Below are 53,771 nucleotides of genomic sequence, written 5' to 3' on the forward strand. Positions count from 1 at the left end.
TGTCGTGGTCGCTTGTTTATGCAGCTTGATGTCCATGAACTTGCTCCCGGATGAATTGCTGAAGAAGCTCTCTCGCTGCTAGCAGAGGATAACTTCTATAGGCGATCCTATCATCCGGGACCCTACATGTAGAGGAAATAGCCAGGCGAGCCGCATTTCACCGTTGGAATCGGGCTGCTCAGCTTGGTATGCCGGCCCGATCCTCTCGACCTCGCCAATGTAGGTGTACTCGCGTTTCTTGAAGACTTCGAAGAGATGGACGGCAACACCGTTCCCAGGGCTCTCATTGAGGGTCCTGTTCTGCGCGAAGTTGAGATCCATCTCTCCCGATTGCCCCATACCGGTGTAGTGGATGACATTTCCTTCCCACCGATCGTCGTATATCGACTCCACGTGGTTTGTGACGATCACCAAAGTATTGGTGCGTCGTGATCGACGCATCCCTCCTTGTGGGCTGCATCTGAAGAGCTCGCAGAGCTGGGAGTTGTCCAGAACAGTGCCGGGCTTAAGTGTCTCGATGCTATTCATGAGATTCGATCAGAGCCTTTGCGATGGGAATGTCAGCGGGTGCGAGCTCGAAGTTCATCAGATCCTCTATCGGGACCCACTCAACCTTATCATGCACCGTCAGCTTGAGTGGCTGGGCATCAGCTTGGACGATGATACCAACGAGATTGATAGATCCTCCGTCGTAGTCATATCGGCTTTCCATGAAGACTTCTTTGACGGTACAAGAAAGCGAGAGCTCCTCACGTAGCTCTCGCTCGAGACACTCTTTAATTGTCTCGCCGGCTTCTTGCTTACCACCTGGGAACTCCCAGTAACCGGCAAGGCTCTGTCCCGAAGCGCGTCGGGCAATAAGAATACTATCATCTCGGATGATGAGACCGGCGGCGACGTTCTTCATGCTTGAATCCATAGGGCTACGAAAGGGGTAGCCTAACGCAGCCTATGGGCATGTCTCATCAATGATTTACGTGCTGCCATAACTTACATGCTTCCGCTCGACGCTTATCGAGGTGCTCGGCCAGATCCGTTGCGCTTACCAGCCAAGGGGATTTCTGCGAATCGAGCGCACGATAGGCAGGCACCGGCAAGCCTTGGGCAAGCGCGCGAGCGCTTGCCGTCTTCGCGCTGATCCCAAAGTAACGGGGTGCCACTTCCTCCAAAGGGAGTTCGGCACGGCCGTTGAATTCGGCAAGCAGTCCGAAGTAGGTGTTCATGCTTGACTCCTCGCTCTCCATCGGTGGAACCGGTTCTGAATCAGTCGGAACGTCGCGCCGGCTTGCTTGTTGGTGCCTAATTCCGCGCGGCTTTGAATGCCGCATGCTTTCCGGACCCAGTCGCAGGCATCCTGCTCGGTGTGGGTACCGTCCGGCACGTCCGCGCCGAACTTGGCGCGGGCGCGGCGGTCCAGGTATAGCCGGAACGCGGGATCGCGGCAGAGGACCCCGGCGGCTTGGGCATGATTTGCATCAGCGACCATGGCCACATCTCCTGCAGCCGCATTGGCGCTCGGATGCCAGCCCAGTCAGAGCAATGGATAGTTCCCGAGCGACTACCTCCGGGGGCATCTGCTCAATGATCCGCTGCCACGTTTTCTCGCCATGATAGGTATCCATATGGTTGCGGACCTGCATGCCGATAACGTATTTGATCGTTTCCCGATCCTTGTCTTGACTCGTTTCATTCATTAGCAGGAGCCTCCATGTCCGAGCGCAGCAATATCGAACGCTTCGACGAACTGACCGGCGAGATTCTGGCCACGCTTTATCGTTCCTTCCCCGTTCCGAAAAACCTTCTGCCAGCGGAGTTCGTGAACAATCCCACGGAATATAACGAGGCCGTTCAAGCGGACGTGCCGTCCGAAGAGACGCGCTTTTTCATCGCCACCGCTGAATGGTTGCGCATGGCGGGATACCTGTCGGCCGACCCCCAGGATGGGCATGGCCATATCGTCAGGAACTGCGTGCTGACGCCCAAGGGGCTTGAGGTCCTCAAGGTGAAGCCTTCCAACCTGGATGACGTGGACACCCTGGGCGAGCAGCTTGTTACCGCGACCCAGCAGGGCGGCAAGGATGCTGCCCGTAAAGCGGTTGGGGATGTGTTGAACCTGGGAGCCAGGTTCCTGATCGGCCTGGGATCGCCCTGACGTCTCAACGAACATGCCGCCCCCTTTGTTCACGCAGGCCTTGGCACTCGATGCAGGTCGCCGCCCAGGGCGCGGCTTCACGGCGGGCGGCGGGGATCTCCTCGCCGCATTCCTCGCAATACGGATCGTCGTTGCTTTCCGGCAGGCGGTAGCCGGTGAGGGCATGGGCCATGCGCTGCTCGAGCAGCTCGCCTGCGCGATCGGCGTTATCGGCCATGGGCGACATCCTCCGCGTTCAGCGTTTGCACGGTGTGGCCATCGCGGTAGGCGCACCGGTGTTCCTGAACGGCGCGCCGCAACTCTTCCTCGCTGCTGAATGCCACGACCATGGCGTAGCGATGACGAATGGGCTCTTCGTTGGGCGTGAGCACGGCCAGTTCGCCGGCGTCTTGCAAGGTGCCCAGCGGCTGGGCCGCCTGGGTGGTCATGCGATGTGTCATGAAGGTCTCCTTATCAAAGTCCGGCCGGAAAGAACTCATCCGGTGCCGGTTGCGGTGGCGTTCGGGGAATGCCGAGATTCAGCGGCGCCGCGCGGGCCATTTCGGCCTCCTCGGCGGCGGCTTCCTGCTCGGCGCGCATTTCGGGGCTGGTGATCCACTCGTGGTAGCGGTTGCGCTGCGCGGCGAGCGTCTCGGGATCCGGCTCGCGGGGCGTGAAATCGGGCCCCGTACAGTTATTCACACAAGTCCAAGCGTCGGCGGCTTCGCCGCCTCCGGGGGTGGCCCGGTCGCCCTTGGGAGCCACGCGCCAGCGGTAGTAGCGCGTCAGATAGCCGGCGGTGCCCATCACCATCAAACCGAACATCGTCTTGAGCGATTCGCCGTAACGGCCCCGGGCGAACACGCTTTCCTCGCCGGTGGCCCGGTTGAGGGGATCGCTCCCCGGCTCGATCAGCTTGTCCTCGCGCCAGGGGCGAACGGGTTGCAGCTTGCGTGGCGTGAGCGGCCCGCCCATGAGCTGCAAAAAGCGCCGCCAACTGCCGGCGTTGCAGGCCGCGCGCAGGCTCGCCATCAGCTCGGCGGCCTGGCGCGGCGGGTGCGTGGCGGCCTCCCACTGGGCGACCTCCGCCTGACGTTCCTCGTTGAGCCGACGTGTCTCGCGCCAGACGGTCACGCTCGGCAGGCCAAGGAATTGAAACTGGCGAATGCCCCACACGGCCGCCCACGCCTCGATGCGGGGCGCGCTTTGGGTCATGTCCTTGCCGTAAAGGTCGGCGTCCACGAACTGTTCGCCGTTGATCGACTTGCTGATGTACTTCGCGATGTAGCCGGTCGCCGTTCCCTTGCTGTAGTCGATGCGCTCGGCATCGAAGCGGTACTCCTCGGCGCCCGGTTCGTCGGGGGTGTCCTCCAGGGCCTTGTCGCGGAGGATCTCGGTCACGCGCGGAACGTCGTCCGGGTGCATCCATACGAGCATGTGCCAGTGCGGGGTGCCGTCGTGGTGGGGCTCCACCACGCGCACGCCGTAAAGGCCGATGTCCTCGCGGGCGAGCTTGGCCCGCGCGCGTGCCCACAGGGCGTTGAGGTACGCCTGGGCCTCCCGCGGCGTCGCGCCGTTATAGCGGCGGTTGCGCACGCAGCGCTTGGCGACGACGGGGTGGAAGCGCGAAGGGCAGGTCAGCGTGAAGAACATGCCCACGTCGCCGCGTTCCCGGGCCTCTTCCTCCGTCTCGCGAATGCGCAACATCAGCTCCGCCCGGCGGTTTTCCGGGTTGGCCAGCCCCAGCTCCGAGAGCTCGGCCAGCGTGTAGCGCTCGTCGTGCTGGTTGATCGCCTCGACGGCCTCCAGCAATGCCTGGTTGCGATACTGCTGGGAGCGCCGGCGGCTCAGGTTGAGATCGGAGCAATAGATGCCTGCGCGGCGGTGGACGCGGCCGCACTCGCGCATGACCTGCTCGATACGTCGGCCCGACAGGCGGCGCAGCTGCCGCCGCCACCAGTTCGGGCAGCTCATGCGCGCCAACTGCGCGCTCAACGGCAAGTCGTCGTCCGGCAGGTTCAGTTCATGCTGAAGGACGCGCGCCTGGGCGCGGGGCAGGGCCTCGCGCAATGCCTCGATATCCGCGTCGCCGCGCTTGTGGGCCTGCTGGGAAAGCGAGGACACCATCGTCTCCACCACGCGCGCCTGCACCTTGGCATGCTCGATCAACGCATCGTCGTCGTGCGTGGTGTTCCACGGCCCGGCGAGCAGCGGCGCCACGGTGCGGCGTAACCAATCGTTGGCCGCACGGTAGTCCTCGGCCTGGGCGTGCAGTACATACGCGCGGGCCAGATCGTCGGCGAGCAGGGCAAAGCGTTCGAACAGCTTGTCGCGCCAGACACGGCACTCGGCCGTGCCGTAGTCGTTGACGATCTCGCGCGGGCTGCGTTGCCGGCGGGCGCGGGCCATCACTCGGCCTCCCGCTCGACGGAGCTGCTTGCCTCGGCGGCGTCCTGCAGGATGGCGTCGATGGTCACCAGGGCACCGCACATCTGATGCGCCTTGCGCCTCAACGCATGGGCGAATTCGGCCTGGCCGTTGCTGTCGAGACGCTTCGCCTCGCATTCCAGTGCCTCGAGGCCCTGGTACATATCGGTCATGATCCGTTCACTCATCACGCGACACCTCGCTCGATCAATGCCAGCCAATGCAGCGCGGCGCGTGTGTTGCCCTCGGCCAATGCCGCCCGGGCGTGGGCGGCAAGCTCGCGGCTCGGGTGCGGCCGGTTGCCTTCGAGACGGTCCCGCAGGCGCTGGCCATAGCCGCTCATGCGGTGAATGGCGCTGCGAATGGCATCGCGGCTCGCCTGGGGCATCGACTCGATGGCGCGGCGCGCGTCGCCAGCGTCGCCCCGGGCGCTAGCCAGTACCGCCCGGCGTTCGGCGGTTTCCATCTCGGCCCACAGTTCGGCGAGGTCGCGGTCCTCGCAGCGGTCGTGCAGTTCCGCGCGGAGCGCGCCCCAACCGGCACGGCCGTCCGGTTCGACGGGGCTGGGCGCGGTGTGCGATACGAGTTGTGCCATGGCATGACCTCCGGCGGTGAAAGGGTTACTGGCGTGGGCGCGCCGCCGTGCAGCGCAATGTGCCCTGTTCCAGGGCGTGTTCCCGCATGGCGAGCAGGTCGTTCACCGTGAACGCCACCGGCTTGCCGCCGGATGTGCGCATCACCACCACGCTCGAGGTCGTGGCATCGACATCCACCCAGGCGGCCTGATGCAGCGTTTCCAGCTCGGCATGGGCCTGAAGGGCCTGAAGCTCGGCGGTTGCCTCGCTGATGTCGTGGCGTGTCATCAACTCCACGGCGCACGCCTCGATGGCGTCCGGCCGTGAAAGGCCTTGGCAATGGCGCAACAAATAGGCCGAGGCAGCGTTTTTAAGGTCGAGTTGAGGGGCCCGGCCGGCTGCGCGGCCGGCGGGTACGGTCATCGTGGTCATGGTGTCGCTCCGGGTTAGCGCGATGTCTCGCGGAACATGTCGCTCGGTGGCAATAGGCGGTAGGGCACGTGTTCGGCCAACTCGCCGTGATAATCCGGGTTTGGCATACCGCTAGGGCTGGTCGTCTCGGTGACGATGTATTCCCCCTTGCCGCACCAGCCGCACATCGGCTCCTGGCACTGCAGGTAGGCCACGCGGTAATCCGAGTGCAGTTGCTTGGAGGTGCGCACCCGGCAAGGGCCGTGGCAATGGGGGCAATCCCAGCGCATCGTCATCGCTTTCCTCCTTTCACTGGATACAGCGCACGTGGTCCGGCGGTGTTCCTGGCGGCGTTTCGGATGCGGTGCCGGGTGAGGTATTCCGCCGCCTGATCGAGGGTGTCCAACCCCTGTTGTTGCCGGACCCCTTCCAGCACCCGTTCCATGCTGGGGCTGACTTCAAAACTGACGCTTTTGTCGTGGGGCATGTCGGACCTCGTGAGTCGTCGATGACTCATCAATGACGCATTAATGAAGCTTCGCTTCGGCGGTAAAGGGCGTCACACTGATGGCATCGAACTCATGGATGTTGCTGACCCCGAGGGAATCGAGCGCCTCGTTCATCACCATGTAGTGGAGCAACGTCGCCATGGGCAGGCCGTTCAAATTGGCCAAGGCCTCCAATAGCGCGAACTCGGCCTCGCTCAGGTTGACCTGAACGCGTTTGCTCTTGTTGCCGCGATTGGATGAATACATCACGAACGTCCTTTTTTCGGGTTTGGCTTGTGGGCCGCGCGGGGCGTCGAAATACGTGAAGCGCGGCACAGATGAAACAAATGGAGAATTGCCTTGCCGTTCATCCAGACCAGGGCCAAAGCCATCGCCAGCAAGACCGGTCGCTTCATCTTCGGCAGCTCTGGATGGTCAAGTCGTCAGGACGGATTCCCGGCCGCGTCGCGCTCGAGCCCACGCAGAATCAGCAGGCGCGCCGTGGCGGAAACCGAGCGTTCATCCCGCTTGGCCAGGGCATCGATGGTGGCGCGTTCCTCGGGGGTGACGTGGGCCATCAGCGGGCGATTGCAGCCCCGTGGCGAGCGCATGGAGGTAGAGGGCGTGGGCATATTCATGTGTTACTCTCTCTAATGGACTGTAAGACAATGCACGCCAACGGCGAGGCCGGTGCCGTGCTACCCGGGGACCCGGGCACCCGGGACGTCATGGCAGTGACGTTGCCGGGTGGGCCTGTGAAAGACTGCATACAGAGAATGGAACCGTATGGTTACCATGTCAAGGGGTATGATACCGAATGGTCGATATAGGCGATCGCTTGAGGGAAGAAAGAGACCGCTTGGGTTATACCCAGACGGCATTTGGTGAGTTGGTTGGCGTTACCAAGAAAAGCCAGATGCTTTATGAGTCAAATCAACGGCTTCCGAAAGCTGATTACCTTACAGCTGCTGCCTCAATTGGCGTGGATACTCAGTATCTGCTCACGGGCCAACGCAGCGTGAGCCCTGCAATGGCGCAGTCTGGGTGGGAACCAAATGGTTCTCATGATGGCTACTCCCCCGTACCGATGTATGACATCGAGGCCGCCGCCGGCGCAGGGCGCCTCATCGAGCACGAGAACATCGAAAGCACCCTCTATTTCGAGACCCGGGCACTATCCGCCGAAGGGCTCGATCCCGCGCACCTGATCGGCGCCAAGGTCCGCGGCGACTCCATGGGCAGCACGCTCCAGGACGGCGACCGGGTGATCGTCGACTGCAGCCAGCGCACGCCGGACGGCGTGTTCTTGCTTCGCGTGGGGGAGGAATACCGCATCAAGCGCGTGCAACGCGTAGCGGGTGGGGCCTGGCTACTGATCAGCGACAACCAAGCTTACGAAAAAGAGATGATCAAGCCCGACGAGATGCAGGACGTGGAGATCTTGGGGCGGTGCCGGGTCAGGATTGGGCGAATCCTATAACTGCATAACTGCATAACTGCATAACTGCATAACTGTATTACTGCATAGGTACAAAACTGCATTACGGCGAATGATGATAGCCGATAAATATAAGAAGGTGCCTGGAAAGGGCAAAACAACGCAGACGCAAGGGAGACAGCCATGGAAGCCCTTATTTTCTGGGGGTTGGTCGGTGCCGTTCTGGCATTCAACACACGCCAAACCAAGTGCTAGGCGGGCTGGGCTGAGGCGGATGCAAATAGGCGAAAGGGGGCGACCCTTCAGCAGATTCAAAGCAAAGATACCGACCCCTATGCCTCTTTTTCATCAATACAATCCCTCTGCCACCCTGGCTCATCACTTCTTTCATCTGAGGTCCGCCTGCGTTTTATCTATGAAGGCGCCAATGGAAACATATCGACTCGAGAGGTATCGAACTGGATGATGGCGTCTACATCGGGGGCTGTAATAGCAGGCGAGCAGCCCGTACATTTCGTCGTGATCGTGTAGTGGAGCACCTGGAGGGCGAAGAGTTTCTGATGTCAATGATGGATCCTGACGACTTTGTTGATGAGCCCTTTGGGACCGCTTTGGAATGGAGGTTCTGTTCATTGGTTTTAGTGAAGACGCGAAGTTTGATCTTGAAGCGGACGCTGGTCTCGTAATACGCAGAGCAGCGACAAAGGATATAATGTCCGTGGCTGGGCTGCGAGTAGGTTCTTTTAAGTTGTCAAAACGCGCAAGAAAAGATGTGTATTGTTGAGTATGCCATAGTTTATGCGACTATTGAGGAAAGGTGAGTTCACTAGATGTCAAAAAAATATTTTTTATTGAAAAGAAATGGCTTTTATAAAGAGGTGAGCACTTGTGAAGATAACAATTGAAGATTTTGGGCCAGTATCAAGGTTTGAATTCGATACTGATGTTGACTTTCATCTAATTGTCGGTGAGAACAATGTTGGTAAATCTTATGCGCTTTCTGCCTTTTACTCGGTTTTAAAGGCAATGGATAGTGTTTCTCATAACCCCTCTTTTATGCACTATTTTAGTGGGCTTTTTTGGGGTGACGCTGAGTCTGAGGCTATGAAAGATAAGCCTGAGTTAAACACAAGGCCTAAAGAGGATTATGATGTCCAATCGTATTTTGAGTTTGTGGCAAAGGTAGTATTTGATGAGTCCTTCGCACAAGTTTTTTCTGAAAATGTTAAAGCAACATACAGTGAGATAAGCTCAATTAGCAATCAGTTTAGCGGTGGAAGATCAAGGATAACCATTTCTTCAGGTGATTTCTTTATTGTTCTTTCTGGTGATATTGATGGCTTTGAAGTAGAAAAGGTTTCCTATGCTAAAAGAGTGATTGTTAGACCTGTAAAAACAAACAGAACCCCCAGATACCAAGGGGAGAAATATGTAGTGTATCTTAACAAAGCTGTCCGGAGCTCTGATATTTATTCAGAGGTAAATCAAGCATGTGCCAAGCAGCTTTTGAAATTCTTTGGCGATGTTGGTAGAAAAATATCAGCGGTGCATTATCTACCTGCATCACGATCAGGACTGTATCAGGCCTTATCTGCATTTGGGCAAATTATTGCTCAACTTTCTCAAAGTAGATCAATGCTTACTCAAAAAGTAGAGCTCCCAGGGATATCTCAGCAGCTGAGTGATTACTTTATCAAGTTGTCCAATATTGTTGTCTCAAATGAGGCTAAAAATAAAAGCATGGAGGGTATAGCTGCTGCTATTGAAAAAGAGGTCTTGAAGGGAGATATTGAATTTGATGAGTCTGACAAGAGGATATATTATAAGCCGGTGAATACAGATTTGAAGCTTGATTTGTCTGTCACTTCATCGATGGTCTCAGAAGTGGCGCCTATTGTCGCATATATCCGTCACATTCTTTCTAATCCGCCTACAAACTTTTTCAGTCGCCGGTTCAGATCGCAAAAAAACAGGCCTCCCCTTAGGCAAGTTATTATTATCGAGGAGCCAGAGGCTCACCTACATCCTAGAAACCAGATAAAAATGACCAAGCTTTATTCTGAATTGGCGAAGGCAGGGGTGGTGGTTGTTATGACATCGCATAGTAATTATGTTTTCAATAAGCTTAGTAATATAGTTATTTCCGGAGGACTGGATACGGATCAAGTGAAGTGCGATCTATTCTCGATGACTGGCTATGGTGGTGTCGGAGAGCCTCAGGGAATTGATCGCTTGGGCATTGATGATCAAAATTTTGTTGATGCTGGTGAGGCTTTGCTAGAAGAAAAGCTTGATCTGTTTTCTAAAATGGAAAATTCAAATGATTGATGATATCTATAGTCATCATGTTTTAAATGGAATTGTCGCCAATACTGTAGAAGAAGAAGGTATTGAGGTTGAGGTGGGCAGAACATTGCTGGATTCTAATGGAGATATTGATTCAGAGTGCGCCGTGATATTAAAGCCTGATGATTACTATTCAACACGTGTCATGGCTAGGCCTCCTAAGTCTGTAGATAATGTGGTGGTAACCCATGATGGAGATAGTTACAGGGTGTATGTTATTGAATTAAAGTCTACGAAAAAAGTCGGTAGGCTGAGTAGGGCTGAGATACATGAAAAGTTTTTGACAGTTGTTGAAAGATTTTTTTCGGAAGACTTTCCGGAGATTTTTATGAGAGATTTTGATCTTGCCGATCTCGCGCTGTGGTTAGTTTGTGACCCGTTTGGGATGAAAGGGAAAGGGGTTTCTCAAGAGGTTTTCGACAGAAAAGTTAAATCTTGTGGCTTAGATGCATATGCCTCTATGAAGCCCTTAAGTTATAAAGGAAAGTTAAGAATGATAAAGCCGATGCTGCCTCCACCTGTAATTGAAAAGCATGGTTGTTTCACAGCGCCTGCGTGAAAATATTAATCTATATTAGATATTCTTGGTCGGTTCGTTCACTGGAGACCTTCCCCCAAGCTATCCTTGGCCTGTGATTTTCATGGGAGCTTGGGGGCATATCTCAGCACAGTGTGGTGCCGAACATTTGTGTCACTTTGCCCTTACCCTCGGCAACTCTCCCCACTTCGTCGTATAGCGCTACGTGAGGTGGCCGCGGCGCAGTTGCCATGCGGCGTCTTTGCGCTGTCCCCCCAGGCGGACGGTGTCGCGCCCCATCTCACGGTTGAGCTTGTCGACTACGTTTATCAGCGCCTCACTCTTGCGCTTCCTCCTGGCTTTGCGGCGCGTCGAACAGGTCCGATTGAAGCGTAGCCTTGTCGGCGAGATCTTGGGCGCCGATGTATGTCGCGTGCATGAGCTCCTCCTTGTGTTTCACTTGTGCTGTGTATTTATACAGTATTAAGCTAAGCACCGAGAAGACGGCAAATGCTTATGTAATGAGCAAGCCGCGTTAGCCACCTTCAACGGCGCAGGGAGTCAGCATGCGTGTGCACTACGTGGGACCGCTTGTGGCGGGGCTCGATCATCCAGCGATGCGAGGCTATGACGCGTCACAGTTTCCGCCGAGCTGCTATCTGGTAGAGATCGGGGACGAGGGCGGCATCGAGGGGCCTCTCATCGAGGGGGACGTACTGGTGGTGGATGAGCAGCGCCCAGTCGGGCACGCGGATCTGGTGGTAGTAGACCTGGAAGGTGAGCAGCGGCTCTTCAAGAGCCATCGCATCGGCGGGCGCCTGCGCCTGATGCCGACCGTCGGCCCCAAGGAATCGCTATGGGCCAGGCGCTCCGATCTACGGGGCGTGGTGGTAAGCCAGGCAAGGCGGTACAGGGTTTGAGAAGTAAGACCCCGGCTAGAAATAGCCGGGGATCATATTTAGGCGGCTTTATTACAATGTGGGCATTCGACTTCGCCAGAGCCTTCACACTCTTTGCATGAGGTGCGACCGTCCTCATCGCATTCAGTGCAAAATGGATCTTCACCATCACCATTGCATTTGCTGCATTCGGCGTTACCGTTTCCGTCGCAATTTCCGCAAGCCAGGACCTTTAAACCTCCGCACTCCGTGCATGCCCCTTCTTCGATTCCACCTGAGCCATTACAAGCCCTGCATTCGATGCTTCCATCACCACCGCATTGATCGCAGTTTTCAGGGCCTACCGTCCCATCGCCATCACAGAATGTGCAGCTTCTTCCCTTTCCTGCTTCAGGATCATAGACGTTTCCAGCTCCCTGGCATTCCGGGCATGTCACTTCGCCATTGCCCCCATGACATTTGGGACAGGGGATCTCCCCCTCTTCGTAGCACTGTATACAAGGCTCCATCGGCTTCTCCCTATGTGTGAAGTGGCTCATGAGAACGCTCACAGTCTGACGAGGCCTACGTGGAAGCCGACAGGTGTGTGGCGCAATAGCTATAGCTCGGGGCGACCTCTGGAAAGATCAATAGGGGGAGCTTTCGAACTTGGTGCTATGTCTCAGCCGCGGCCCCCTTCACCTCACACTGCACCCGGGTGCCAAACCCATCGTCATCGAGTGAGTCTTCCACTTTCGTGACCAGCCAGAGCGTGGCGTCGATGTCCGGCTTGAAGCCGATGGCCGTGAGTGGCGACTCGGGGTGGATGTCGGCGCGTCCTTCGGCAAGGGTGATGTCGAAGGTGGCTTCGCCGCGTTGCGCGCGCCGCCATTCGGCTTTGGCGGCGTCCAGGGCGTCAGCCTGGCTGGCGTAGGTGGGGCGCAATTCCTTGGCATCTTCGTCACTGCCGGCGATGACACGCTGGCGCTTGGCGTTTGCCTTGTCGTTCCAGTAGGCGATGACGCCGGTATAAGTGTCGCGATCGGTGGCGCTGTAGCGGTGCCGATCGCCATCGCGTCGGGTGAGGGTGACGGCCGGCATGGCCAGGCCGCTGGCCGTCAGGGCTTCGCCGGCCTGGGTGAACAGCAGCCGGGCGGCTTTGACGGTGGCCACGGCATCGAAGCGTTCGCCCAGGCGGGTGAGGAAGTTCAGGTCGCTCTCTTCGGTCTGGTCGATGTGGCCGATGCGGATGCCGCGGACGGTGTCGCCGACCACCGGCTCGAGCGTGTGGCGCTTGGCGATGGTGTCGATGATCTCGCCGACGGTGATGTCGTGCCAGCTGCGACTGCGCTTGCCCGGCAGGCGGCCGCGCATGTCGGCGCTGCGCGCGCGGATGGTGATCTGGTCCGGCGTGCCGCTGTGCTGGACTTCGTCCACGGTGAACAACCCCTTGTCGATCAGGCCTTCATCCTGCCAGCCGTAGGCGACGCGCAGGGACACGCCGCGCCTCGGTAGCGCGAGCGCGCCATCGTGGTCGGCGAGGGTCAGGTCTAATTGGTCGGCCTCGAGGCCGCGTTGTGAGCGCAGGCGCAGGCGGATCAAGCGGCCGTTGATCCTGGGCGTAATGTCTTGCTCATCGAGCGTGATGCGATAGCTGGGGCGCCGGTAGCGGCGCTCGACGTTGTCATTCATGCGAAGGCCCCCGCGAGTCGCGCGAGGGTGGAGGTGGTCAGGTCGCCCATCAGGTCGGTGCGTTGATCGTCGACGTGCTCGAGCGTCATCGTGAACTCGATCTTGGCCGCGGCGCCATCACGGAAAAACGCGCTCGAGGTTTCATCGACCTTGGTGATCACCCACAGGCCGTACTGCCGGCCCGTGCCCTCGACCAGCGGCCACGCCTGGCCCTTGTCGGCCATATCGCGAATCTCGTCCAGATCCAGCCGGCCGCCGGTGAATTCGGGCAGCAAGGTGCCGCTGAGGGTAATGGTATCGCTCCCTTGGCCGATAAACTGGTACGCAGGTCGATCCCCGACGCGCGATTGGCTAGCGTGCCGCCATTCGGTGGCGCGCTTGAGCTGCTGGTAGGGGACGCTACCGACTTCGAATACGAACATTCCAAGGATCATGAGCATGAAACACCTGCTAACTGTTATTAAGACCTATCATGACAAAAAAAAGAATAAGCATATGACGCCAAAAGCTCATCTTTTATGTGCTTTGGTCTTGCAGTTTATGTATGGGTGCGTTGTTTTCATGTTGGTTATACATTTTCTATCTTTAAATTTTCATCCTTCTTATGAGGAGTTCTTGACTATGGTGAAAAGTTTTGATGCTTCTACTTATATAGGAGTGGCTCTTGCAATGTTGGGGTACCTTAAGATAAAGAATGTAAAAAATTACCCTATCGCTCTTGCGGCTAGCTTTTCACTTGTCTTGGCCGTTTCTTCACAGCTGATAACGTTGATTCCTGTTGATATCAATATGTCTGATGCCGAGTTTTCTAGGCAAACCGCTGTTTTTTTACCACTGCTAATGATGTTTGTTTCAGTCTTTTGCATAGCGGTCAATCTCGCATGGGCAATATTCCAGTCTGTTGATATCGACAACGCGGCCAGCAATTAATCGATATCGTGCAGGGATGAGCGGCGGCGGGCGGCTTGCTCGCGCTGGGCGTCTTCCAGGGCGCGCTGGACTTCCTGGGCGACGTACTGGGCGAGCTGGCGTTCGTCCATGCCGGGAGCGGCATTCACCTCGATGTTGATGTCGCCCATGGTGAGGCCGCCTGACTCGCGCGGGGCAGACTGGCTCAGCGGTGGCCGGGTATCGAACTGAATCGGCGCTTGCTGGGCCACGCTGGGCATGGCGGCGGCGGGGAGTGTCGCGGCGCCCAGGGCCAGCCCCGCGCCGGCTTGTTGCACGCGCTTGGCGATCTCGGCCACACGCCGGGCGGGCTCGTCGCGCTGGGCATCGAGCCCGACGTTCAGGCCGTCCACGGTGTGGCCACCCAACTGAGCGAAGACGCGGCTCGGGGAGTTGATGTCGAGCACGTCAGCGAACCAGCCTTTCACGTCGCTGGCCATGCCGACGACTTTGTCTTTCAGCGCGGCGAGCTTGCCCGTCAGGCCGCCGATCAGGCCGTCGACGATTGCGCTGCCGAGCGACGTGAACTTGCCCGGCACCTCGACGCCGAGCTTGGAAAGCCCAGCGGTGATGCCGCGATAGAGCAAGCCGATGGGGTTCCAGTTGAGCAGCAGCTGAAGCACGGCACCGGTGCCTTGGCTGAAGGCGGCTTTGACGTCGGCCCAGCGGTCCTTGAAGAACTGGCTGATCGGCTCCCAGTTCTTGTAGATGAGGTAGGCCGCGCCGGCGAGGGCGGTGATGGCCAGGCCGATGGGGTTGGTCAGCAGCAGGCGCCCGGCAATGGCAAGCGTGCGGCCGACCATCAAAATGCCTCGGCCCAGCGCGGGGAGAATCTTGCTGGTGAAGGCATAGATCCTGCCGCCGAGGCCGCCGGTCTGTATGCCCAGCATGGCGAGACCGTAGCGGACGGTGACGATCGGGCCGAGTAGCGAAGCCAGCATGATCGTGAATGCGCCGCCCACCGCGACCAGGGCGGCGAGACCGGCGGCGGCCTTGGCGATGCCGCCGGCCAATTCCGGGTTCTGTTTGATCCAGTCGCCGACCCAGCGGGTGATCGCGGTGACGTTCTGGATGAGCTCGCGCAACGGCCCCTTGTTGGTGTCGGTGATCGAGATCCCGACCTCTTCCCAGGCGGACTGCAGGCTCTTGAGATCGCCGCCGATGTTGTCCTTCATCGTGGCGGCCATGCGGTCGTTTTCGCCGTTGGCCACCCGGAGCTTTTCGATCAAACCATCCAGCTTGCCGGTGCTCATCTGGCTGACCAGCTCGGCCATGCCCGAGCCTGCCTCGGCCCCGAAGATCTGCTGCAGGGCCTGTTTGCGGTCGGCGTTGCCGAGATCCTTGGTGGCGTCGTTGATGTCACGCAGGATCTCGGGCATGGCGCGCATCTCGCCATCGGCGTTGGCCACCTTCACGCCGAGCCGATCGATGACGCCGGCGGCTTCCTTGGTGGGGTCGGTGAGGCGATTCATCATGCCGCGCAGCGTGGTACCGGCCTGGCTGCCCTGAATGCCGATGTTGCCCAGTAGGCCGGCCATGGCGCTGGCCTGCTCGAGGGTGAAATCCAGATCCTCGGCGCCGCCGAGATACTTCACCGTTTCGCCGAGCTTCGCCAGATCGACATTCGCGCGGCTGGCCGTGGCCGAGAGCACGTCGGCAACGTGGCCCATGGCGCCTTCCTTCTCCAGGTCGATCTTGAAGGTGCCGGCGATATTCGAGGCGATGTCGGCGGTGCGGCCGAGCTCGGTATTGTTGGCGACGGCGAGGTTGAGCACGTCTTTCATCGAGGAGCGAATGGCCTCGGCGCTCATGCCGGCACGCAACAGGAACTCTTGCCCGGAGCCGACTTCACTGGCGCTGAACTGGGTGCTCGAGCCCAGGTCGCGGGATTGTCGTTTCAGTGCCTGGAACCGTTCGTCGTCCGCAGTGAAGCGCCCGACGGCTTGGACGGCGCTCATCTGTTGGCCGTACTCGACGCCCGGTGCCAGTAGCTGGCCAGCGCCATAGAGTGCGGAGCCACCGGTGGCCAGCCCGGTCATGCCCGCACCGCGCATGGCATTGGCGCGACCGATACCACGGTGAAACTGGTCGTTGGCGCGCTTGGCTTTGCGCTGCGCCTCGGCGAGCTGGCCCATCTTGCGCTTCTGGGCATCGAACTGGGTGTTGGCCTCGCGTATGCGCTCGGCCAACTGATCCTCGCTGCGGCCCAGGTTGTCGGTGCTGACGCCGCCTTGGCGCAGCCCGGTGCGCAATTCGCCCAGGCGGCGGCGTTGATCGCCGAGCTTGCCGCTCAGTCGCTCGACCTCGTCGCTGGCCTGCTTGAATTGGCGCTGGAACTTCTCGGTGGGGGCGTCGGTGCGCTTGAGCTCGCCGCGCATGTTGCGCAGTCGTTCCTGCGCGGCGGCCAGGGCCTCGCCGTTCTCGCGCGTGGCTTCCTTGAGCTTGCGAAACGAGCCCAGGTCACGCTGCTGGCGCTCGAGCTTGCGTAGCTCCTCCTTGCTCGCACGCAGGGCGTCTGCGGTCTTGCTGCTGCCTCGGGTGATCTTCTTCAGCGGCGCCGTGGCCTTGTCAGCGGCGTCGAGGATGACCTGAAGCTTGAGATCGCGCGCCATGGCCGGCTCCGTCACTATCGGCGCCGCTACGCTTGCGCGCGCGTTCGCGCCACTCCATCAGTTCGCGCAGGGAGAAGTCCGCGCAATCGCTGGGCGTCCAGTGGAAGACGATGGCGAGATCCGCCATCGCATCTTCCACCGAGGCGGGGAGGGCTATGCGTCCTCGCCCTTGGCCCGCTTCGAGATCAAAAAACCGGCGACCTCCCCGCCGCACTGCACCAGGTCGGCGGGGTCCATATGGCGCACTTCGGGCGCGGTCAGCGAAGGGTTCGAGAGCCGCGGGATCAACGTCATCAGCGCGTCGGTCTGCATCTGCAGCACGTCGGCGAGATTCACGCCGCGCAGCTCGCCGGCGCTGGGCTTGCGAAGCGTGACTTCGCTGATCTCGGTCTCACCGCGCTTGATGGGCGTGTCGAGCTCGATCGGCTCGCTGACGTTGGTGGCGGTGGCTTTTTCTTTGGCCTGGGCCATGGTCTTTCTCCAGTAGAGGTGCGGCATTAGCGCGCCGCTTGCGATGAAATAAATCAGTACCGCAGGAATGCCATAGACCCAGCTGGGGTAATCCTCGATCAGGCCGGTGACGTAGAGCCACTGAGCAACGATGGTCAGCAGGGCGCAGCAAATACCGCGAGCAGCATTCATGCGGGTACTCCTAGTCAGATACCCAGGCGCTGGCGCCGGCCCGCGAGGCGGTCCTCGCCGTTGACCTTGAACACCTGGTTGATGAGGTCGATCTCGATCTTGGGGGCGCCGTCGATCGACAGCTTGTAGTAGCTCAGCGTGCTGGTGACCTGGTGTTCGGTGTTCTCGCCTGACTGGGCATCGCCCATGTCGATCTCGGTGTGACGGCCGCGCATGACGACCTCGACCGCCGAGGCCTCGTCGACGTCGTCGCGCTCATAGCTGCCGGTCATGCGCAGCATGTCGGCGTCGATGCGCGAGGTGCCGAAGTTGTCGAAGATGCTTTCGACCAGGCCGCCGACGGTCCATTGGCAGGTGAGCAGGCCATCCATACCCATATCGATGCCGACGGGACCATCCATGCCGCCGCCGCGCCATTCCTCGATCTTGCGGGTGAGGGTGGGCAAGGTGACGGCCTGGACGATGCCCTGCCAGCTATCGCCATTGCTGAACAGGTTCAGGTCCTTGAGTTTCTTGGGGAGTGCCATGCTCGGTCCCTATCTAGTCAGTTCAGGCGGTGGCCGCGACGCGCTCGGCGAAGTCGGCGAGATACGAATCGGTGATGCGCTGCTGGAAGCCCAGGTCCTCGAGCGGCGGCACCGGCGTGTAGTCGTAATCGATGCGCAGCTTGCCGGCCTTGAGGGAGGTCTCGGTGTTGAGGTCTTCGTTCAGCCAGGCCGCGCCGTCGACGATCAGCCCCAGGTTCTTGAGCTCGCGAAACTTGGCGTTGACGCCTTCGATGATGTCCCGCGCGAGCGAGGCGTGAAGCGGCTTGTCGACCGCCCACAGGTGCGACTCGGCGACCGTGTCGGCGAGAATCTGAGCCGTCCTCGTATAGTTTTCAAAGGGGAACAGGGATTCCGGTCCGGCGCAGGTGCGCGAGCCCCAGAAGCGGTAACCGCCCTGGTTGATCAGCGTGGTGACGTCGGCAGCGTTGAGGATGCCGGCGTCGGTGTTGGGCGATTGCAGATCCCAGAACACGTCGCGGTCGATCCCGGTGACGCCGTTGACCACGACGTTGGAAAGGGTCTTGTGCCAGCCGACCTCTTGGTCGAGCTTTGCGCGCAGGCCGAGCGCGACGACGACGGGGCTGACCGTGACCGTGGCGGCGTCATCGGTATCGAACGCCTCGAACTGCGGCCAGATCACCATCAATTCCCGCGCGCCGAACTGGTCGCGATACGCGGTCACGTCGGTGATGGTCTCGCAGCCGTGGGCGTAGACGTAGCCGAAGGCGCGCAGCTGTTGCAGCACCGGTACCAGGGCGGTGGCCACCGGCTGGGTGTCCAGCGCTGGCACGCCGATGATGCGTGGTGTCACGCCCAGCTTTTGCTTGGCGGTGAGCAGCGCTTGCAGGCCGGTACGCTGTCCGGTTGCGGTGGTGGTGCCGATGACGTTGGCGGTGGTTTCCTCGTCGTCGATGCCCTCGGCCACGCGCACCACTACGATGACCGGCTTGGACTGCTGGCCGATCATGGTGAGGGTGTCTTTCAGCGTGCCCTGGGTGCCGGCCTTGCCGATGGCGGTATCGACATTGGTGACCAGCGCCGGGCGGTCGAGGGGGAATGTGGTGTCGTCGGCATCCTCGGCGGTGCAGACCACGCCGATGACCGCCGTGGAAACGGTGCGGATGGTGCGGGTACCGTCATTGACTTCGGAGACGCGCACCCCGTGATGGTATTGGTCGAGTGCCATGAGACGTCCTGATCAGGGAAACGGGGCTATCAGGCATTCATGGTGTCGGGGCTGGTAGAATGGGGCGAGTGGTTGGGGTTGTAGAACAGGATGAAACAACAGCGAGGGGTTATGGATATTTTTTGGACTATTTTTGCGGGTGTTCTCGTTTATGTCATCGGTCAGTGGGTCGTGAGGTTTGTGATCGATCCTATTGTCGCTTTCAAAATTGAATTGGGAGAAGTTCAACATGCCCTGCTTGAGTGTAAACGGGATATTCTTAATATGAAAAATCAGCGAGATTTGTCGGAAAGGCTAAACCTCCTTGCTGCAAGGATGATTGTGGCCAAGCGCGCTATTCCTGGGTATCGTTATCTGGCAAAGATTAAATTGCTACCCTGCAGTAATCAGGTGTTTAAAGGGTACCAGTACCTTAATAATCTTAGCGATGACCTAAGTGCAGGCCGAGGAAATGTGGGTGATGGGAATCAATATCTCAATGAACTCGAGTCAATATTTGATGTACCAGAAATTGTTTACTTAAAGCTTGACCTTGAGCCCTCGAAATAATAAAGCCCGCCCTCCGGCGGGCCACCTCACTCTGAAGACTCCTACTGATTGAGTTACCGCCTTGACCTACACCGCTTGGCAACTGTAGTAGCGTTCAGCACCCGGCTATCGAGAACAGCCGTAGCGTGGAGCTTTACCGGGACGCACAGCGGGCGTGTCGTTATTTTCTGTATTAGCCAAGTGGCATTGTGTAACACAAACGACTACACCTGTAGGCGAGGTTGGGGATACGCCTTCGCCGCGTGATGGCGTTCCCCATGTCGTCCGAAGGGTATCGAGAGGAGAACGTCATGCCCGGCTATTACGACCTGAAGAAGAACGCGCAAGGCCAGTACCACTTCACGCTCAAGGCAGGGAATCACGAGGTGATCCTGAGCAGCGAGACGTATGCCTCGAAGCAAGGGGCCGAAAATGGTATCGATTCGTGCCGGACCAATAGTCCCCATGACAATCGCTACGATCGTCGCACGGCGATCAATAACAGCCCCTACTTCGTGCTCAAGGCTGGGAATGGGGAGGTGATTGGTACCAGCGAGATGTACTCGTCGGCGCAAGCTCGCGACAACGGCATTGATTCTTGCAAGGCCAATGGCCAGGGGCCGACGCACGATAATACGTGAGGGGATGAAACGGGCCGGTGTCGTGAGACACCGGCCTGATCAGGCCGCGCGATAGAGGTGCCGCACGAAAATCCCGTGAGGAGTAGGCGTAGATCACAAGGAACGTTCTGGCTTGGGGTCTAGTATTTCATGTCGCTGATCAAACATATCAAGGTATACCACATGGAGTTGGATACCTTGGTCTCTAAGCGCTTCTTCTACCGCATCACTTTCCCCAGCTCCCTTGATGTCGAATTTTACGAGATATATGGTTTCATCTCGCCCGATTGGGTGCCCGAGTTGATACTGAAAGCGTCTTGTGACTTTAAGAGGAATCCGGGCTTGCTCTCCAATGTGTCTCACTAAGTTTTCACAGGTGACTTGGAGACTCCCTTCAATATTTTCTCCATTTCTTAAAACGTTGATTTCCTGCAGCAAAGCTGGGCCCAGACCACTATTGGTGAGTGATAGGTATCCTTCTTTTCCTCTTTCAGGATCTGGGTGGCTCACATAGCTTTTCAGGAAAGGCATATGTGATTGTTTATGTGTCTTGATATTGGACCGCCATTGCATAAGGGCTGCGATCATGATGCCAAACGTAATGATCGCAGCCACAAACGAGATCCATTGATTGGCTGTCAGGCCTAGCCAGTGGGTTTGTTGTTGAGTGAAGGTAATGACGAGATCGGTGTCCATCGTGTCCTCCTATACAGTCAGGAACACCGTGCCGTAGATCGTAATGGTTGGCTACCACTCCACCGCCTCGATCCCCGCCCGGTCCTCGGCCTCGAGCGCCTGTTCCAGACGCGCTTTCAGCTCCCAGCTTCTGCGGTACTGCTCGCTCACGCGTGCCTGTTCGGCATCGTGTAGCGCGAGCATTTCGTCCGCCGTCAGCTGGTACTCCGTGTTCGAGGCGGCGCGGAACGGGAAGATGGCGTCCGGCTTGCGCTGGGCGCTGACGGCCAGCCGGGTGATGTTCTCCCTGTCCCGTTCCCGGGTTTGTACGATGTCCGTCTTGTCGCCGAAGGTGTGCTCGAACCCGCCGGCGATGGCGTCGTCGCGTGCGGCTTCGATCTCGTCACGTTTGCGGGCGGCGAGGTCGCCCAGGGGTTCCCGGTAGGTTTCCAGGTCGCCTTCGCTTTCGACGATTCGACGGTAGAGAGCCTGGCCGGCGGGCTCGTCATCGTCGGGCGATGCGGTGAAGGGAATCCAGCCGTAGTCCGGGTGGTCGATCTCGCAGTCGATGCCACCGGATGCGTTCAGCGCTGGGGCGCGGTAGTCGAGGGCGTCAACGTTTTCCATCACGCAATCCTTAGATAAATCGCGGTCGAATTCGAGGATTCCGCGTCCCGGTCGCCTTCAGCCAGGGAGCCCATTAGGCGCCAGGTACCCGAAGGGGCGCGGCCGTTATTCCTGTTGCCCGCACAGTTCGACCAGCGCAGGGCACTACCTGATGTTGTATGACCTGGAGTAGTCGCACCGCCGCGTGCCACGAACATGCCGTATGTGCCGACTTGCCCCGACCCGGTGTTTTGGGTGAGGTCCGGCTTTCCACTGACTTCGCTCCATCGCGGCCATCTTGTTGCCGTGGCCGGTTTGCCGGTGATGTTGCCCCATTGGCGGATACGGTCCCGGTGCCAGCCATCGACCGTGTCGGCGTTGACGCCATTCAGGCCCGATCCGTTACCGCTGATGGTGCCGAATGCCTTGAGGTTGCGGGTCTCGAAGTCGTTATCGCCGGTCGAGGTCACCGACTGGCCGACCCATAGGCGCAGCGCGTCACCGCTGGAGCGGATGGCGAGGATCGCCCCCACGTTTTCCGGTGATCCGTCGCCGGGATTGTCGGTCGTGCGGAAGGTAAGACCGGCGCCGTCCGCGTTGTCCTGGTCGTGGTTTTCGATCATCACCACGCCACGGCCGACGTCGATTTGCGACGCCTTGTCCGCCCGGACGACCTGGTCGCGGTTGGGCTTGGTGCCGATCGCCTGGTCGAGTGCCTCGAGGGCAGCGTTCAGCCCGGAAATGGCGCTCATGGGATGCGCGTCTGAACTGTCACGGCCGTCAATGTCGTTGTGGTTCGCGGCTTTGGCCGCCGCGCCCAGGAGGGCCAGCACCGCCTGCACGGTATCGGCATCGCCGAAGACGTCGAGGGCCTTGTCTAAAGTGATTTGCGAGGCGCGGTGTGCCGCCGAGGCGTTCTCGTGGTCCGCCATGGCGCCATCCAGGCCGCCTGGCGTGACCACCGAGGCGGTGCTCGAGCGCTGGCGCGTCGCGTCCCGGGTCGCTTTCTTGACGAAGCCGCGTTGCGTCGTCGTGGCATCCGGGTGATCCCGGCTTTGGGCGTGCTCGTCAATTGCGCTGTCGACATACTGCCGGCTGGCGAGTACCACCGTGGGATCGATACGCAGTTTGACCTGCTCGATGGCGCTGGTGATCACGCGCATGCGCACGGTCTGGTCGCGTCCGCTGCCTTGTTGCAGCAGGGGCTTGTAGCTAGGCGCACAGTTGGCGATGGCAACCAGGTCACCGTCGGCGTCGAGCAATCCGAGCTCACGTACCCACCATCCGCCGGTGTCCGGTGGCATCACCAGCTCGGCGATCAGCACGCCCGGATTTACGGGATCCTTGTAGAGCGCATTGAGGGAGGCACGGTAGACCTCGTGTATGAGTGCCTCCTGTGACGTGTCGGGCGTGGGCACTTCGCCGCCGCCGTCACCGACCACCATGTCGGTGATTTCCCACTCGGTGCCGCGAGCGACGGCGTTGTCGCGTTTGGCGATGCCGAGCTGGGTCAGGAACCCGCCGAACTGCGTATCCGCATCAACCATTGATTGAAACCTCCAGTGTGTCGGTGCCGCCGACGATGGCCGTTGCTTGGTGGGAGAGTACGGCGACGTCGATGTCGTGTGTCTCCCAGGGATAGACGTCCAGGATGTCGCCGTCGGTGCTCATAGCCCCGGCGTATAGGGCGAGATCAGTGCTTACCTCAATGCTGAGGCCGGTGATGTGCCGTCCCTCGGCCCGGGCGGCGTCGATCAGCCGCGTCATCTCGAAATATGTCTGTTCGTCGATGCCCCGGTCCTCGACCCCGATGCGTAGGGCGAACGTGCCGCGTGGGCCGGGTGGGTCCATCTCGTGCCATGGCACGAACTCGATGACGTAGCCCAGTGGCTCGACAATGCGCCGTAACGCAGCGGGCGTCCCCTTGAGCCGGTGCACATAGAACGAATCCGCAATGACTTTCCGCTGGGTGGCCTCCGGCCAACTGGCGTCCCAACGGTCGACGGAGCGCGACCATGCGAGATAAGGCAGTAGGCGTGCAGGGCAGCGCCAGGGGTCGTGCAGGTCGCGAATCGGAATCCCCACACGCTCGATCTCGGCCAGTGCCTCGGCGGCGGCGCGTTCCAGGGCACTGGCATTCGGGGGCAGCAGCGAGAAACGGTCATTCATCAGTGCCTCCCAGCGCAATCTGGCTACCGGTACAACGCAAAGACTGATGCGGCCCGATGAGGAGGTGGTCGGCGGGCGAGAGTAGGTCGACATGCATCACGCCGGGGACATGCAGCACGCCGGTAATGGCATCGGTGTAGAGCGAGACGCCAAGCGGTCGGCCATGGCGATGCAACATGGTCACGAAGGCGTCGAGGCGGCGGCGTGCTTCGTCGAGCACGAGATCCTTGGAGGGCGATGCATCATCGTAGAGTTGGAGTCGGGCGTCGATCCGGTAGTCGATGATTTCGGCGGAGACGGGCATAACCCGGTCGCCCATGATATGGCCTTCTTCGGTATGCACGGCGGTGTCGACGATATCCAGCAGCTCAGGGCTTGCTGTGCCGTCACCTTCGTGGGAGAGCACAACGAGGCGAATGTCGGCCGGCTCCGGTGACAAGCAGCGTACGTCGCGCACCCGCCCGTCAGCGCTACGCGCGGTGTACTCGTATCCCGGAGCCGTACCGGGAGCGAGTCCCTCCCAGGCTTCCTGAGTGCGCAGCCTGAGCGCGTTGTCTCTCTCGTAGGTGGGATCGACCGGCGGGGTGGCATTCGGGTCACCGGGGTCGATCATCAAACGCTGGGTGTTGGTGTCGGCGGCGCGGTTATCGAGATCCGTATCGCTGGCGTAGGGCAGCATGGTGGCGCGCGCGGCTTCGTTGACGCGCTGGCGCCAGGTCATTTCCCGGTAGGCGTTTTCCTGCAACAGCTTGGTGACCGGCTCGGATTCGAGCTCGAGGGTGGCCGCGACGTCTGCGCGTTCATCCTCCGGCGTCAGCTCGATCAGCCGTGCCTTGCGCTCGGCGAGGATGTCCTCGTAATCGAGTTCTTCGACGACATCCGGCGCGGGCAACTGGGAAAGGTCGATGGGGGAGCTCATGCGGTGGCCCCCAATGAGACGTCGATGGCCACGTCATCACCAGTGTCGACGCGTCGCCCTGCGATGCGCAGGTCGAAACGCCCGGGGCGCGTGGTGGATACGATGCGGGTGATCTGCGTCACGCGGACACGCGGCTCCCACTTCATCAGCGCGACGACGGTGGCCGAGTAAGCGCGCAGAGCCGTGGCGCCGTTCAGCGGCTGGTCGATGAGTTCGGGCAGCAGCGAGCCGTAGTCGCGGCGCATCACGCGCGAGCCCAGTGGCGTGGTCAGGATGTCGACGATGGATTGCCGGAGGTGCTCGAGCGAGTCGAGACGCTGGCCGGTGGTGCGCGACATGCCAGGCATCAAATGACCTCCCCTGATGTACCGCTACCGGGCTCGACTTTGTCGTGGGCGTGCTTGGAGCTGATGTCCTTGCCGTTGCTGGTCACGGCACCTTTGAATGCCACGTCGCCGTCCATCGTCGCCTTTTTGCCGGCGGGCTGGCTGAGGTTGCCATTCAGCGTCAGGTTGCCGTTGATGACAGTGTTGGCGTTGATCGTCGCGCCGCCGGCGGCCGTGGCGGTGAGGGTCGATTCAGTCGTCGCTTCGATGGCGCCGCCGACGGAGACCGTGACGTCACCACTCGCGGTCAGGCCGGCAGAGCCGGGCAGGGAGGCCCGCAGGTGATGTGCCGCGTGGTCGTACTCCAGGACAGCGCCATCGGGAAACACGCGATGCCAAACATCGCTGGAGTTGGCTGGCGCAGGATGCGCGCGGCGGTAAAGGCCAGTGAGCACCACACCTGCCGCCGGATCGCCGCCGGGCGAAAAGACGATGACCTGCTCGCCTTCGGTTGGCGGATCCCAGTCGCGCGTCGAGCCGGCGCGGCCCTCGATCCAGGGCAGCCAGTCGGTCACCAGCTCGCCGGAGATGACGCGCACCCGCGCGGCGTCGTGATCGACCTGGTCGACGGTGCCCAGGCGGATCAGGTTGTGAATCAGTCGGAGAAGTTCGGCGACGTTTTGCATGCCGCCATGCTTGCGCGTGTCGAGGTGTGCGGCCAGCGGCGGACGTTGTAAGCGCGGACCCTAGAAATCCTCGGACAAGTGGTCGAGCACCAAGTGGGCGACACGCTCCCTGTCCGGACCGGCGAACCCGAGCAGCTCGCGTCGGGCGTATTCCACGCGGGGCCCGTTCTCGGTGACACGGTCGCGCAGGCCGTATTGGTGGGTGCGGGCAATGCTGGCCACTGGGCCGAAGAACCCGACCGTGGCGACATCCGCCGAGCTGCGTATGCGCAGGTACTTGGCGGTGCGGAGCTTGGAGAACATGGCGTTGCGCCGAATCGCGCCTTGCCGGTCTCGAGAGCGGCGAGGCGCGTAGTCGCTGCCGTCCGGGTTTTCCTGACGTTTGATGCGTTCGCGCTGGGAGCGTCGCAAATCGGTGGCCACCACGCGGGCCAGGCGCCGGCGTTCGTGCGCGCTGAGCCGGGCAAGCAGAGGGGCGAGCCAATCGTCGAGTCGTTGCAGATCGTCACGCGCCATCGCCGCCTCCCGGACCGTTCCATTCGGCGGCGAGCGCCGGTTCGGCATCGCCGGGCCCCTTGGTCAGCAGTCGCCAATGCGTGTCGGGGCATTCCTCGCGTGGAAACGCGGGCATCCGGTGCTCGGCCGTCAACTGGCCGGTGGCACAATCCCGGTCGACGACGACGCGCTCGGTGAGTTGGACGCGCAGGGCGAGGTCGATGGCGTCATGGTTGAGGATCTCGGCCTCGAAGGAGACGGCCTGTTCGGCGGCCAGATCCGGCTGGTAGACGGATAGCCAGTCGAGAAGCGGCAGCATGACGGCATCCAGCGTTCCCGCGTAATCGGTCAATACCAGTTGCGCGGTGTAGGCCAGCCCGTGGGAGAGACTGCGGCCTCGCGCGAATTGTGCGTGCCCGTCCTCGATGAAGGTGAGAAGACGGCCGGGATCGCGGGCCAAGAGGGGATTGGCGTCAATCAGGTGCTGACGCAGGGCGGTGAGTTTGCGCATCGGTTTCCTCGTGGCACTGGATGATGGCGTCCACCTGGGCGGCGCATTGTGCCCAGGCGGCCTCGGTGCGTTCGAGCTGAAGGTTCAGCTCACCGTTGGTTGTCGGATGGCTGGCCGGAAGCGTGCACGGACTCGGTGTCGGGCAGCGCTTCACGGTAAGCATCGGCGCCGGTGACGGCGGGGCGGTCGCGCATCCGGCCAATAGCGTCAGGCAAGCGAGTGTCGGCCCAGCGGCGAATCCGAGCGTTTTCATGCTGTAGTTCCTGGATGTGTGCAAGACGGTTGGAGGCAGTGCGGGTGAGGTCGGTTTGCGTCTCGGCCAGTTGCCGGCGCTGGTCCTCGAGGCGCTGGGCGTTGCGCCATAGTGCGTCGATGACCATCTGGCGTTGGGCGCTTTCGGCCCGGGCGGTGTCGAGCGCCTGCCGGGCGCTGGCTGCTTCGGCCAGCGCGGTGCGGTATTCCTGCCACGCCATCCAGCCGCCGGCGCCGACCACTCCGACGCCGAGCAGCACCAGCCATACCTTGAGCGGTATGGCGCCGAGAGCGCGCCCCAGCAGTGCGGTCATGGATCGAGTCCCCGCAGGCACAGCTTGCGTTCAGCGGCTCGGCGCTTGATCAATCCGCCCAGCTTTCGGCCCTTGGCGTAGACCCAGCGGTCGAGCTCGTCGCAAGCGGCGCGCACCTTGCCGGCATTGAGTCGCTTCAGCAGTGTCGAGCGGGCGAATTTCCCTTCGCCGACGTTGTAGACGAACGAGGCCAGGGCCGCGCGTCGCGCCGGTGGGAGATCGGTATCGACGTGCCGATCGACGGCGTCGAACGCGTCGCCGAGATCCTCCGCGAGCAGTTCCTTGCATTCGGCACGGCTGAGCGTCTGACCCATGTCGACGTCACCGGTGTGTCCGTAGCAAATGGTCGGAATGCCCACGGGGTCGCGGTAGGCCGAGGGGTGGTAGCCCTCGAACTGGGAGACGACGGCGGTGGCCAGGCTGAGCGCGCCGGCGGCTCCGCCGATGACGATTCGGTGTTTAAGACTCATCGCGGTTCCTCCAGCGCTTCCACTTGCGCACGTAGCGCGGAATCAGCAGCCCGATCTGTAGCGCCAGGTAGAGCAAGGTGAGGGCCGTCACCCAGTCGGCCGGCGTCATGCCGCCCATGTGCAGCGCGGAGACGAACGCCGGCGGGGCAACCTTGGCGCTCTCGGTGGTAATGTCGAGGGGGTGTGCCATGCGGTCCTCGGAGCGTTGGAAAGTCAGTCCCAGAGCTGCACGGTCGGCGCGCGGCTGGGCGTTTGGGTGATGTCTGGCAGCGTGACGGGGGTGCCATGGGGCAGGACGGGGCCGTGTTCGGCGAGGCCGGGATTGGCCCTCAGCACGCGTTCGGTGACGCCGGCGGTGGTGCCGTAGACGCGATAGCAAATGGCATCGAGCGTGTCGCCCTGTCGCGCATGGACGATGCGGCTCATATCAACTCGACCGTGCTATGGGGCCGGCCCTCTATCTCGCTGATCGCCCAGGCGGCATCGCGACGATAGCTTTCGCCTGTGTACTCGTTGAGGTCGCCACGGTCGCGTGTCGAGGCGGTGGCGTCGTAATCGCGGTAGCGTTCGAGGATGCGTGCATGCGCCTCGGCGAACACGGCTCGCTTGTAGAGTGCGGGGTAGGTGCCAGGCGGCTGCCAGTCGGATGCCGGTACATCGTCCGCACGAGAATATCCCTCGGCGATCTGCCTGGCCTGCCAGTGGCGAAGCACCCGGTTGGTGGTGGCCATCGCGGTGAGCAAGGCATCCTGCACGCGGGGCGGCGTCACGGTGGAGTCGATGCGGTTGGTCTCGCGAAACTCCGCCGGATCGATCGCGGGCCAGAAGCCGTTGTTCTCGATGGGCTCGGCGGCACGGTTCCCGGCATTACCGGTGGCGATGAAGCTGCTCATGCGGGCTCCCGGTTAAACAGGGGGTGGACGACGGTTCCGGGGAAGCGCTGGGCTTTCCTTCACCGGCGTGCCCCCTGGCGTCGGCGGTCGACTCGGTATCAGCCAGCGGACTGGCCGTGTTGCTTGATCTCGCGCTCGAGGCGCTCGATGTCTTTCTTGACGCCCGCGCGGTCGTTGAGCGCCAGTGCCCGGCGAAAGTGCGTCAGCGCGGCCTCGGCCTGGTGGTCGGCGCGATAGGCGTTCCCTAGGGCCTTGTGCAGCTTCGCGCGGATCTGGTCGTGCATGTCCGCGCCCTCGGTGAGGCGCTCGATCTCCCGGAGCCCCTCGAGCAGCGTGGCGTCGTCGTCGCCCAGGGCGAGCGCTTGATCGGCGGCTTCCTCCACGAGAATCGCGGCGGTGGAGCGCTGAAACTGGTCGCCGGGTTCGAGCCCATGACGCAGGGCATAGCGGCCGATGGTCAGGGCACCCTCGATATCCCCGATGTCGATGCGCCAGAGCATGACGCGCATGACGACCTCATCCTGGGCGCCCTGGCCAGCTTCGAGCACACCGTCCACGTAGGCCGCGTAGTCGGGCAGGATCTCGCGCTTGATGGCCACCTTGCGCTCGACCGACTTGACGCTTTTCAGGCGGCGGTAGTCCTCGAAGAGCTTGGCTTGCATGAGGTGGTACTCGTCGCCCTGCATGGGCGCGTCACCGGCTTCACGCGCCGCCTGGGCGGCGCTGACGCGTTCGAAGTGGCGGCGAATGGAACTGACCATCGTTACGCCCCGCTACCGCTGGTATCGGTGGTGCCGGCATCGGTGCTGTCCGCATCGGCGAACTCGATGCCCTCGATCAGGCAGCCGAAGCCGTAATCCTCGATCACGTAGGCATCGTTGCTGGATTCGTAATTGACGATGCGCTTGCGCTCCGGCTTCTCGACCAGGTGGCGACGGCGCGAGCCTTCCTGCCAGTAGATCGAGAGGTTCTCGGTCGAGGTGATGAAGATGGCGTTGTCCGGCATGAATGGCACCTGCATGGCGTTCTGCCCGCCGAAGCGCTTGGCAGCCATGATCAGGTCCAGGGCGCGGGACTCCGTGGGCTGCTCCCATTCATTGATCTTGGGCAGGTACTTGTCGGTCATCAGTGAGCGGCCGACGATGGCGACGAGGTCGGTGTTGTCGCGGTACCACGGATCGATGAGGGAGTTGACCGCCTCGTACACCAAGGCGTCGAGGTTCTGGAACTCCTGCCCCTTGCCGATCTGTACGCCATCGACCACGCGCGCGGCGGCGTTGGCGCGGTACTGCTGCAGCCAGCCGACGTTCACGTCCTCGAGCATCGGATTCTTGGTGCGGTCGGTCTGTTTGGCGGCGCGAGTGCCGTTGAGCCCGATCATGATCCGGTCGAGCGCTTGCTGGCGAACGATGGCATCGCGCACGCGGGCCTGAAAGTCCGGGAACTTGGCCCAGGCGTCCAGCTTGGCCCAGCTCAGGAAGGTATCGAACTCGGTGGATTGGCAGCGGTATTCGTGCTCGTCCAGCTGAGTAGGATCGCTGGGATTGCGGTCACGCTGGCTGACGTCGGTGCGCCCGGCGATGGGGCCGCTGATGCCGAGCCCCAGCTTTTCACCAATCATGTCGCGCACGCCGACCATGTTGACGCGATTCAGGAACTCGCTGGATTCCTGGATCTTGGTTTCCAACGTTTGCTGCACCGACGGATCGACATCGAACGTCGAGAACGCGTTCGGAGCGCCATTGATCTGGGCGAGCCGCTGGGCGTATTGGTTGAAGACCTTGCGGGTATCGTTGCGCATGAGCGTCGGGGTTCCTCAGCAGTCGGTTTCGATGGTGCCGTCGTCGCCGGTGGCGCGTTGGCGTTGTGTATGGCGCGGCGTGTTGTCGAGGCGCTGGAAGAGCTCGTCGAAGCGCTGTTGCAGGTCGTTGTGCGCGTCCTTGAGATCGTTGAAGGCCTGAGCGCTGGGGCGCACGCTGAGATCGTCGGCCAGCGCTTGATGCTTCTCGACGAACAGGCCCAGCGTTTGCTCGAGTTCGTCGCGAAATGCGCTGAACCCATGGGCGGTCTTGGCGTCGTGCCTGCGAAACAGCGCCTTGACGCGCTCGGTGAGCGACGGGCCGGAATCTGTCGGTGGCTCGGTGCTGAAGTCGAACTCGGTCTCGACGGCGGCGGTGAACAGGTTGTCGGGGCGTTGCTTGCGTCCGGCCAGCGGTGACTCGCTACCCGCGCCGGCGGCGAACTGCAGCATCTGGGTACCCAACGAGGCGGGGGAGTCGGTGACGGCCAGGCCGACGAGATACGCCTCGCCTGTGTCCGCGAAGTTGGGATCGACTTCCATCGATGTGTAGACCTTCTGGCGCTTGTCGTTGAGCGCCTTCAACTCGTCGGTGGGATCGATGGCCGCGTGCAGCTGGAGCTTGCCGTCCTCGCCTTTCTGGGTCTTCAGCGCGGTGACGTCGCCGTAACTCTTGAACGGCCCGTCGGGCAGCATGCCGCGCATGTGCTCCAGATTGATCCGGCAGCCGTAGGTATCGGGATCGAAGTTGTCGGCCATCTGTTGCAGCCAGGCGGCGCTGATGTTGCGGCCGTCGGTCGTCGCGCCCTCGGTCGCGATGCGGAACCATTTCATGAAGTGCCCTCGGGGTACGGAATTCGTATGGGCGTCAGGTTCCGCGCTAGGCGTGACACGCTCAACGACGGGGCGTTGTAGGACGCGCGTCGACAAGCCGCGCTCCAAGGCCAAGCGGATTGGCGCCGGTACGCTGGCCGCATGAAACGACCGTCTTCTTCCTCCGAATCGCCTCAGGATGTCGATGCCTCGCTGGATGGGGCCGATAGCCACCGCTTGAGCGCCCGTCACCTCTACTGGATGGGGTGGCGCATTTCCCGAATTGCCGAATTCCTCGACTTGCCCCGCGGCACGATCGCGAGCTGGAAACAGCGCGAAGCGTGGGACGACGCCTCGCCGACCCAGCGCATCGAGGGTGCGCTCGAGGCGCGCATGGTTCAGCTGATCTGGAAGGACGCGAAGGAGGGCAAGGACTTCAAGGAGCTGGATCTCCTGGGGCGCCAGGTCGAGCGCCTGGCGCGGGTCCACAAATACGAGGGCTCGGGCAAGGAAAGCGACCTCAACCCGAACATCGAGCGGCGCAACGCTGGCGAGAAGCGCAAGCCCGCGCGCAACGATGTTGGCGACGAGGGCGTGATCCAGATCGTGGAAGCGTTCGAGGCCTCGCTGTTCGATTACCAGCGTGCCTGGTACCGCGCCGGTCAGCACGAGCGCATTCGCAACTTGCTCAAGTCACGCCAGATCGGCGCGACCTGGTACTTCGCGCGCGAGGCCATTGCCGATGCCCTGGAGACCGGCAAGAACAAGGTCTTCATGTCAGCGAGCAAGGCGCAGGCGCACATCTTCAAGAACTACATCGTGCAGTTCGTGAAGGAGACCACCGGTGTTGAGCTGAAGGGCGATCCCATCGTCTTGGCCAACGGCGCCGAGCTTCACTTCCTGGGGACGAACGCCAAGACCGCGCAGGGCTACCACGGCGACACCTATCTCGACGAATACTTCTGGATCAACGGCTTCGAGCAGTTCCGCAAGGTGACCAGCGGGATGGCGATGCACAAGAAGTGGAAGCAAACCTACTTCAGCACGCCGTCTTCGGTGGTGCATGAGGCCTATCCGTTCTGGACGGGCGAGCGTTTCAACAAGCGTCGCAAGAAGGGCGAGCGCGTCGAGATCGACGTCAGCCACGCCGCACTGAAGGGCGGGGCGCGTTGTGCCGATGGCCAGTGGCGTCAGATCGTGACCATCGAGGACGCGATCGCCGGGGGCTGCGATCTTTTCGATCTCGACCAGTTGCGGCTGGAATACAGCGACGAGGAATTCGCCAACCTCTTGATGTGCGAGTTCGTCGACGACTCGCAGTCGGCGTTCCCGATGATGACCATGCAGCGCTGCATGGTGGATAGCTGGGACATTTGGCGCGATTGGAAGCCTTTCGCCGCGCGCCCGTTCGGCGACAAGCCGGTGTGGCTGGGATACGACCCGGCGGGGGACAACCTGGACGGCGACGGCGCGGGGCTCGTCGTGCTGGCACCGGCGAAGAATCGCAACGACCGCCACCGGATCCTCGAGCATCACCGCATCAAAGGGCAGGACTACGAAGAGCAAGCCGCATTCATCGAGCAGGTGACGCGGCGCTACAACGTCCAGTTCATCGGCGTCGATATCAATGGCATGGGCGAGGCGGTGGCGCAGCTGGTCGCCAAGTTCTTCCCTCGCGTGACGCGCTATCGCTATACGCCGGACAGCAAGGCGGCGCTGGTGCGCCAGGCCCAGCACATCATCGAGCGGGGGCGTCTCGAGTTCGATAGCCGCGACGTGATCATCGCTCAGTCGTTCACCGCCATTCGCCGCGAGCTGACCGCGAGCGGCCGCCAATTCACCTTCACCGCCGGGCGCAACGCCCAGACCGGCCACGCCGACTTGGCGTGGGCGACGATGCACGCTCTCAACAACGAACCCATCGACGTGCTCGCCGAGGGCGAGCGCGGCGGCGCCATCATGGAGATGTCCGAATGATCACGGCCGACAAACCACGCATGCGTGTGCCGGCGACCCTGTCCGAGTCCGAGCCGGCGGCGGAGGCGTCGCCGGCCCCGGCGCGGACCGAGGCGTTTACCTTCGGCGAGCCGGTTCCGGTGACGGATCTGGCCGACTTCCTCTACACCGGCTGCTGGATGCTAACGGCGCGCTGGTACGAACCGCCGGTGGATCTGCCAGCGCTGGCCAAGGTGTATCGCGCGACGGCGCATCACGGCTCCAGCTTGCAGGTGAAGCGCAACATCCTGTCGCGATCGTTCATTCCGCATCGACTACTGAGCCGGCAGGCGTTCCGCGCCCTGGTCACCGATTACCTGGTGTTCGGCAATGCGTACATCGAGCGGGTGTATGGGCGCCTTGGGCGGCTGTTGGCATTGCGGCCGGCGCGGGCCAAGTACGTGCGCCGGGGCGTCGAAGAAGGGCAGTACTGGTGGGTGACATCCTGGCAGGTGGCCAGCGAATTCGAGCGCGATTCGGTGATCCACCTGATGGAACCTGACATCAACCAAGAGATCTACGGCGTGCCGGACTACCTCGGCGCGCTGCAGTCGATCCTGCTCAACGAAAACGCTACCTTGTTCCGCCGCAAGTACTACCTGAACGGTAGTCATGCCGGCTTTGTGATGTACGTCTCCGATACCGCGCAGAACCAGGAAGACATCGATGCCATGCGCGAGGCCCTGCGCAACTCCAAGGGCGTCGGCAACTTCCGCAACCTGTTCCTTCACTCGCCGGGCGGCAAGAAGGATGGCGTACAGATCATCCCCATCAGCGAGGTCGCCGCCAAAGACGAATTCGCCGGCATCAAGCAGGAAACCCGCGACGATACCCTCGCCAGCCACCGCGTACCGCCCCAGCTGATGGGCGTGATGCCCAATAACGTCGGCGGATTCGGCGACGTGGAGAAGGCGGCCAGAGTCTTCGTTACCAACGAGCTCGAGCCGCTGCAAGCCGTCTTCGAAGAGATCAACGACCTAGTGGGGGAGCAGGTGATCCGGTTCCGGGAGTATGACCTCAGCGGCGCCGGGGGCGATCCAGGCCCCGCGATGTGATCGACATGCCACGTTGACCAGCCGCCTCCGGGCGGCTTTTTTGTGCGCGCTTTAGGCGCCCGTGTAGGGCGCGCAGGAATCCACCTACCCTTCCGGCCGGATTTTCGCGATGCGCTTCGCACGCGGCCGCGTTGGCCCTCTGACGGGCCGACTTCTCACCCCGCGGCGCGCCGTCGACTCCCCGCCCCGCCTGCGCGCTAAATGGGTCAGAAATGATGCAACGTTGCATCTCGACTCGAGCCCTGCCGCTGCGCGATGCTGCGGCGGTTTTACAACGAAAGATTTTGATGCGAAATGATGCGTTTTGAGTGGGAGGGATCGAGTAGAGGAAGATTCCCACGTCGGTTGTGACTAAAGCGACGCCCCGAGGGGGAGAATAAGAAAATGGTCGTCACGATTTTGTCACTAGTGGCTCTTAAAAGGCGTGGTTGTCAGCCTTTACTCCAATCCATCATCGGGGCCACGGAAAATCGGCGGGCCCGAGAGAGCGTGTCATTGCCTGATTTTTCCGTCACTGCAGCCTCCGGCATGAGTCATGTTGGCGTGTAGGATAGAGCGTTGTTCCCGAGGGGAGGCGTATTGTACGCAATACACCAGGGGCGGCAACCGCATGTCGATGCGGCAGGCTCGCTTTTCAAGCGTCTGTCGCGGTCGCGCTTGTATCGCAATGGCGCGCCCCTATTACACTTCGAAACATTAAATCGGCATTGTTTAATACAGATCAGTTTTTCTACTGCCTGTCTTCTGCCATGGTGTGCATGTCCGCCAGGGAAGGGCGGAGAGCAAGGAAGACAGGCAGAAAGGACGCCTAGCACTGCAAGGAGGCGCGGACAGGATGTCCGTGACAGCTGCAAGGAAATGCAGTTTTGCGATAGAGCCCGGCCGGCTTCGGTCGGGCTTTTTTATGTCGTGCTGTCGGCAACGATCACGGTGACGTGTCCCGACGCCGCTCCCTGAGAGAGCGCTGTGAGTCCTCCAACTGGCGCTGGGAGCGTTCGAGTTGACGCTCATGGCGCAGCCGGTCGTCGAAATCGTCGTCGCGGCGCTGGCTACGCTCCAGCGCTTGGCGCCTTTCGGTGACCGTGGCGCGGTCGCTGCTGATGTCGCGTTGAAGCTGGTTGCGTTCCCGCGCATCGCTCAGAGAGTCCTGCTGGCCAGGGTCGCTGGCGAATACAGGCCATGTGATGGCAGCAATTGCCATGAACAGCAGCAGTCTCGTCATGATGTCCTCCGCAGTGCTTGCGCTCTCCGCGCCTGGTCTCTCCGAGTATGGACCATGAGACGCGTTCCGATCCTCGAGCGCCCGGGTGGGCCGGCAGAGGCATCCCTGAGATCGATCCCGGGGTCACTCGTTGTCGCGGCGTTGCTGCCAGCGTGCCCGAATGCGTCCAATGATGCAGAGAGATTGTGGCGGCAAGGTCTCGCTGGGTGGCTCGCCGTCCATGCTCAACGCCCCTGAAGGAAGTCGGCTGAGCTGCTGGATGACGAGTGTGTGTCGCCATTGCAGGAGATACAGGCCTTCCTCATCGAAATGCGATGTGGGGAAGACGGCGGCGATATCGCCGGTCCCTAGATGTGCGAAGGTTTCGCCATCGGCTGGCGTAACGAGATAACACCCTTGAAGCAGTTCGCTGAGTGTCGACCCCGGCGCGGATGCCACAGGAGCCAGGGAATGCCGTTCCCACGGGGGAGGAGAGGCGCTATGCAGCGCCAGTATGCTGGCATGAGCGAGCTCGCCCTCGAACTCGTGGTGCGTCGGGGTGTTGTTGTCCAGCAGTCTTTCGAGCGGACATTCCAATGCCTCGGCGAGGGAGAGGAGTCGCTCATGGCCGATTTGCTTGATCGTGCCCGACTCCCAGTAGGAAATCGTCACGTCCGACACGCCGACACGTCTGGCTAGTGCGGCCTTGCTCAAGCCGGCTTCCATCCTTAGCTGCTTGATTCGCGGTCCTAATGTGTCCATTTGTACATCTCGCCATGATGTGAACGCGTTAGCATATCCAGCCAGGACCAAAGTATGTTTCGGGTTGAAGCGTAGTCGTTCTTTCAGGGTTTTCCTCTAGGCGGTTGCCTTGTCAGCGATAAAATCACGCATGTCGCCAGGGCGGCATTGCGTCGCTCGCTCCGGGAGGAGGGGGGGAAGGATAGGCGAAAAGGCGCCAGCCGCTCCGAAGAGCAGGCATATGGCGCAAAGGAAAAGCTTTTTCACTGAAGGCGCCACCCAGCGCCCTTGGGCCAGAAGCCGTCGTGCGCCGGTAGCGTGCGCGTGACGACTTCACGAGAAGAGGTCACGCATCCCGGGGCGAGAGTCTCGTGATCCCGGGCGGCGTCAGTATAGGCAGTCGGCCTTTGCGTAATAAGAGGGTACAATCGAAAACTAGTGTTTCCGATTTAGAAACAGAAGCGTGAGAGAGGCATTGTCGTGACCACACTGGATGCATTGCGGGTGTTCGTCGAGGTCGTGCGGGCAGGCAGCTTTACGGCGGCGGCGCGGCGTCTGAGCATTTCCAAGTCGCTGGCCTCCAAGCGCGTGGCGGCGCTGGAGGATGAGTTGAGCGTCAACTTGCTCAACCGGTCGACCCGCTCGTTGCGTCTGACCGAAGCCGGGCAGATCTATTACGAGCACGGGCTTCGCGTCATCGAGGAACTGCAGTCGGCGGAAGCTCAGGTGCAGTCGGTCACATCACAGCCCCGCGGCCAGCTCAAGGTCAGTGCCCAGGTCAGTTTCGGGTTCATGTACCTGGCGGCGCCTACCACGGCCTTCATGCGGCGGTACCCTGACGTGTCGGTGGAAATTCTGCTCGAGGACCAGCGTTTCGAGCCTATCGACGATTCGGTGGATCTGGCCATCCGCATGGGGCCCTTGCCGCCATCCAGCCTGGTGTCGCGTCCCTTGTGCAAGGTGGTGTACGGCCTGTATGCCGCCCCTGATTACCTGGCACGTGCCGGCCGCCCCCTGCATCCACGGGATATTGCCGACTACGATACGGTGTTCTACGGCAACTATGACCTCGGCGCCCATTGGCGTTTTTCCTTGAATGGTCAGCCGTTGGACATCGAGCCCAATTCACGCCTGGTGATCAATAATCTGCTGGGTGTCGTGGAGGCCGCGAAGTCAGGCTTCGGGCTGGCGTACCTGCCGACGTTCGCGGCACGCGCGGCGGTGGAGGAGGGGCAGCTCATTCCGCTGCTTCAGCCTTACTGGAACGAGCATGGCAGCATGCTGGTGCTGTTCCGCTCGCGCAAGTACCTGCCCGACAAGACCCGGGCCTATCTGGATTTCATCACCGACTGGTTTCGCGAGCACCTGGCGTTGTGACGCCTCGCGTGACATCGAGCTTCGATCTCGCCGGCGTTTGGCCCGGTGGTGCTGATGCCGGATAGGCGCATGCGTATAATGGTGCCATCGTCAATCACCAATGATCGGGAATTCCATGACCGTACGTACGCGTATCGCACCATCGCCCACCGGCGATCCTCATGTCGGCACGGCCTATATCGCCTTGTTCAATCTGTGCTTCGCGCGCCAGCATGGTGGACAGTTCATTCTGCGCATCGAGGACACGGACCGGGTGCGCTCGACGGCCGAGTCGGAGCAGATGATTCTCGACTCGCTGCGCTGGCTGGGCCTGGAATGGGACGAGGGGCCTGACGTGGGCGGCCCGCATGGCCCCTATCGTCAAAGTGAGCGGGGCGATATCTACGCGCAATATGCGCAGCAGCTGCTCGATGCCGGGCACGCCTTCAAGTGCTACCGGACCAGCGAGGAGCTCGACGAACTGCGCGAAGCGCGCAAGGCGGCGGGTCTGCACCTGGCGCTCAAGCCGGCGGATCTGGCGCTTCCCGACGATGAAGTGGCGCGTCGCGAGCGTGAGCAGTGGCCTTATGTGGTGCGCATGAAGGTGCCCGGGGAGGGCAGCTGCGTGATCAGCGACATGCTGCGAGGCGAGATCGAGGTGGACTGGGCCCAGGTCGATGCGCAGATCCTGCTCAAGTCCGATGGCATGCCGACCTACCACCTGGCCAATGTCGTCGACGATCACCTGATGGGCATCACCCACGTGATGCGTGGCGAGGAATGGATCAACTCGGCACCCAAGCACAAGCTTCTGTACGAGTATTTCGACTGGCCGATGCCGACGCTATGCCACATGCCGCTGCTGCGTAACCCGGACAAGTCGAAGCTCTCCAAGCGCAAGAATCCGACTTCCATCAATTATTACCGGCGGATGGGGTTTCTGCCGCAGGCAGTGACCAATTATCTGGGCCGCATGGGATGGTCGATGCCCGACGACCGCGAGAAGTTCACGCTCGAGGAGATGATGGCGAACTTCGATATCCAGCGTGTTTCCCTGGGGGGGCCGGTCTTCGATCTCGAAAAGCTGACCTGGCTCAACGGGGTGTACATTCGCGAGGATCTGGACGATGCAGCGCTGCTCCAGGCGTTGCGCGAGTGGGCGTTCAATGATGCCTACGTCAATCAGATTCTGCCGCAGGTGCGCCCGCGCATCTCGACACTGTCCGATGTCATGCCGCTGGCCGGGCATTTCTTTTCCGGTGTGCCGCCGCTCGAGGCATCCAGTTTCGACGGCATCAAGCTGGAGCATGAAACGCTGCTCAAGTTGCTGCAGTTCCTGACCTGGCGTCTCGAAGGCGTCTCCCGCTGGGAGAAGGACGTGCTGCTCGATGACGTCAAGGCTCTGGCCGAGGCCTTCGACATGAAGATGAAGGCGTTCCTGGCGCCGGTTTTCATCGCCGTGACCGGCAGTGCGACATCGACATCGGTGTTGGATGCCATGGCCATTCTGGGGTCGGACATGACCCGCGCGCGGCTGCGTCATGCCATCGAGGTGCTGGGTGGTGTCTCCAAGAAACAGGCCAAGCGCTTCGAGAAGGAATATCGGCAGTTGCAGGTGTGAGTCGAGGCGCCTTGCGCCTGGAAGAGGGGGAACGCCGCTATGCCACCTGGAGGGGCAGGCACGTTCTCCCTTCTTCCTGAAAAGTGTTGACGTGGAAGGGGTGGGTCGGTAACATACGCACCGTCTTGAAGGCACGGGGCCTTAGCTCAGTTGGGAGAGCGCAACACTGGCAGTGTTGAGGTCAGCGGTTCGAACCCGCTAGGCTCCACCAAACATCAAGATGATGCGTCCCATTCGTCTAGTGGTCTAGGACACCGCCCTTTCACGGCGGTAACAGGGGTTCGAACCCCCTATGGGACGCCACCTTTCCTGGATATGATGGTATCGGCCCGAGACGCGAAAGCGTCTTTTTTTGTCGCCGTACCCCTCCTTCCTTAGACGTATTTATACGTTTTTTCCCTTGACACTTCCGTGGCTTTGTCCACCGTTGCATCCCGTCGTCGCAGTGTTGTGCATAACGCCGCGTGGCATGGGGTCGCGTCGAGCGTTATTGAAAAATTTCTTTATTTTCAATGACCTAGGTTAGATCAAAAAATAACCAATTTGAGCGTAACCCCCTTGTCATGGTGTTTCTGAGCGACTGACTAAAGGTTTTGAACAGGGTTATCCACAGAAAGTGTGGAAAACGCTCAGGGCTTGGCAGCCATCCTCTCACCAAACGCAACGAGCCGCCCTCAGGGCGGCTCGTCGGCAGCGTGAAGTGGTTGATGAACAGCCGCTTACTTGGCCGGGTAATCCCGCTGTGTGTGCCCTGTATACAGCTGACGGGGGCGACTGATGCGGAAGCTGCCGCTGATCATTTCGTTCCAGTGGGAAATCCAGCCGATCGTACGAGCCATGGCGAAGATCACGGTGAACATGTTGGTCGGGATGCCGATCGCCTTGAGGATGATGCCGGAGTAGAAGTCGACGTTGGGGTAGAGCTTGCGCTCGATGAAGTACTCGTCTTCCAGGGCGATCTGCTCGAGCCGCTTGGCGATCTTGAGCTGTGGGTCGTCCGCGAGGCCGAGTTCGCCCAGCACCTCGTCGCAGGTTTCCTTCATGACCTTGGCGCGCGGGTCGAAGTTGCGATAGACGCGGTGACCAAAGCCCATCAGGCGGAACGGATCGTCCTTGTCCTTGGCCTTGTCGATGTAGCGCTGGATGTTTTCCTCGGAGTCGTCGCCGATTTCGTCCAGCATGGCCAATACGGCTTCGTTGGCGCCGCCGTGGGCCGGACCCCATAGGGCGGCGATACCGGCGCTGATGCAGGCGAATGGGTTGGCGCCCGTGGAGCCGGCCATGCGCACCGTGGAGGTGGAGGCATTCTGCTCGTGGTCGGCATGCAGCATGAAGACGCGATCCATGGCCTTGGCGAAGACCGGGTTGACCTCGTAGGTCTCGCAAGGATTGCCGAACATCATGTAGAGGAAGTTTTCCGAGTAGTTCAGATCGTTGCGCGGATAGTTGAACGGTTGGCCGATGTTGTACTTGTGACACATCGCCGCCAGCGTCGGCATCTTCGCGACCAGGCGGATCGCGCTGACGCGGCGTTCCTCTTCCTTGGTGATGTCCAGATTGTCGTGATAGAAGGCTGCCAGGCCGCCGACCACGCCGCACAGGATCGCCATCGGGTGGGCGTCGCGACGGAAGCCTTTGTAAAAATTCACGATCTGCTCGTGGACCATGGTGTGGTTGCGCACCGTGGCCGCGAAATCGTCGTATTGCCCCTTGCTCGGCAGTTCGCCGAACAGTAGAAGGTAGCAGAGCTCGACGTAATTGGAGTTCTCGGCCAATTGATCGATGGGATAGCCGCGGTGGAGCAAGACGCCAGCAGCACCGTCGATATAAGTGATGCCCGACTCGCAGGAGGCGGTGGCGACGAAGCCGGGGTCATAGGTGAACAGACCTTCGCTGGTCAGGCCGCGGACGTCGATCACATCAGGCCCGACGGTACCAGAGTAGACAGGGAACTCGATGGTCTTGTCCGACCCTTCTACCGTCAACTGCGCTTTCCTGTCAGCCATTATGGCCTCCTCTTTTTACCTAAGTCTTTGTCTTGCTTGCCATGCCAGCGAAAATGGTTCGCCTACTATAGAACCACGCGGAAGATTGTCAATTGGGCCAAGGGCGCCCTGCGGGAACGTGAGGATTCGCGCATGCCGTGTCGAGGCGTGACGAGAATAGCAGTGCAAACAAGGTCTCTGCCCGGGATTGCGCCCCTATTTGACGCTCCGATGGAAGTGGCTGCAAGCGCTATCTCATTTGTCATGGCATGCCCCGGTCCTTATAATCTTATCCCGCGCGACTGGCAGGAGCATGGCTTGGTCATGTAAGCCCTCGACCAAGGCCTTCCCCTCAAACCACCGCCCGCACCGGGTACAGCCCCAGCCGCTGGCGGGCCAAGAGAGTGTGATGAGCCGTGAATAGCAAAAGACCCGTAAACCTAGACCTGACGACGATAAAGTTCCCACTTCCCGCATTGACCTCCATTGCCCACCGGATCACCGGTATCATCCTGTTCATAGGACTGATCTTCGGTTTCTGGGCCCTTGACGTGTCACTCTCGTCTCCCGAAGGCTTCGAAGCCGTACGTGACACCCTCGCCAACAACGTTCTCGCCAAACTGATCGCCTGGGGCCTGCTCTCGGCGTTGGGCTTCCATTTCGTGGCAGGTATCAAGCACCTGTTGATGGATGCCGGGATCGGCGTGGATCTCGAAGGTGGGTATCGCAAGGCACAGATCACCGTCGTGATCAGTGCCATCTTGGTGGTTCTGGCAGGAGTCTGGGTATGGTAACCAACATCACGAATCTCGGCCGTAGTGGCCTGTCCGATTGGCTGATCCAGCGCATTTCGGCCGTCATCCTGGCCGTCTATGCTCTGTTCATGGTCCTGTATCTCCTGTTCCATCCGGGGCTCGATTACGCCACCTGGAGCGGGCTCTTCTCGCAGACCTGGATGCGGGTGTTCTCCTTGTTGGCCTTCATCTCCATCGCGGCGCACGCCTGGGTCGGTCTGTGGACCGTGTCGACCGACTATCTCAAACAGACGGGCGTGCGTTTCGCGTTTCAAGCGGTCGTCATGCTGGCCATCTTCGTTTTTCTGGTGTGGGGCGTTCAAGTCCTCTGGGGAGCCTAATCCATGTCCAATATGCGTAGCCTGACATTCGACGCAATCATCATCGGCGGTGGTGGCTCCGGCCTGCGCGCCGCGCTCGAGCTGGCCAAGTCGGGCAAGAAGACGGCGGTCATCACCAAGGTCTTCCCGACGCGCTCGCACACCGTTTCCGCACAGGGCGGCATTACCTGCGCCATCGCTTCCGCCGATCCCAACGACGATTGGCGCTGGCACATGTACGACACCGTCAAGGGCGGTGACTACATTACCGACCAGGAAGCCGCCGAGTACATGTGTTCCGAAGGGCCCAAGGCGGTCTTCGAGCTGGAACACATGGGGCTGCCGTTTTCACGCTTCGACAACGGCCGCATCTATCAGCGCCCCTTCGGCGGTCAGTCCAAGGACTTCGGCAAGGGCGGCCAGGCCGCGCGGACCTGTGCCGCCGCCGACCGTACCGGCCATGCGCTGCTGCATACCTTGTATCAGAACAACCTGAAGAACAACACCGTCTTCCTGAACGAGTGGTACGCGGTCGATCTGGTCAAGAACGCCAACGGCGACGTGGTCGGCTGCATTGCCATGTGCATCGAGACCGGTGAAGTCGTGCACATCAAATCCAAGGCGACGGTGCTGGCCACCGGCGGCTCGGGCCGCATCTACGCGTCCACGACCAATGCCCTGATCAATACCGGCGACGGGATCGGCATGGCCCTGCGTGCGGGCTTCCCCATGCAGGACATGGAAATGTGGCAGTTCCACCCCACCGGCATTTACGGCGCAGGGGTGTTGGTCACCGAAGGCTGTCGTGGCGAAGGCGGCTACCTGATCAACAAGGACGGCGAGCGCTTCATGGAGCGTTATGCGCCGAACGCCAAGGACCTCGCCGGTCGTGACGTCGTGGCGCGCGCCATGGTCATGGAGATCCTGGAAGGTCGTGGCTGCGGCGAAAACGGCGATCACGTCATGCTCAAGCTCGATCACCTGGGTGAAGAGGTACTGAGCAAGCGTCTGCCGGGGATCGTCGAACTCTCCAAGACCTTCGCTCACGTCGATCCGGCCAAGGATCCGATTCCCGTCGTGCCGACGTGTCACTACATGATGGGGGGCGTGCCGACCAACGTGCACGGCCAGGCCATCATGCAGGATGCCGACGGCAACGATCAGATCGTCAACGGCCTGTTCGCCTGCGGCGAAGCGGCATGCGTCTCGGTGCACGGCGCCAACCGTCTGGGCGGCAACTCGTTGCTCGACCTGGTGGTGTTCGGGCGTGCTGCCGGCATGTTCATCGAGGAAGCCCTCAACGAGGGGGTCGATTACCTCGAGGCGGCCCAGTCCGACATCGACAGCGCCATGGCGCGCATCACTCGCTGGGACGAGTCCAGCGGCGGCGAAGCGGTGCCCGACCTGCGCGCCGAACTGCAGGACATCATGCAGAATGACTTCGGCGTCTTCCGTCAGGAAGACAACATGCAGCAGGGCGTCAAGAAGCTGGCCGATCTGCGCGAGCGCATCGCCAATGCTCACTTGTCCGACAAGTCCAACGCCTTCAACACCGCGCGTGTCGAGGCGCTGGAGCTCGACAACCTGCTCGAAGTTGCGGAGGCTACGGCCATTTCCGCCCTGGAGCGCAAGGAAAGCCGTGGTGCGCATTCGCGCTACGACTACCCGGACCGCGACGACGCCAATTGGCTCAAGCACTCCATGTACTTCCCGGTCGAAAAGCGCCTGGGACAGCGTGATGTGAACTTTGCGCCGAAGACCGTCGATACCTTCGAGCCGAAAATCCGCACTTACTAAGGGGTTGTCCAAGATGTCCACGCTTCAGGTATCTATCTACCGCTACAACCCGGAAACCGACTCCGCGCCCTACATGCAGGAGTTCCAACTGGACACCCAGGGTCGCGATATCATGGTTCTCAATGCGCTTGAGATGATCAAGCAGCAGGACAGTTCCATGGCGTATCGTCGCAGCTGCCGTGAAGGGGTTTGCGGTTCCGATGGCATGAACATGAACGGCAAGAACGGTCTGGCATGCATCACGCCGCTGTCCGAGGTGGTCAAGGACAACAAGCTGGTGCTGCGTCCGTTGCCGGGCCTGCCGGTCATTCGTGACCTGGTGGTCGACATGGGGGTGTTCTACAAGCAGTACGAGAGCATCCAGCCTTACCTGCAGAACGACACCAACCCGCCGGCCACGGAACGCCTGCAGTCGCCGGAGGAGCGCGACAAGCTCGACGGTCTCTACGAGTGCATCCTGTGCGCCTGCTGCTCGACTGCGTGCCCGTCGTTCTGGTGGAACCCGGACAAGTTCGTGGGGCCGGCCGGGTTGCTGCAGGCATATCGCTTCCTCGCCGATTCGCGCGACACCGCCACGAGCGAGCGTCTGGCGCGGCTCGAGGACCCGTTCAGCCTGTTCCGCTGCCGCGGCATCATGAACTGCGTGGCGGTTTGCCCCAAAGGGCTTAACCCGACACGGGCGATCGGCAAGATTCGCGAGATGTTACTGTCCAATGCCACTTAAATCGCGCCGCTTGGCTTGTTATCATTGGCAACAAGCCGCTTCCTGCGACAAGGCGTCGCAGGAAGCCGGTCCCGCGACCGTTGCAGCCGGTGCCTCGTGCACCGGCTTTTGACGATAAGTGGACCCGGCGTCGCGTATGACGCCAGCCTGCCCGACGCAGGTTCCAAGTGACGCCGGCACGTCCGGGCGTGCCAGCGCCAAGAACACCCATCAGTGCATAGGGTGACCAAGAGATGCAAGAAGGCACAATGGAGTTGATGTGGCGCACTTCCCATGTCAGCGGCGGCAACGCCCACTACGTGGAAGCGCTCTACGAGCAATATCTCGTCGATCCCTCAGAGGTTCCCGACGAATGGCGTAACTATTTCGACCAGTTACCCCGTCCGGAAGGCGCCCCCTCCCACGACGTTCCTCTCAGTCCGATTCGCGACCAGTTCTACCAGTTGGCCCAAAACCGTCGCGGCCCCGCCGCCGGTCCCGCCGACAGCGGCGAGAACAAGAAGCAGGTCAAGGTTCTCCAGCTGATCAACGCTTATCGCTTCCGTGGCCATCAGCGTGCCGATATCGATCCGCTGGGGCTGCGCAGCCCGACGCCCATTCCCGATCTGGAACTGTCTTTCCATCAGTTGACCGACGCTGACATGGAAACGTCTTTCCAGACGGGCTCCCTCTTTCTGGGCAAGGACCAGGCGCCGCTCAAGGAAATCGTCGAGGTTCTGGAGCAGACGTACTGCCGCAGCATCGGCTGCGAATTCATGCATATCGTCAACACCGACGAGAAACGCTGGCTGCAGCAGCGCTTCGAATCGGTGCGTTCCAAGCCGGATTACAGCGTCGATGTGCGCAAGCACATTCTCGAACGCCTGACGGCAGCGGAAGGGCTTGAAAGCTATCTTGCTTCCAAGTATCCGGGCACCAAGCGCTTCGGCCTGGAAGGTGGCGAGACCTTCATTCCGATGGTCGACGAAATCATCCAGCGCACCGGCAATTACGGTACCAAGGAAGTCGTCATCGGCATGGCCCACCGGGGCCGCCTGAACCTGCTGGTCAATCTGCTGGGCAAGAGTCCCTCGGAATTGATCGACGAGTTCGATGGCAAGAAAGTCATCCAGCAGGGCTCCGGGGACGTGAAGTACCACCAGGGCTTCAGTTCCAACGTGATGACCGAGGGCGGCGAAGTGCACCTGGCACTGGCGTTCAATCCCTCGCACCTCGAGATCGTGTCGCCGGTCGTCGAAGGCTCGGTGCGCGCGCGTCAGGATCGTCGCGACGACAGCGAGGGCGCCAAGGTGTTGCCGGTCGTGGTCCACGGCGATGCCGCCTTTGCGGGGCAGGGCGTGGTCATGGAGACATTCCAGATGTCTCAGACCCGCGGCTACAAGACCGGCGGCACCGTGCACATCGTCATCAACAACCAGGTCGGGTTCACGACCTCGCGGCCTGATGATGCGCGCTCCACGGAATATTGCACCGACATCGCCAAGATGGTTCAGGCGCCGATCTTCCATGTGAACGGTGACGACCCCGAGGCGGTGATTCATGCCACGCAAGTGGCCGTCGACTATCGTTACCAGTTCAACAAGGACGTGGTGATCGATCTCGTCTGCTATCGCAAGCGTGGCCACAACGAGGCCGATGAACCCTCCGGCACGCAGCCGCTGATGTACCAGAAGATCAAGTCGCACAAGAGCTCGCGGGAGCTGTATGTGGCGAGTCTGGTCCAGCAGGGCATGATCAGCGAGGACGAAGCGTCCGCCATGGTCGAGAAGTATCGCGAGGATCTGGTGGCGGGCAATCACGTGGCCAATGCGCTGGTCAAGCAGCCCAATACGGAGCTGTTCGTCGACTGGACCCCGTATCTCGGCCATGAGTGGACCGGCGATGCCGACACCTCGATCGACATGACCCGCATGCAGCGGCTTGCCGCCAAGATGTGCGAAGTGCCCGAGGGCATCGAGGTCCAGCGCCAGGTGGCCAAGATCTACGAAGACCGTCGCAAGATGGCGGCCGGCGATCTGGCCGTCAACTGGGGCTTCGGCGAGACCCTGGCGTATGCCACCCTGCTGGACGAAGGGCATCCGATTCGTCTGACGGGGCAGGATACCGGTCGCGGTACCTTCTCGCACCGGCATGCGGTCGTGCACAACCAGAAGGACGGCTCGACCTATGTGCCGCTGGAGTACATCAAGGAAGGCCAGCCGAATTTCACCATCCGCGACTCCTTCCTGTCCGAAGAAGCCGCCCTGGCGTTCGAGTACGGCTACTCCACGACCACGCCCAATGCCTTGATCATCTGGGAGGCGCAGTTCGGCGACTTCGCCAACGGTGCACAGGTCGTCATCGACCAGTTCATTTCGTCCGGCGAGACCAAGTGGGGCCGGCTCTGCGGCCTTACCATGCTGCTGCCGCACGGCTACGAAGGGCAGGGCCCCGAGCACTCCTCGGCGCGTCTCGAGCGCTTCCTGCAGCTGTGTGCCGAGCACAACATGCAGGTCTGCATGCCGACCACGCCGGCCCAGATCTTCCATCTGCTGCGCCGCCAGGTGATCCGTCCACTGCGCAAGCCGCTGGTGATCATGTCGCCGAAGAGCCTGCTGCGTCACAAGGAGGCGACCTCCACGCTGGAGGATCTGGCCAACGGGCGTTTCGAGATGGTACTGCCGGACCAGGGCAAGCGCGACGCCGAGAGCGTCAAGCGTGTGGTGCTGTGCTCGGGCAAGGTCTACTACGACCTGGCGAGCTACCGGGCCGAGAACGGCAACGACGACGTGGCGATCGTGCGCTTGGAGCAGATCTATCCTTTCCCCAAGGAAGAGCTGTACGAAGTCTTCAAGACCTATCCCAACCTCGAGCAGGTCGTCTGGTGCCAGGAAGAGCCGCTCAATCAGGGGGCCTGGTATCAAAGCCAGCACCACATGCGTCTGGTGGCCGACATGGTGAAGGAAGGCCTGGGACGCGACCTGAAGTTCGCGGGACGCCCGGCTTCCGCCGCGCCGGCATCCGGCTATATGTCCGTCCATGTTGAACAGCAGCGCCAGCTGGTAGAAGACGCCATTACTGGGTGAGGCGTTTCATCGGGATCGAGAGAAAACACTAAGGAAACGACATGGCTACCGAGATCAAAGCGCCAAATTTTCCAGAATCCGTCGCCGAGGGCACCATCGCCACTTGGCACAAGAAGGTCGGTGACAGCGTCGAACGTGATGAACTGATCGTCGAGATCGAGACGGACAAGGTCGTCCTCGAGGTCGTCGCCCCGGAAGCCGGTACCGTGACCGAGATCAAGGTCGAGGAAGGCGATACTTGCGACTCCGAGCAGGTTCTGGGAATGCTGGGCGCGGCCAGCGAAGGCGGCAACGACAAGGCCGCCTCTCAGGAAAGCGCGGAAAAGAGCGACGACAGTGGCCAGGACACCGCACCGGCCAAGGCCGATGCCAAGCCTGCCGCCTCCGGCAAGCAGCATGATGTCAAGGCTCCGAGCTTCCCTGAGTCCGTGCAGGAAGGCACCGTCGCCACCTGGCACAAGCAGGTCGGCGAAGCGGTGAAGCGTGACGAGATCCTCGCGGATATCGAGACCGACAAGGTCGTGCTCGAAGTGGTAGCGCCGGCCGACGGTGCCCTCAGCGAGATCAAGGTGCAGGAAGGCGAGCAGGTCGAGTCCGAAGCCGTGCTCGCGGTCTTTGCCGAAGGCGCCGGCGGCGAGGCGAGTGGCGGTGATGCCGCCGCTTCGAAGGATGCGGGTGAACCCGCCGCGTCAGACGGCGGCAGTGACGAAAAGGTCGGCGACAAGATCCTGGCGCCCGCGGCACGCAAGCTGGTGGCCGAGCATGATCTGGACGTCAACAAGATCGAAGGCACCGGCAAGGGCGGTCGCATCCTGAAAGAGGACGTGCAGAAAGCCGTCAAGGACGGCTCCGCCAAGAAGAGCGCCAAGCCGTCAGGCGGTGACGTCAAGGCCGCTGCTGCGCCGGCGCCGGCCGTCGAGGGCGAGCGCCCCGAGAAGCGTGTGCCGATGAGCCGTCTGCGCCAGACCATTGCCAAGCGCCTGGTCCAGGCGCAGCAAACGGCCGCCATGCTCACCACCTACAACGAGGTGGACATGAGCGCGGTGATGGCGCTGCGCAGTCAGTACAAGGACAGCTTCCAGAAGGCGCACGACGTCAAGCTCGGCTTCATGGGCTTCTTCGTCAAGGCGGCGACCGAGGCGCTCAAGCGCTTCCCGGACGTCAACGCTTCCATCGATGGCACCGACATCGTCTACCACGGCTACCAGGACATCGGTGTCGCCGTTTCCACGCCGCGTGGTCTGGTGGTACCGGTGCTTCGCGATACCGACAGCATGAAGCTGGCCGATGTCGAGAAAACGATCGGCGACTTCGGCCAGCGTGGCCGTGAAGGCAAGCTCGGCATCGAGGACATGCAGGGCGGCACCTTCACCATCACCAATGGCGGTATCTTCGGCTCGCTGATGTCGACGCCGATCCTGAACCCGCCGCAGACCGCGATTCTGGGGATGCACAAGATTCAGGAACGCCCGATGGCCGTGAACGGGAAGGTCGAGATCCGTCCGATGATGTATCTCGCCGTCTCCTACGACCACCGCATGATCGACGGCAAGGATGCAGTACAGTTCCTGGTCACGATCAAGGAATTGCTGGAAGATCCCGCGCGCTTCTTGCTCGACGTGTGATGGCCGTCGCCGAATGATGCGTGCGACTTTTAAACTGAATGCGAACAGGATGATTTCATGGCCGATAAATTCGATGTGATCGTTATTGGCGCCGGGCCTGGCGGGTACGTGGCAGCCATTCGTGCCGCGCAGCTGGGGTTGAAGACCGCCTGTGTCGAGAAGTGGGTCAACAAGGAAGGCAAGACCGTGCACGGCGGTACTTGTCTGAACGTGGGCTGCATTCCCTCGAAGGCGTTGCTGGAAACGTCCCACAAGTTCGCCGAGGCTCGTGATCACTTCGCCGAGATTGGCATCGACGCCGGCGAGCCGACCCCGAACATTGCCAAGATGCTCGAGTTCAAGGACGGTGTGATCGCCAAGAACGTGGGCGGCATCAGCGCGCTGTTCAAGGCCAATGGCGTCACTGCGCTGGAAGGCACCGGCAAGGTCGTGTCCAGCAAGCAGGTCGAGGTGACCGGCCACGACGGCGAGACCGCTTCCTACGAGGCCGAGAACATCGTCATTGCCTCCGGCTCGGTGCCGGTGGAAATTCCGCCGACGCCGCTGACCGAAGGATTGATCGTCGATTCCAGCGGTGCCCTCGAATTCGACGAGGTGCCCAAGCGCCTCGGCGTCATCGGCGCCGGCGTCATCGGCCTCGAGCTGGGCAGCGTATGGAGCCGCCTGGGCAGCGATGTCACGGTCCTCGAAGCGATGGATTCATTCCTGCCGATGGTCGATAAGGACGTCGCCAAGGAAGCGCAGAAACTGTTCAAGAAGCAGGGCCTGGACATCAAGCTGGGAGCACGGGTCACCGGTTCCGAGGTCAAGGACAAGGAAGTCGTGGTCAAGTACACCGACGCCAACGGTGAACAGGAACAGACCTTCGACAAGCTGATCGTCTGCGTGGGGCGTCGTCCCTACACGGAAGGCGTGCTCAGCGACGACGTGGGCGTCAAGCTCGACGAGCGCGGGTCCGTGTTCGTCGACGACGAATGCCGCACGAGCGTCCCGGGCGTTTACGCCATCGGCGATGTGGTGCGCGGGCCGATGCTGGCGCACAAGGCCTCCGAGGAAGGCATGATGGTGGCCGATATCATCGCCGGTCATAAGGCCGAGATGAACTACGACGCCATCCCCAGCGTGATCTATACCGCACCCGAAGTCGCCTGGGTCGGCATGAACGAGCAGGACGCCAAAGAAGCCGGAATCGAGGTCAAGACCGGCTCCTTCCCGTTCTCCGCCAACGGTCGTGCGCTGGCCAACAATGCGCCGGAGGGCATGGCCAAGATCATCGCCGATGCCGAGACCGACCGTGTCCTGGGGCTGCATATCATCAGTCAGCATGCCGGGGAGCTCATCGCGCAAGGCGTCATCGCCATGGAGTTCGGCTCCAGCGCCGAGGACCTGGCCCTGACATGCTACGCGCACCCGAGCACCTCGGAAGCCGTGCACGAAGCGGCCCTGGCGGTGGATGGTCACGCCATTCACATGGCCAACCGCAAGAAGCGCAAGTAAGCGTTTCGATCTGCGTTTCAGTGTAGAGACGCGTCGCTCCCGCCCCGGCGGGAGCGAACAGGGGTGACGGCGACCTCGTGGGTGGCCGCCACCATTCGAGTCACATGCAACCAATGGCATGACACGATGAACCTTCACGAGTATCAGAGCAAACAGCTGTTTGCCGATTATGGTCTACCGGTGTCCAAGGGTTTCGCCGTGGATACCCCCGAAGAAGCCGCCGAAGCGTGCAAGAAGATCGGTGGTGACAAGTGGGTCGTCAAGGCCCAGGTTCACGCGGGCGGCCGCGGCAAGGCCGGCGGCGTCAAGCTGGTCGAAAGCCCCGCCGACGCCAAGGCCTTCGCCGAGCAGTGGCTGGGCAAGAACCTGGTGACCTTCCAGACTGACGAGAAGGGTCAGCCGGTCGCCAAGATCCTGGTCGAGAACTGCACCGACATCGCCAACGAGCTGTACCTGGGCGCCGTCGTCGACCGTGGCACCCGCCGCATCGTTTTCATGGCTTCCACCGAAGGTGGCGTGGAAATCGAGAAGGTTGCCGAGGAAACTCCCGAGAAGATTCTCAAGGCCGAGATCGATCCCCTGGTCGGCGCTCAGCCGTATCAGGCGCGTGAGCTGGCCTTCGCGCTGGGTCTCGAAGGCGCGCAGATCAAGCAGTTCACCAAGATCTTCCTGGGGCTGGCCAAGCTGTTCCAGGAAAAGGATCTGGCGCTGCTCGAGATCAATCCGCTGGTGATCACCGACGAAGGCAATCTGCATTGCCTCGATGCCAAGATCGGTCTGGACGGCAATGCCCTGTATCGCCACCCCGATCTGCAGGCGATGCGTGACCCGTCTCAGGAAGACGAGCGCGAAGCGCATGCTCAGGAGTGGGAACTCAACTACGTCGCCCTGGAAGGCAACATCGGCTGCATGGTCAACGGTGCCGGCCTGGCCATGGGCACCATGGACATCATCAAGCTCAATGGCGGCCAGCCGGCCAACTTCCTTGACGTTGGCGGCGGTGCGACGGAAGAGCGCGTCGGCGAGGCGTTCAAGATCATCCTGTCCGACGATTCCGTGAAGGCCGTCCTGGTCAACATCTTCGGCGGCATCGTGCGTTGCGACATGATCGCCGAAGGCATCATCGGTGCCGTCGAGCAGGTCGGTGTCAACGTGCCGGTCGTGGTGCGTCTCGAGGGCAACAACGCCGAGCTGGGCGCCGAGAAACTGGCATCCAGTGGACTGAACATCATCGCTGCTACCAGCTTGACCGACGCGGCCCAGCAGGTCGTCAAAGCAGCGGAGGGCAAGTAATGAGTATCCTGATCGACAAGAGCACCAAGGTCATCTGCCAAGGTTTCACGGGTGGCCAGGGGACTTTCCACTCCGAGCAGGCGATCGCCTACGGTACCCAGATGGTCGGTGGCGTGACGCCGGGCAAGGGCGGCCAGACGCACCTCGGCCTGCCGGTGTTCAACACCGTCAAGGAAGCCGTCGAAACGACGGGTGCCGAAGCGTCCGTGATCTACGTGCCCGCGCCGTTCTGCAAGGATTCCATCCTGGAAGCGGCCAATGCCGGCATCAAGCTGATCGTGTGCATCACCGAGGGGATTCCCACTCTCGACATGCTCGACGTCAAGGTCAAGTGCGACGAGCTGGGTGTGCGCCTGATCGGGCCGAACTGCCCGGGCGTGATCACGCCGGGCGAGACCAAGATCGGCATCATGCCGGGTCACATTCACAAGCCGGGCAAGGTCGGTATCGTCTCGCGTTCGGGCACCTTGACCTATGAAGCGGTCAAGCAGACCACCGATCACGGCTTCGGCCAGTCCACCTGCGTGGGCATCGGCGGCGACCCGATCCCGGGCTCCACCTTCATCGACATGCTCGAGATGTTCGAGAAGGACCCGCAGACCGAAGCCATCGTGATGATCGGCGAGATCGGCGGCACGGCGGAAGAAGAAGCCGCGGCATACATCAAGGAGCACGTCTCCAAGCCGGTGGTATCCTATATCGCCGGTGTGACGGCGCCTCCGGGCAAGCGCATGGGCCATGCGGGCGCCATCATCGCCGGGGGCAAGGGCACGGCCGACGAGAAGTTCGCTGCGCTCGAGTCTGCAGGTGTCAAGACCGTGCGTTCGCTCGCCGAGATCGGCGATGCGCTGAAGGCAGCCACGGGCTGGTAAGTCGCAGGTGTGATCGTCGGCGGTGACATGCCGCCGAATCACCCGCACGTTGAAGGCATCCCTCCGGGGATGCCTTCTTGCGTTTGGGGACTGACAATTTGGGAGGCTGACAAGACGTGGCAAGCGGTCGACCGAAAGGGCGTCTTCGGGGCAGAAACGGCGATCGACTAACGCTGCCGGTACAGCAGCTTGACGAAGGTGCGGCCGGCCAGCGCCAAAAAGACCGGGAACCCGGCAATGAGGTAGAAGTAGTAGGTGACGAAACGCCAGATGAGCACCGCGGCGGCGGCGCTCTGCTTGCCGATCAGCGGTGCCAGCAAGGCGGTCGACGTCAGTTCCGCGCCGCCAGCGCCACCGGGGAGGAAACTCAATTGTCCCGCTGCCATGGACAGCATCTGCACCAGGAAGGTCCAGGCCCAGTCTATATGCGCGCCGAGTCCCTTCACGGCGAGGTAAAGCACGCTGTAGCGGAGCATCCAATGCATGCAGCACAAGGCAAAGACCGACAGCAGGGTCAGGCGGGGGAGACGCAGCGTCTCGATCAATGCATTGCGGAAATGCAGTAGCCGCCGGGCGAAACCGAAGCGGGCCTTGCGACGGACCTTGAGCCGTTCCAGCCAGCCGCCGGTAACCTGCAACAGACGCGTGTAATGGCGCATGACGAGCCACAGCAGCACGAAGCCGCACACCAGCAACAGCGATGGCAGCCCCACCAGCCAGCCGAGATCGAGGTCGATGGCCTCTATCACGACATACAGGGCCACGCCGATGAGTGCGGACAGGAAGAAGAGCAGGTCGGTGAGCTGGTCGACGGCAAAGATGGCGGTGGTCTGCGCAGGACGGATGCCACGTCGGGCCAGCAAGCCGAGAAGTGTGAGCAAGCCGCCGGTGCCGCCGGGCGTGGCGCAGATGGCGA

The 53,771-nt window shown here is 61.3% G+C and carries 62 protein-coding genes and 2 tRNA genes (1 of these 64 running past the window's edge); 23 read left to right on the forward strand and 41 right to left on the reverse strand.

Translation table 11 applies throughout. The features are described from left to right. Positions 1-78: 78 nt before the first annotated feature. The 4 genes from ABGX75_RS12430 to ABGX75_RS12445 are packed head-to-tail and all read right to left on the reverse strand — an operon-like array spanning position 79 to position 1,486. A complete protein-coding gene (locus ABGX75_RS12430) occupies positions 79-528 on the reverse strand; it encodes a hypothetical protein (RefSeq protein WP_347410565.1) in 450 nt (149 codons plus the stop codon). Beyond that, on the reverse strand, positions 521-907 hold the full coding sequence (locus ABGX75_RS12435; RefSeq protein WP_347410564.1) for an NUDIX domain-containing protein: 387 nt from the start codon (positions 905-907) through the stop codon (positions 521-523). Before ABGX75_RS12435 ends, ABGX75_RS12430 begins: the two co-directional genes overlap by 8 nt. A gap of 58 nt (positions 908-965) precedes the next feature. Further along, a complete protein-coding gene (locus tag ABGX75_RS12440; protein WP_179152239.1) occupies positions 966-1,223 on the reverse strand; it encodes a pyocin activator PrtN family protein in 258 nt (85 codons plus the stop codon). Then, entirely contained in the window at positions 1,220-1,486 is a 267-nt protein-coding gene (locus ABGX75_RS12445; RefSeq protein WP_347410563.1) for a hypothetical protein, read from the reverse strand. Before ABGX75_RS12445 ends, ABGX75_RS12440 begins: the two co-directional genes overlap by 4 nt. Positions 1,487-1,708: 222 nt before the next feature. Here ABGX75_RS12445 and ABGX75_RS12450 point away from each other — a divergent pair, with 222 nt between their 5' ends. Next, on the forward strand, positions 1,709-2,152 hold the full coding sequence (locus tag ABGX75_RS12450) for a hypothetical protein (RefSeq protein WP_347410562.1): 444 nt from the start codon (positions 1,709-1,711) through the stop codon (positions 2,150-2,152). Positions 2,153-2,156: 4 nt separating this feature from the next. Here the strand turns inward: ABGX75_RS12450 and ABGX75_RS12455 are convergent, their stop codons facing one another. The 10 genes from ABGX75_RS12455 to ABGX75_RS12500 form a co-directional block, all read right to left on the reverse strand. Continuing rightward, positions 2,157-2,369: a TraR/DksA C4-type zinc finger protein gene (locus ABGX75_RS12455; protein WP_347410561.1), complete on the reverse strand. Its 213-nt coding sequence runs from the start codon at positions 2,367-2,369 to the stop codon at positions 2,157-2,159. Further along, the gene (locus ABGX75_RS12460) at positions 2,359-2,592 is read right to left on the reverse strand and encodes a hypothetical protein (protein WP_347410560.1); all 234 of its coding nucleotides are present in this window, start codon (positions 2,590-2,592) and stop codon (positions 2,359-2,361) included. The genes ABGX75_RS12455 and ABGX75_RS12460 overlap by 11 nt, the downstream gene beginning before the upstream one ends. A 13-nt stretch (positions 2,593-2,605) precedes the next feature. After that, positions 2,606-4,540: a replication endonuclease gene (locus tag ABGX75_RS12465; protein ID WP_347410559.1), complete on the reverse strand. Its 1,935-nt coding sequence runs from the start codon at positions 4,538-4,540 to the stop codon at positions 2,606-2,608. Next, positions 4,540-4,746 carry a hypothetical protein gene (locus ABGX75_RS12470; RefSeq protein ID WP_179152233.1) on the reverse strand — a complete coding sequence of 69 codons (207 nt, stop codon included), beginning with the start codon at positions 4,744-4,746 and terminating at the stop codon, positions 4,540-4,542. Before ABGX75_RS12470 ends, ABGX75_RS12465 begins: the two co-directional genes overlap by 1 nt. Further along, positions 4,746-5,153 carry a hypothetical protein gene (locus ABGX75_RS12475; RefSeq protein ID WP_179152232.1) on the reverse strand — a complete coding sequence of 136 codons (408 nt, stop codon included), beginning with the start codon at positions 5,151-5,153 and terminating at the stop codon, positions 4,746-4,748. Before ABGX75_RS12475 ends, ABGX75_RS12470 begins: the two co-directional genes overlap by 1 nt. Positions 5,154-5,178: 25 nt before the next feature. Continuing rightward, positions 5,179-5,565, reverse strand: coding sequence for a hypothetical protein (locus ABGX75_RS12480; RefSeq protein ID WP_179152231.1), 387 nt, complete (start codon positions 5,563-5,565; stop codon positions 5,179-5,181). Between the two features lie 14 nt (positions 5,566-5,579). Then, complete coding sequence (locus ABGX75_RS12485; RefSeq protein ID WP_179152230.1) at positions 5,580-5,840, reverse strand: ogr/Delta-like zinc finger family protein; 261 nt, start codon at positions 5,838-5,840, stop codon at positions 5,580-5,582. Then, positions 5,837-6,031, reverse strand: a complete 195-nt coding sequence (locus tag ABGX75_RS12490) for a hypothetical protein (RefSeq protein ID WP_179152049.1) — start codon at positions 6,029-6,031, stop codon at positions 5,837-5,839. The genes ABGX75_RS12485 and ABGX75_RS12490 overlap by 4 nt, the downstream gene beginning before the upstream one ends. Before the next feature lie 40 nt (positions 6,032-6,071). After that, a complete protein-coding gene (locus tag ABGX75_RS12495) occupies positions 6,072-6,299 on the reverse strand; it encodes a hypothetical protein (protein ID WP_179152229.1) in 228 nt (75 codons plus the stop codon). 176 nt (positions 6,300-6,475) lie between these two features. After that, entirely contained in the window at positions 6,476-6,670 is a 195-nt protein-coding gene (locus ABGX75_RS12500; RefSeq protein WP_347410558.1) for a hypothetical protein, read from the reverse strand. Positions 6,671-6,891: 221 nt separating this feature from the next. Between ABGX75_RS12500 and ABGX75_RS12505 the strand changes: the two genes are divergently transcribed. From ABGX75_RS12505 to ABGX75_RS12520, 4 genes are all read left to right on the forward strand, one after another. Continuing rightward, a complete protein-coding gene (locus ABGX75_RS12505; protein ID WP_347410557.1) occupies positions 6,892-7,512 on the forward strand; it encodes a S24 family peptidase in 621 nt (206 codons plus the stop codon). Between the two features lie 846 nt (positions 7,513-8,358). After that, positions 8,359-9,798: an AAA family ATPase gene (locus ABGX75_RS12510; protein WP_347410556.1), complete on the forward strand. Its 1,440-nt coding sequence runs from the start codon at positions 8,359-8,361 to the stop codon at positions 9,796-9,798. Further along, a complete protein-coding gene (locus ABGX75_RS12515) occupies positions 9,791-10,375 on the forward strand; it encodes a hypothetical protein (protein WP_347410555.1) in 585 nt (194 codons plus the stop codon). Before ABGX75_RS12510 ends, ABGX75_RS12515 begins: the two co-directional genes overlap by 8 nt. Positions 10,376-10,899: 524 nt before the next feature. Further along, entirely contained in the window at positions 10,900-11,253 is a 354-nt protein-coding gene (locus tag ABGX75_RS12520; protein WP_347410554.1) for a hypothetical protein, read from the forward strand. Positions 11,254-11,886: 633 nt separating this feature from the next. Here ABGX75_RS12520 and ABGX75_RS12525 read toward each other — a convergent pair. Further along, a complete protein-coding gene (locus tag ABGX75_RS12525; RefSeq protein WP_347410553.1) occupies positions 11,887-12,903 on the reverse strand; it encodes a contractile injection system protein, VgrG/Pvc8 family in 1,017 nt (338 codons plus the stop codon). Continuing rightward, positions 12,900-13,325 carry a phage tail protein gene (locus ABGX75_RS12530; protein WP_347410552.1) on the reverse strand — a complete coding sequence of 142 codons (426 nt, stop codon included), beginning with the start codon at positions 13,323-13,325 and terminating at the stop codon, positions 12,900-12,902. The genes ABGX75_RS12525 and ABGX75_RS12530 overlap by 4 nt, the downstream gene beginning before the upstream one ends. A gap of 16 nt (positions 13,326-13,341) precedes the next feature. Here ABGX75_RS12530 and ABGX75_RS12535 point away from each other — a divergent pair, with 16 nt between their 5' ends. Next, positions 13,342-13,833: a hypothetical protein gene (locus ABGX75_RS12535; RefSeq protein WP_347410551.1), complete on the forward strand. Its 492-nt coding sequence runs from the start codon at positions 13,342-13,344 to the stop codon at positions 13,831-13,833. Here the strand turns inward: ABGX75_RS12535 and ABGX75_RS12540 are convergent. The 4 genes from ABGX75_RS12540 to ABGX75_RS12555 form a co-directional block, all read right to left on the reverse strand. Then, the gene (locus ABGX75_RS12540) at positions 13,830-16,463 is read right to left on the reverse strand and encodes a phage tail tape measure protein (protein WP_347410550.1); all 2,634 of its coding nucleotides are present in this window, start codon (positions 16,461-16,463) and stop codon (positions 13,830-13,832) included. The two genes, ABGX75_RS12535 and ABGX75_RS12540, sit on opposite strands and share 4 nt — an antisense overlap. Positions 16,464-16,616: 153 nt before the next feature. Further along, a complete protein-coding gene (locus ABGX75_RS12545) occupies positions 16,617-17,105 on the reverse strand; it encodes a phage tail assembly protein (protein ID WP_347410549.1) in 489 nt (162 codons plus the stop codon). 14 nt (positions 17,106-17,119) lie between these two features. Beyond that, positions 17,120-17,632, reverse strand: coding sequence for a phage major tail tube protein (locus ABGX75_RS12550; RefSeq protein ID WP_179152212.1), 513 nt, complete (start codon positions 17,630-17,632; stop codon positions 17,120-17,122). Positions 17,633-17,654: 22 nt separating this feature from the next. Beyond that, positions 17,655-18,839, reverse strand: coding sequence for a phage tail sheath protein (locus ABGX75_RS12555; protein WP_347410548.1), 1,185 nt, complete (start codon positions 18,837-18,839; stop codon positions 17,655-17,657). A 111-nt stretch (positions 18,840-18,950) separates the two neighbouring features. On the opposite strand from ABGX75_RS12555, the gene ABGX75_RS12560 reads away from it, so the two are divergent. Both ABGX75_RS12560 and ABGX75_RS12565 read left to right on the forward strand, forming a co-directional pair. Beyond that, positions 18,951-19,388 (forward strand): hypothetical protein, encoded by a 438-nt coding sequence (locus tag ABGX75_RS12560; RefSeq protein ID WP_347410547.1) that lies wholly within the window; start codon positions 18,951-18,953, stop codon positions 19,386-19,388. 290 nt (positions 19,389-19,678) lie between these two features. Beyond that, entirely contained in the window at positions 19,679-20,008 is a 330-nt protein-coding gene (locus ABGX75_RS12565) for a YegP family protein (protein WP_347410546.1), read from the forward strand. Between the two features lie 93 nt (positions 20,009-20,101). On the opposite strand, the gene ABGX75_RS12570 is transcribed toward ABGX75_RS12565, so the two are convergent. From ABGX75_RS12570 to ABGX75_RS12650, 17 genes are all read right to left on the reverse strand, one after another. Beyond that, a complete protein-coding gene (locus ABGX75_RS12570) occupies positions 20,102-20,683 on the reverse strand; it encodes a hypothetical protein (RefSeq protein WP_347410545.1) in 582 nt (193 codons plus the stop codon). Positions 20,684-20,734: 51 nt separating this feature from the next. After that, on the reverse strand, positions 20,735-21,289 hold the full coding sequence (locus tag ABGX75_RS12575) for a DUF4376 domain-containing protein (protein WP_347410544.1): 555 nt from the start codon (positions 21,287-21,289) through the stop codon (positions 20,735-20,737). Next, positions 21,289-22,815, reverse strand: a complete 1,527-nt coding sequence (locus ABGX75_RS12580) for a phage tail protein (RefSeq protein ID WP_347410543.1) — start codon at positions 22,813-22,815, stop codon at positions 21,289-21,291. Before ABGX75_RS12580 ends, ABGX75_RS12575 begins: the two co-directional genes overlap by 1 nt. Then, positions 22,808-23,437, reverse strand: coding sequence for a phage tail protein I (locus tag ABGX75_RS12585; protein ID WP_347410542.1), 630 nt, complete (start codon positions 23,435-23,437; stop codon positions 22,808-22,810). The genes ABGX75_RS12580 and ABGX75_RS12585 overlap by 8 nt, the downstream gene beginning before the upstream one ends. Further along, positions 23,430-24,356: a baseplate assembly protein gene (locus tag ABGX75_RS12590; protein ID WP_347410541.1), complete on the reverse strand. Its 927-nt coding sequence runs from the start codon at positions 24,354-24,356 to the stop codon at positions 23,430-23,432. Before ABGX75_RS12590 ends, ABGX75_RS12585 begins: the two co-directional genes overlap by 8 nt. Continuing rightward, a complete protein-coding gene (locus tag ABGX75_RS12595; RefSeq protein ID WP_347410540.1) occupies positions 24,353-24,703 on the reverse strand; it encodes a GPW/gp25 family protein in 351 nt (116 codons plus the stop codon). Before ABGX75_RS12595 ends, ABGX75_RS12590 begins: the two co-directional genes overlap by 4 nt. Continuing rightward, a complete protein-coding gene (locus ABGX75_RS12600; protein WP_347410539.1) occupies positions 24,703-25,368 on the reverse strand; it encodes a phage baseplate assembly protein V in 666 nt (221 codons plus the stop codon). Before ABGX75_RS12600 ends, ABGX75_RS12595 begins: the two co-directional genes overlap by 1 nt. 60 nt (positions 25,369-25,428) lie before the next feature. Then, positions 25,429-25,884, reverse strand: a complete 456-nt coding sequence (locus ABGX75_RS12605; RefSeq protein WP_347410538.1) for a phage virion morphogenesis protein — start codon at positions 25,882-25,884, stop codon at positions 25,429-25,431. After that, on the reverse strand, positions 25,874-26,374 hold the full coding sequence (locus ABGX75_RS12610) for a phage tail protein (RefSeq protein WP_347410537.1): 501 nt from the start codon (positions 26,372-26,374) through the stop codon (positions 25,874-25,876). Before ABGX75_RS12610 ends, ABGX75_RS12605 begins: the two co-directional genes overlap by 11 nt. A gap of 89 nt (positions 26,375-26,463) precedes the next feature. Beyond that, entirely contained in the window at positions 26,464-26,940 is a 477-nt protein-coding gene (lysB, locus tag ABGX75_RS12615) for an Rz-like lysis system protein LysB (RefSeq protein WP_347410536.1), read from the reverse strand. After that, positions 26,937-27,410: a lysozyme gene (locus tag ABGX75_RS12620; protein WP_347410535.1), complete on the reverse strand. Its 474-nt coding sequence runs from the start codon at positions 27,408-27,410 to the stop codon at positions 26,937-26,939. The genes lysB and ABGX75_RS12620 overlap by 4 nt, the downstream gene beginning before the upstream one ends. Further along, entirely contained in the window at positions 27,400-27,600 is a 201-nt protein-coding gene (locus tag ABGX75_RS12625; protein ID WP_179152197.1) for a hypothetical protein, read from the reverse strand. The genes ABGX75_RS12620 and ABGX75_RS12625 overlap by 11 nt, the downstream gene beginning before the upstream one ends. A gap of 23 nt (positions 27,601-27,623) precedes the next feature. Then, positions 27,624-27,836: a tail protein X gene (locus ABGX75_RS12630; RefSeq protein ID WP_179152196.1), complete on the reverse strand. Its 213-nt coding sequence runs from the start codon at positions 27,834-27,836 to the stop codon at positions 27,624-27,626. Beyond that, a complete protein-coding gene (locus ABGX75_RS12635) occupies positions 27,833-28,303 on the reverse strand; it encodes a head completion/stabilization protein (protein ID WP_179152195.1) in 471 nt (156 codons plus the stop codon). Before ABGX75_RS12635 ends, ABGX75_RS12630 begins: the two co-directional genes overlap by 4 nt. Before the next feature lie 98 nt (positions 28,304-28,401). After that, positions 28,402-29,064, reverse strand: a complete 663-nt coding sequence (gene gpM, locus ABGX75_RS12640) for a phage terminase small subunit (RefSeq protein ID WP_347410534.1) — start codon at positions 29,062-29,064, stop codon at positions 28,402-28,404. Positions 29,065-29,066: 2 nt separating this feature from the next. After that, positions 29,067-30,104 (reverse strand): phage major capsid protein, P2 family, encoded by a 1,038-nt coding sequence (locus ABGX75_RS12645; RefSeq protein WP_347410533.1) that lies wholly within the window; start codon positions 30,102-30,104, stop codon positions 29,067-29,069. A 15-nt stretch (positions 30,105-30,119) separates the two neighbouring features. After that, positions 30,120-30,935, reverse strand: coding sequence for a GPO family capsid scaffolding protein (locus ABGX75_RS12650; RefSeq protein ID WP_347410532.1), 816 nt, complete (start codon positions 30,933-30,935; stop codon positions 30,120-30,122). A 141-nt stretch (positions 30,936-31,076) separates the two neighbouring features. On the opposite strand from ABGX75_RS12650, the gene ABGX75_RS12655 reads away from it, so the two are divergent. Next, on the forward strand, positions 31,077-32,891 hold the full coding sequence (locus ABGX75_RS12655) for a terminase family protein (RefSeq protein ID WP_347410531.1): 1,815 nt from the start codon (positions 31,077-31,079) through the stop codon (positions 32,889-32,891). After that, positions 32,888-33,964: a phage portal protein gene (locus ABGX75_RS12660; protein WP_347410530.1), complete on the forward strand. Its 1,077-nt coding sequence runs from the start codon at positions 32,888-32,890 to the stop codon at positions 33,962-33,964. The genes ABGX75_RS12655 and ABGX75_RS12660 overlap by 4 nt, the downstream gene beginning before the upstream one ends. 925 nt (positions 33,965-34,889) lie before the next feature. Here the strand turns inward: ABGX75_RS12660 and ABGX75_RS12665 are convergent. Next, positions 34,890-35,186: a hypothetical protein gene (locus ABGX75_RS12665; protein WP_179152190.1), complete on the reverse strand. Its 297-nt coding sequence runs from the start codon at positions 35,184-35,186 to the stop codon at positions 34,890-34,892. Between the two features lie 123 nt (positions 35,187-35,309). Next, complete coding sequence (locus tag ABGX75_RS12670; RefSeq protein WP_347410529.1) at positions 35,310-35,927, reverse strand: helix-turn-helix transcriptional regulator; 618 nt, start codon at positions 35,925-35,927, stop codon at positions 35,310-35,312. A 459-nt stretch (positions 35,928-36,386) separates the two neighbouring features. On the opposite strand from ABGX75_RS12670, the gene ABGX75_RS12675 reads away from it, so the two are divergent. The 4 genes from ABGX75_RS12675 (at position 36,387) to ABGX75_RS12690 (ending at position 39,186) form a co-directional block, all read left to right on the forward strand. Continuing rightward, the gene (locus tag ABGX75_RS12675; protein WP_011506511.1) at positions 36,387-37,283 is read left to right on the forward strand and encodes a LysR family transcriptional regulator; all 897 of its coding nucleotides are present in this window, start codon (positions 36,387-36,389) and stop codon (positions 37,281-37,283) included. Between the two features lie 115 nt (positions 37,284-37,398). Beyond that, the gene (gene gltX / locus ABGX75_RS12680) at positions 37,399-38,883 is read left to right on the forward strand and encodes a glutamate--tRNA ligase (protein WP_347410528.1); all 1,485 of its coding nucleotides are present in this window, start codon (positions 37,399-37,401) and stop codon (positions 38,881-38,883) included. 135 nt (positions 38,884-39,018) lie between these two features. After that, a tRNA-Ala gene (locus ABGX75_RS12685) sits at positions 39,019-39,094 on the forward strand. Positions 39,095-39,110: 16 nt separating this feature from the next. Next, a tRNA-Glu gene (locus ABGX75_RS12690) sits at positions 39,111-39,186 on the forward strand. A 416-nt stretch (positions 39,187-39,602) separates the two neighbouring features. Here the strand turns inward: ABGX75_RS12690 and gltA are convergent. Then, positions 39,603-40,889 carry a citrate synthase gene (gene gltA / locus ABGX75_RS12695; RefSeq protein WP_347410527.1) on the reverse strand — a complete coding sequence of 429 codons (1,287 nt, stop codon included), beginning with the start codon at positions 40,887-40,889 and terminating at the stop codon, positions 39,603-39,605. A gap of 395 nt (positions 40,890-41,284) precedes the next feature. Between gltA and sdhC the strand changes: the two genes are divergently transcribed. The 9 genes from sdhC (at position 41,285) to sucD (ending at position 52,855) form a co-directional block, all read left to right on the forward strand. After that, entirely contained in the window at positions 41,285-41,662 is a 378-nt protein-coding gene (gene sdhC / locus ABGX75_RS12700; protein ID WP_011506514.1) for a succinate dehydrogenase, cytochrome b556 subunit, read from the forward strand. Further along, the gene (sdhD, locus tag ABGX75_RS12705; protein ID WP_011506515.1) at positions 41,656-42,003 is read left to right on the forward strand and encodes a succinate dehydrogenase, hydrophobic membrane anchor protein; all 348 of its coding nucleotides are present in this window, start codon (positions 41,656-41,658) and stop codon (positions 42,001-42,003) included. The genes sdhC and sdhD overlap by 7 nt, the downstream gene beginning before the upstream one ends. A gap of 3 nt (positions 42,004-42,006) precedes the next feature. Further along, positions 42,007-43,779 carry a succinate dehydrogenase flavoprotein subunit gene (gene sdhA, locus ABGX75_RS12710; RefSeq protein ID WP_011506516.1) on the forward strand — a complete coding sequence of 591 codons (1,773 nt, stop codon included), beginning with the start codon at positions 42,007-42,009 and terminating at the stop codon, positions 43,777-43,779. 13 nt (positions 43,780-43,792) lie between these two features. After that, positions 43,793-44,503, forward strand: coding sequence for a succinate dehydrogenase iron-sulfur subunit (locus ABGX75_RS12715; protein ID WP_011506517.1), 711 nt, complete (start codon positions 43,793-43,795; stop codon positions 44,501-44,503). 233 nt (positions 44,504-44,736) lie between these two features. Continuing rightward, complete coding sequence (locus ABGX75_RS12720; RefSeq protein ID WP_011506518.1) at positions 44,737-47,568, forward strand: 2-oxoglutarate dehydrogenase E1 component; 2,832 nt, start codon at positions 44,737-44,739, stop codon at positions 47,566-47,568. A 41-nt stretch (positions 47,569-47,609) separates the two neighbouring features. Next, positions 47,610-49,193 carry a 2-oxoglutarate dehydrogenase complex dihydrolipoyllysine-residue succinyltransferase gene (odhB, locus tag ABGX75_RS12725; RefSeq protein ID WP_347410526.1) on the forward strand — a complete coding sequence of 528 codons (1,584 nt, stop codon included), beginning with the start codon at positions 47,610-47,612 and terminating at the stop codon, positions 49,191-49,193. Positions 49,194-49,250: 57 nt separating this feature from the next. Further along, entirely contained in the window at positions 49,251-50,690 is a 1,440-nt protein-coding gene (lpdA, locus tag ABGX75_RS12730) for a dihydrolipoyl dehydrogenase (protein ID WP_179152187.1), read from the forward strand. Between the two features lie 126 nt (positions 50,691-50,816). Further along, entirely contained in the window at positions 50,817-51,983 is a 1,167-nt protein-coding gene (gene sucC, locus ABGX75_RS12735; protein ID WP_035411545.1) for an ADP-forming succinate--CoA ligase subunit beta, read from the forward strand. After that, entirely contained in the window at positions 51,983-52,855 is an 873-nt protein-coding gene (gene sucD / locus ABGX75_RS12740; RefSeq protein WP_011506522.1) for a succinate--CoA ligase subunit alpha, read from the forward strand. Before sucC ends, sucD begins: the two co-directional genes overlap by 1 nt. 167 nt (positions 52,856-53,022) lie before the next feature. Here the strand turns inward: sucD and ABGX75_RS12745 are convergent, their stop codons facing one another. After that, positions 53,023-53,771, reverse strand: partial view of a lysylphosphatidylglycerol synthase transmembrane domain-containing protein gene (locus ABGX75_RS12745; RefSeq protein ID WP_011506523.1) — the 3' portion only. Its footprint extends 244 nt past the window's final position; the window shows 749 of its 993 coding nt (coding positions 245-993); its start codon lies off the right edge, out of view; it ends in the stop codon at positions 53,023-53,025.

The organism is Chromohalobacter sp. (assembly GCF_039830575.1).
GTDB classification, from domain to species: domain Bacteria; phylum Pseudomonadota; class Gammaproteobacteria; order Pseudomonadales; family Halomonadaceae; genus Chromohalobacter; species Chromohalobacter israelensis.

What these genes read in the sequence shown, in the direction of transcription:
- ABGX75_RS12470 (WP_179152233.1), bottom strand. Translation starts at nt 4,746, where the DNA reads ATGAGTGAACGGATCATGACCGATATGTACCAGGGCCTCGAGGCACTG.
- ABGX75_RS12650 (WP_347410532.1), bottom strand. Translation starts at nt 30,935, where the DNA reads ATGAAATGGTTCCGCATCGCGACCGAGGGCGCGACGACCGACGGCCGC.
- ABGX75_RS12625 (WP_179152197.1), bottom strand. Translation starts at nt 27,600, where the DNA reads ATGGCACACCCCCTCGACATTACCACCGAGAGCGCCAAGGTTGCCCCG.
- ABGX75_RS12455 (WP_347410561.1), bottom strand. Translation starts at nt 2,369, where the DNA reads ATGGCCGATAACGCCGATCGCGCAGGCGAGCTGCTCGAGCAGCGCATG.
- ABGX75_RS12655 (WP_347410531.1), top strand. Translation starts at nt 31,077, where the DNA reads ATGAAACGACCGTCTTCTTCCTCCGAATCGCCTCAGGATGTCGATGCC.
- ABGX75_RS12635 (WP_179152195.1), bottom strand. Translation starts at nt 28,303, where the DNA reads ATGAGCAGCTTCATCGCCACCGGTAATGCCGGGAACCGTGCCGCCGAG.
- ABGX75_RS12545 (WP_347410549.1), bottom strand. Translation starts at nt 17,105, where the DNA reads ATGAATGCTGCTCGCGGTATTTGCTGCGCCCTGCTGACCATCGTTGCT.
- ABGX75_RS12550 (WP_179152212.1), bottom strand. Translation starts at nt 17,632, where the DNA reads ATGGCACTCCCCAAGAAACTCAAGGACCTGAACCTGTTCAGCAATGGC.
- ABGX75_RS12570 (WP_347410545.1), bottom strand. Translation starts at nt 20,683, where the DNA reads ATGGACACCGATCTCGTCATTACCTTCACTCAACAACAAACCCACTGG.
- ABGX75_RS12600 (WP_347410539.1), bottom strand. Translation starts at nt 25,368, where the DNA reads ATGCAAAACGTCGCCGAACTTCTCCGACTGATTCACAACCTGATCCGC.
- ABGX75_RS12610 (WP_347410537.1), bottom strand. Translation starts at nt 26,374, where the DNA reads ATGCGCAAACTCACCGCCCTGCGTCAGCACCTGATTGACGCCAATCCC.
- ABGX75_RS12595 (WP_347410540.1), bottom strand. Translation starts at nt 24,703, where the DNA reads ATGCCTGGCATGTCGCGCACCACCGGCCAGCGTCTCGACTCGCTCGAG.
- lpdA (WP_179152187.1), top strand. Translation starts at nt 49,251, where the DNA reads ATGGCCGATAAATTCGATGTGATCGTTATTGGCGCCGGGCCTGGCGGG.
- ABGX75_RS12535 (WP_347410551.1), top strand. Translation starts at nt 13,342, where the DNA reads ATGAAACACCTGCTAACTGTTATTAAGACCTATCATGACAAAAAAAAG.
- ABGX75_RS12575 (WP_347410544.1), bottom strand. Translation starts at nt 21,289, where the DNA reads ATGGAAAACGTTGACGCCCTCGACTACCGCGCCCCAGCGCTGAACGCA.
- ABGX75_RS12480 (WP_179152231.1), bottom strand. Translation starts at nt 5,565, where the DNA reads ATGACCACGATGACCGTACCCGCCGGCCGCGCAGCCGGCCGGGCCCCT.
- lysB (WP_347410536.1), bottom strand. Translation starts at nt 26,940, where the DNA reads ATGACCGCACTGCTGGGGCGCGCTCTCGGCGCCATACCGCTCAAGGTA.
- ABGX75_RS12495 (WP_179152229.1), bottom strand. Translation starts at nt 6,299, where the DNA reads ATGTATTCATCCAATCGCGGCAACAAGAGCAAACGCGTTCAGGTCAAC.
- ABGX75_RS12565 (WP_347410546.1), top strand. Translation starts at nt 19,679, where the DNA reads ATGCCCGGCTATTACGACCTGAAGAAGAACGCGCAAGGCCAGTACCAC.
- ABGX75_RS12440 (WP_179152239.1), bottom strand. Translation starts at nt 1,223, where the DNA reads ATGAACACCTACTTCGGACTGCTTGCCGAATTCAACGGCCGTGCCGAA.
- ABGX75_RS12605 (WP_347410538.1), bottom strand. Translation starts at nt 25,884, where the DNA reads ATGGCGCGTGACGATCTGCAACGACTCGACGATTGGCTCGCCCCTCTG.
- ABGX75_RS12670 (WP_347410529.1), bottom strand. Translation starts at nt 35,927, where the DNA reads ATGGACACATTAGGACCGCGAATCAAGCAGCTAAGGATGGAAGCCGGC.
- ABGX75_RS12665 (WP_179152190.1), bottom strand. Translation starts at nt 35,186, where the DNA reads ATGACGAGACTGCTGCTGTTCATGGCAATTGCTGCCATCACATGGCCT.
- ABGX75_RS12430 (WP_347410565.1), bottom strand. Translation starts at nt 528, where the DNA reads ATGAATAGCATCGAGACACTTAAGCCCGGCACTGTTCTGGACAACTCC.
- ABGX75_RS12590 (WP_347410541.1), bottom strand. Translation starts at nt 24,356, where the DNA reads ATGAGCTCCCCCATCGACCTTTCCCAGTTGCCCGCGCCGGATGTCGTC.
- ABGX75_RS12445 (WP_347410563.1), bottom strand. Translation starts at nt 1,486, where the DNA reads ATGGTCGCTGATGCAAATCATGCCCAAGCCGCCGGGGTCCTCTGCCGC.
- gltA (WP_347410527.1), bottom strand. Translation starts at nt 40,889, where the DNA reads ATGGCTGACAGGAAAGCGCAGTTGACGGTAGAAGGGTCGGACAAGACC.
- ABGX75_RS12555 (WP_347410548.1), bottom strand. Translation starts at nt 18,839, where the DNA reads ATGGCACTCGACCAATACCATCACGGGGTGCGCGTCTCCGAAGTCAAT.
- ABGX75_RS12720 (WP_011506518.1), top strand. Translation starts at nt 44,737, where the DNA reads ATGCAAGAAGGCACAATGGAGTTGATGTGGCGCACTTCCCATGTCAGC.
- ABGX75_RS12630 (WP_179152196.1), bottom strand. Translation starts at nt 27,836, where the DNA reads ATGAGCCGCATCGTCCATGCGCGACAGGGCGACACGCTCGATGCCATT.
- gpM (WP_347410534.1), bottom strand. Translation starts at nt 29,064, where the DNA reads ATGGTCAGTTCCATTCGCCGCCACTTCGAACGCGTCAGCGCCGCCCAG.
- gltX (WP_347410528.1), top strand. Translation starts at nt 37,399, where the DNA reads ATGACCGTACGTACGCGTATCGCACCATCGCCCACCGGCGATCCTCAT.
- ABGX75_RS12465 (WP_347410559.1), bottom strand. Translation starts at nt 4,540, where the DNA reads ATGGCCCGCGCCCGCCGGCAACGCAGCCCGCGCGAGATCGTCAACGAC.
- ABGX75_RS12645 (WP_347410533.1), bottom strand. Translation starts at nt 30,104, where the DNA reads ATGCGCAACGATACCCGCAAGGTCTTCAACCAATACGCCCAGCGGCTC.
- sdhD (WP_011506515.1), top strand. Translation starts at nt 41,656, where the DNA reads ATGGTAACCAACATCACGAATCTCGGCCGTAGTGGCCTGTCCGATTGG.
- ABGX75_RS12460 (WP_347410560.1), bottom strand. Translation starts at nt 2,592, where the DNA reads ATGACACATCGCATGACCACCCAGGCGGCCCAGCCGCTGGGCACCTTG.
- ABGX75_RS12585 (WP_347410542.1), bottom strand. Translation starts at nt 23,437, where the DNA reads ATGAATGACCGTTTCTCGCTGCTGCCCCCGAATGCCAGTGCCCTGGAA.
- ABGX75_RS12620 (WP_347410535.1), bottom strand. Translation starts at nt 27,410, where the DNA reads ATGAGTCTTAAACACCGAATCGTCATCGGCGGAGCCGCCGGCGCGCTC.
- ABGX75_RS12435 (WP_347410564.1), bottom strand. Translation starts at nt 907, where the DNA reads ATGAAGAACGTCGCCGCCGGTCTCATCATCCGAGATGATAGTATTCTT.
- ABGX75_RS12560 (WP_347410547.1), top strand. Translation starts at nt 18,951, where the DNA reads ATGGATATTTTTTGGACTATTTTTGCGGGTGTTCTCGTTTATGTCATC.
- odhB (WP_347410526.1), top strand. Translation starts at nt 47,610, where the DNA reads ATGGCTACCGAGATCAAAGCGCCAAATTTTCCAGAATCCGTCGCCGAG.
- ABGX75_RS12515 (WP_347410555.1), top strand. Translation starts at nt 9,791, where the DNA reads ATGATTGATGATATCTATAGTCATCATGTTTTAAATGGAATTGTCGCC.
- ABGX75_RS12530 (WP_347410552.1), bottom strand. Translation starts at nt 13,325, where the DNA reads ATGTTCGTATTCGAAGTCGGTAGCGTCCCCTACCAGCAGCTCAAGCGC.
- ABGX75_RS12540 (WP_347410550.1), bottom strand. Translation starts at nt 16,463, where the DNA reads ATGGCGCGCGATCTCAAGCTTCAGGTCATCCTCGACGCCGCTGACAAG.
- sdhA (WP_011506516.1), top strand. Translation starts at nt 42,007, where the DNA reads ATGTCCAATATGCGTAGCCTGACATTCGACGCAATCATCATCGGCGGT.
- sucD (WP_011506522.1), top strand. Translation starts at nt 51,983, where the DNA reads ATGAGTATCCTGATCGACAAGAGCACCAAGGTCATCTGCCAAGGTTTC.
- ABGX75_RS12490 (WP_179152049.1), bottom strand. Translation starts at nt 6,031, where the DNA reads ATGCCCCACGACAAAAGCGTCAGTTTTGAAGTCAGCCCCAGCATGGAA.
- ABGX75_RS12475 (WP_179152232.1), bottom strand. Translation starts at nt 5,153, where the DNA reads ATGGCACAACTCGTATCGCACACCGCGCCCAGCCCCGTCGAACCGGAC.
- ABGX75_RS12485 (WP_179152230.1), bottom strand. Translation starts at nt 5,840, where the DNA reads ATGACGATGCGCTGGGATTGCCCCCATTGCCACGGCCCTTGCCGGGTG.
- ABGX75_RS12580 (WP_347410543.1), bottom strand. Translation starts at nt 22,815, where the DNA reads ATGGTTGATGCGGATACGCAGTTCGGCGGGTTCCTGACCCAGCTCGGC.
- sucC (WP_035411545.1), top strand. Translation starts at nt 50,817, where the DNA reads ATGAACCTTCACGAGTATCAGAGCAAACAGCTGTTTGCCGATTATGGT.
- ABGX75_RS12715 (WP_011506517.1), top strand. Translation starts at nt 43,793, where the DNA reads ATGTCCACGCTTCAGGTATCTATCTACCGCTACAACCCGGAAACCGAC.
- ABGX75_RS12520 (WP_347410554.1), top strand. Translation starts at nt 10,900, where the DNA reads ATGCGTGTGCACTACGTGGGACCGCTTGTGGCGGGGCTCGATCATCCA.
- ABGX75_RS12525 (WP_347410553.1), bottom strand. Translation starts at nt 12,903, where the DNA reads ATGAATGACAACGTCGAGCGCCGCTACCGGCGCCCCAGCTATCGCATC.
- ABGX75_RS12450 (WP_347410562.1), top strand. Translation starts at nt 1,709, where the DNA reads ATGTCCGAGCGCAGCAATATCGAACGCTTCGACGAACTGACCGGCGAG.
- ABGX75_RS12500 (WP_347410558.1), bottom strand. Translation starts at nt 6,670, where the DNA reads ATGAATATGCCCACGCCCTCTACCTCCATGCGCTCGCCACGGGGCTGC.
- ABGX75_RS12660 (WP_347410530.1), top strand. Translation starts at nt 32,888, where the DNA reads ATGATCACGGCCGACAAACCACGCATGCGTGTGCCGGCGACCCTGTCC.